The organism is Rhizobium sp. Leaf453, assembly GCF_001425605.1.
Taxonomy (GTDB): Bacteria; Pseudomonadota; Alphaproteobacteria; order Rhizobiales; family Rhizobiaceae; genus Pararhizobium.
Genome location: NZ_LMRG01000010.1, coordinates 57,101 through 114,771 on the forward strand (window position 1 = coordinate 57,101; position 57,671 = coordinate 114,771).

Genomic DNA, 57,671 nt, shown 5'->3' on the forward strand with positions numbered 1-57,671 from the left:
ACCTTCTACCTATATTGACTATGTGCTCTCCCCGAATTGCAGGCATTACATTGCCAATGTGCACGCGGATGATTGGTGTCTGATCATCTTGTCCCCGTTTGAGGGCATGCTCATCAGACACCAATCATCCGCGAAGGGGATCATCGATGTGGGGATACGCAAAGCTTACCTAATGGCTGCACTTGAGCAGTATTGCCAGATCGTCATCAGTGTACTGATGATTTTCGTCATCTCCAGGATCCTCGGTTCCTCGACGATCGGCGCGGCTGTGATCGGGCTCGGCATTGGCACGATCGCATTCACGATCCGCGAATTGGCAACGTCGGAGTTCCTGATCCAGCGAGCGAATGTGTCGACGGACGACATACGCACGGCGACCACTCTTATCTTAGGGCTTTCGATGATCATCGCCGCGGTTCTTTGCACAATTGCGCCGCAGATCGCCGGCTTCTACCGCGAGCCTCAACTGACGCGGTTCATTCACGTGATCTCCGTGGCGGGCGTCCTCGATGCCTTTTCCGGACCGGCATCGGCCCTGATCCGCCGTGACATGCAGTTTGGTATCGCCACCCGCATCAATACGGCATCGGGCATCGTGTATGCGCTCGGCGTGGTCGTTGCCGCATTGCTCGATGCCGGCATCATGAGCTTCGCCTGGGGAACGCTGGCGGGCGCGGTGGTGCGCATGATGTTGTCATTTCATGCCCGGCCGTTGCTGTGGATGTTCCGGCCCTGTTTGCGCGGAACGCGAGCAATCATCGCGTTCGGCGGGTACAAGGGGGCATCCTCCGTGCTAGACAGGGCGTATGAGGCCCTGCCCCAGTTGGTCCTAGGGCACATCATGCCTATGTCCAACGTCGGCTTGTTCAACAGGGCAAACCTCGTCTGCGGGCTCCCGGACAAATTTCTTTTGTCGGCGATCTTCGCAGTAGCATTTCCTGCATTTTCCGCAGAGGTCAGGAACAACCGCGAAATCAAGCCATCCTATTTGCGGCTGATGGCCTACATCAGCGTTCTGTACTGGCCGACCACGCTGATGCTGGGGGTCTTGGCGCATCCCGTGGTCCTTCTGGCGCTGGGCAGCGAATGGGTGTCGGTTGTTCCGATCCTGCAGCTTATGGCGGTTGCAGCCTTCTTTTCCGTCCCGTGCATTCTGACCTTCCCGATCCTCGTGGCGCTCGGGGCCAACCGGCATGCCTGCGAAGCAAACTTCGTCGGCCGGGGCCTTTCGACGGTGATCATCTGCGCGGCAAGCTTCCAGGGGCTGACAGCTCTGGCGCTCAGCCAGTTCATCTCCCTCCCCTTCCAGGCTTACATCTCGATTCTTTACGTTCGAAAGCACGTGCCATTCACGTGGGCGGAACTTGGCGCAGTTTTCGGCCGGAGCGCCATCGCAAGCGCCCTTTCATTGACCGTTCCCCTGGCTGTTCTCGCGCTGAACGGGTTCGACTCACGGCTGTCCATCATTCAGGTGATTGTCTGCTGCACGTCCTGCGCCGTGGGGTGGAGCCTAGGTCTTCTGGTAATCGCGCATCCGATCCTGGAGGAGTTTACGCTCCTCACCGGCCGCTCCATCCCCCACTTGAGCATCGTGCGGTTGAGGACGTCTGTAAAATAACCGTCTGCTAGAACGTGTGGGGCGCCACGCTTCGCCAACATCAGAAGGATGCAGGACATGACCAGTATCGATGTTGTAATTCCGAATTACAATTACGGGCGATATCTGGCAGGCTGTGTCGGTAGTGTTCTGGATCAGGACATCGACGAATTGCGCATCCTTATCATCGATAACGCGTCCTCTGATGACAGCGCTTCCATCGCTCGGGCACTGGCCCGCCGCGATTCACGTATTGAGCTTCGTCTAAGACCAAGCAACTTGGGCGCGCACGCCTCCTTCAACGAGGGAATCGATTGGGCGCAAGCCGACTACCTGCTCATTCTTTGCGCTGACGATCTTCTCGTCCCGGGCACGTTGAAGGAAGCACGTAGGATTCTTGACCGAGCGCCTTCGGCCAATCTTGCCTATGGCCGAAGCCTGCTCCTGCATGATGGCGAAACGCTTGCCTACACAGAAAATCGGCGCCGCACATGGGATGTCAATGCTGGAAGCGATTTCTTGAAAATGCTTTGCTTTCTCGGAAAAAATCCCGTCAGCGGACCGACGGTTCTGGTGCGCACCGTCACCCAGAAACAGGTTGGTCACTATACCACTCGGCTATCCCATACCGACGATCTGGAAATGTGGATGCGCTTTGCTTTGACCGGCGACATCGCCTCGACTGGCACTGTCCAAGCGATAGCTCGCGTGCATGGTTCAAGCCGGTCCGCACGCGTGCGTGGTACGCATCTTTGGAACCGCCAGTTCGAGGCGGCATTCCGGCTGTTCTTCTATCGGGCGGGAGCCTCCTGCCCCGATGCCGCTTCGCTGTTGCGGATCGCAGAACACGCCATCAGCGACCGAGCCTATTGGAGCGCGCTGCGCGCGCTGATCTTTCACGAGCCGGATGCTGGAAGGTTGTTTTTCGACGCGATCCGTCTTCGTCCGACTGCAGCAGTGTTCCCCCCTTTGGGGTACCTTGCGCAGGAAGGCCGTTTGAAGAAGGCCCTTTCGCTCGCTTGGTGCGCGTGTGTCGCATCGGCTGCATCAGCGGATGGGTGATAACACTTCAGGCTTGCTCGGCTTGCGGCGATGTATGGGCACCGCGTCGATCCATTCGAGAAAGGCCCTCTCCTGCTCCGCGAGCCGCAGATTCACGTCTTCACCTCGAGAAAGAATTGTCTCCGATATGGATACCAAGTTGACACAGATTTCTCGAAAATGCACCGCAAGCAGCTGCACATCGAAGGTTTCGATGTGCAGTGCATACTTATGCTGCTCGAAATCCGCCAGAAGATCGACGTTTTTCTGGGCGTAGCCGAGTGAAATGATCGGACGTCCGAGCTTGAGCGCGCACACTGCGTTGTGATAGCGCGAAACGATTACGATGTCCGTCAAAGCAATATCGCGCATGATGCCATGCAGCGTTCCGCCTTCTCCGGAGGTTATCCGGCCCGTCGCAAGCAGCGGTCGCGTTGCAGCGAGGTGAGCCGAAAGATCGGCAACGGCGCGCAGATCGGCGCGATCGCCTGTCAGCAGCCGCACGTCGTGTCCCTCGTCAGTCAGCCATTCCACGAAACCTGCCATTTTGGAAATATAGCGCTCGTAGAGGTCGTCCGCATCGGCCAAGTCCTTTGCCCAGCCCCGATAATGCATTAGGCCGACACCGACCACGAGACGAAGACCACGCGGCCGCGAGGCAGGTTGCGGCGCGGGCAGACTAAAGGCAATGTCGGGGACCTTCCCGTCACGGGAAACATTGACACCCATGTTTTTCACATACTCGCGCGAGAATTCGTCCCTGAACGAGCGATAGCCGGCGGTGTTTGCTGCTGCCCGCATGAACCAGCGGCTGACACGGCGGCTCACGGGGCCGGCGCCAATGCTGACGAAGGCGACGCGCGCCTTGCGCAGCCTCGTGGCGATGCACCAACGGAAGACCACGAAGGGCCAGCCGAAAGGATGCTCCTGGAAATCGTCCAGGATCCCTGTTCCCGGTATAATCAGCACATCCACGTCGTTGAGTTGGGATATCAGGGAGCAAAAGACGAGAACCCGGCGCGGCAGGTTGAGTAGAAACCGGTTAAAACCTTTGAACCACCCTCGTCGAAGAACGACTCCGCTGATGCTAACGGCGCGCACCCTGTACTGCTGCTCCACGACCTTCGGGTCCGAGCAGATGCAGAGCAGCTCGCAGTCAGGTTTTACCCGTTTCAGGAAATTCAGCATGGATTCGAGCGATCCGTCGTTGCCGCTGTTTCCACTGCCAAACTGGCCCAATAATGCGATCTTCACGTAAGCTCCCGGAGACAAAGACCGCGATAGCGCCGCGTACGGCATCATCATAGCTAAGAGCTCTGAAAACTTTAGGTGTCTGTTCGGCGACAAACGTTCGCTCTTCGGTCAGGCCGAGCCTAGAACTTGTCCAATCAGACGAGCACTGCATGTGGTTTGGACGACTGCTCCGGCCTGCTCGCTTCAGTTAGCATTTACAGTCCCGCACTGCATTTCGCCGGTCGCAGTCATCGGTCCCTCGGAGAGCGCGCTCGTGAAATTTGCCTACTTCGTTAAGCCGCATATCGGCGGCACCTACACCGTCTTCACACAGCTGAGATCCGGTCTGGCTGCGCATGGCATCACGGTCGAATGGCTGAGCCTTCAGCGGCATGCCCAGGATGGCTACATCGACTGGAGCGACGCGATGGCTCATGGTGCCTTCGTGCCTGTCGCTGCCTCAGCAAGGCAACAGGACGAGGCAAGGGCGCTGGAAGTCGCGATCCGCCTGCGCGGCTACGACGGCATCTTTGTCAACGTGCTTGCCGATCCGGTCGAAACCAACATCGTGCATTATCTCCCCAACAACCTGCTCCGCGTCATGATCGTGCACAACATCACGCCGGGTACCTATGCGGCCGCATCCGCGATCCGCAACCGTGTACACGCGACAGCATGCGTTTCGGATCGCTGCCGCAAGGATCTCATCAGCAAGTATGGCTTTTCCCCATCCCAGACCTTCGTTGTTCCCAACGCTGTCGATGCAACCGCCGTGACCGGTTTGCGACGCACTGCACAATCGGGCAAGGGTCTGCGCGTAATCGCTCTCGGCAGAATCGAAGATTCGTCGAAGGGTGTATTTTGGCTACCAAAAATCCTGGCTGGCCTGCCGGACGATGTCGATCTGACCATTGCCGGTGACGGACCCGACCTGCCGGAGTTGAAACAGCGTTTTTCCGGATTCGGGTCGCGCGTCCGGTTTCTGGGGTACGTCTCTCCCGAAAAGGTGCTTCCGCTCATGATGGAGCATGATGCCTTCATCATGCCGTCGCGTTTCGAAGGCTTCGGAATAACCATAGTCGAAGCCATGGCCACCGGCTGTGTTCCGGTGGTCTCGCGCATCTCCGGCGTAACGGACACGATCATCGACCACGGCAAGAACGGTCTGCTGTTCCAGGTCGGCGATGTGGTCGAAGCGATCGATTTCATCAAGCGACTGCGCGATGGCGATGTCCGCCGGCAACTTTCCGCCGCCGGCCAGGAGAGGGCACTCTCCCAGTTCAACATCGAGCTGATGGCGGCTCGCTACGCAGACATTTTGCACGGGCTCCAAGGTACGCAGGCGATGCAGCCACCCGCGCTCCCCATGGAGGCATGGGCTCTGCCGAGCGGTCTTCGGCCCGGTCTGCGCAGACTGGTTCCGCGCTACCTAAAAAACTGGCTGCGCCAGCAAAGCGAGCGGCTTTAAGAGGAAGTCATGGCGCTGGTCGCCTGGCTGCGAATTATAGCGCGGGGAGCGGGCCGCTGAAGTGCGGCAATCGAACGATTGCAAGGAATAACGGCGACCTTACCTCATCGGACGCGACAGAGTGCCAATTTGGCAAGTCGAAGGCACGCTGCCGGACGTTTACGATTTTTCCACAAGGTTAATGCGAATCGGAGTTCGACGATGACCAGCTACATCACCACATTTGACAATTCCAACCGACTGCGCAGGCGAGCGCACGACATCATACCTGGTGGTGCACACACCTATGCCAAGGGTGACGACCAGTTTCCCGAACTCTCGCCCGGCTTTATCGCCCATGGGTACGGGTCCCATGTCTGGGATGTGGACGGCAACGAGTACATCGAATACGGCATGGGCAATCGATCGATCGGCCTTGGGCATGCCTATGCGGATGTTCTTCACGCGGTAAGCCGTGAACTGGAACGCGGCAGCAATTTCACCCGTCCATCATCAATCGAAGTCGAATGCGCCTCGACGCTGCTCGACATGATACCGGCTGCCCAAATGGTCAAGTTCTGCAAGGACGGATCGCATGTGACGTCGGGCGCTATGCGGCTCGCGCGTGCAGTCACCGGCCGGGATCTGATCGCCCGCTGCAGCGACCATCCATTCTTCTCCACGGACGACTGGTTCATCGCCACCACACCGATGAATGCCGGCATTCCGGATGATACTGGCAAACTGACACTCGGCTTTCGCTATAACGATCTTTCCAGCGCACGCGCACTCTTTGCCCGCTATCCTGGCCGGATCGCTGCCCTCATTCTAGAACCCACCCGCGGCGAGGAGCCGGCGGACAAATACCTGCACCGCCTGCAGGAGCTTTGCCACGAGAACGGCGCCCTGTTCGTGCTGGACGAAATGATCACCGGTTTCCGCTGGCACAATGGCGGGGCGCAGCAAATCCACGGCATCGAGCCCGACCTTTCCTGCTTCGGAAAAGCGTTAGGAAACGGCTTTGCCATTTCGGCCCTTGCGGGAAAGCGAGAATTCATGGAACTCGGCGGCATCCGACAGACGGACAAGCCGCGGGTATTCCTCCTGTCGACGACGCATGGCGCGGAAACCCACGCGATGGCGGCCGCTATCGCTACGATGCGTGTCTACCAGCTCGAGCCGGTGGTCAGTCATCTCTACCGGCAGGGCACCGCGCTGCGATCGAAACTTAATCAGGTCGCGGCACGGCATGGCCTGCAGGAGTACTTTCAGATCCATGGGGAAGCATGTTGCTTGAGCTATTCTGTGCTAGACCGGGATCGCACGCCGTCACAGTGGATGCGCTCGCTACTTATGCAGGAGACGATTGCTCGCGGCGTCCTCGCGCCATCGCTGGTGGTTAGCTACACTCATAGTGACGAAGACATCGAACGGACCGTGGACGCATTCGACGGTGCATTCGCTGTTTATAAAAAAGCGCTGGAAGATGGCGACGCAACACTGCTGGTGGGTCGACCCTCCGCCATCGTCTTCAGGCGTTACAACCAGCCGGCAACCGCATCTGCACCAGTGGTTTGAAGAAAAAGAAATGCACATCCTAGCCGTCTGGACAATGCTGCCGTGGCTTGCTCTTTCATGCCACACCTTGCCCGCGATCGGCTCCGATCGCTTTCCACTGACCGTGGCTGCCGATCATCAGCATCTCGTGGATGCCTCGGGGCTCCCGTTTCTGATCCATGGGGACACCGCGTGGTCGCTGATTGCGGAGCTGTCACCCGAAGACGCAGAGCGCTATTTGAAAGACAGGCGTGATCGCGGCTTCAACACTCTGGTCATCTCGCTGATCGAGCACAAGTTCAGCAGCAAGGCGCCCCGCAATCATGCGGGCGACGCGCCATTCCAATTGGCTGGCGCTTTTGCCGAACCCCTTGATGCCTACTTCGATCGTGCACTCTGGCTTGTACGCCGTGCCCGAGACTACGGGTTCCTAGTCCTTCTTGCCCCTGCCTACCTCGGCGTCCGCGATAGCGGCGAAGGCTGGGCCTCGGAGGTGGCGAAAGCGGGGCCGGAGGTACTGGAAGCCTATGGAGCCTACCTCGGCACGCGGTTTGCAGGTCTGGAGAACATTGTCTGGCTTCAGGGTGGCGACGACGATCCTGCTGACAGGGCTTGGGTGGAAGCGATCGTCCGCGGCCTGAAACGGGCGAACCCCACCGCCCTTCAATGCGTCCACGGCAACCGCGAAAGCGTCATCCGCGAAATCTGGCCAGAGGCCGGATGGATCGACCTCGACACGGTCTACACCTACGGCGATGTCACGGCGGCATTTCGGAAGGCCCCACGCTCCATCGCACCCAGGCCTGTGATCTTTCTCGAAGGCGTGTACGAGAACGAACATGGAGCAAACGCGGCCACCGTTCGCGCGGCCGCCTATCGCGCGCTACTATCAGGGGCTGCCGGCCAGATTTTTGGCAACAATCCTGTCTGGCATTTTTCCGGCCCGGGTGTGGTTCCCGCGCCGCAGGATTGGATCGCGGCGCTCGATAGCGACGGTGCACGCAGCATGACGCACTTGAAGGCGCTGTTCGATTCGTTGGAATGGTGGAAGATTCCTCCCCGCACGCAGGCATCCTCGCCCTGCGAACCGAGCGGAACCGCCTATGCCGCAGCAAGGGACGGGTCCTATGCGCTGGCTTACCTCATCGGGAACTCGGGGGTGCGGATCGACCATCGCTGCAGGATAGCACCCGCGATCAACGCCCGCTGGTTCGACCCCTCGTCCGGGCGATTCTTTTCTGCCGCCGTGCCCCGATCCGCGAAGAGATCGGATCACTACTCACCGCCGAGCCGAACGAACGCCGGCGGCGATACCGACTGGTTGTTGGTGCTCACAGCCAAATAAGACCATCGGCCAGCACCGGCACAAAAAGGCTTAGGCACTGCGCAGAATCTCGCCAGATGGACATCCCCCGGCATTCTTTCTCCTCAATCGCCGCGATTGCCCGTCTCTCCTACGCTTTGGCGAGTTTCTCACGACACGCCGAAGGGGTTTTCCATGAAAGTGCTGGTAACGGGCCATAGGGGATATATCGGGGCGGTAATGGTACCCATCCTGCTGAAGGCAGGGCACGATGTGCACGGCTACGACAGCGAACTCTACCGCAGCTGCCGCTATGCGCCAGGCGGACCCATGGCGACAGTGGATACCACGCGCCGGGACATCCGCGACATCACAGTGGACGACTTGAGTGGATTCGATGCCGTCATTCATCTTGCAGCACTGTCCAACGATCCGCTGAGCAACCTTAATCCCGAGATCACCTTCGCAATCAACCACAAGGGCAGCGTCCGGGTTGCGCAAGCAGCAAAGGCTGCCGGCGTCGGCCGCTTCCTATTTGCTTCGTCCTGCAGTAACTACGGCGTCTCCGGCGCCGAGATGATCGACGAAGAGGGTAGGCTGAACCCGGTGACGCCGTATGGCTTCTCAAAGGTTCTTGCGGAACGGGATATTGCAAAGCTCGCTGACGAGCGCTTTACACCCGTGTTCCTGCGGCCGGCAACCGCGTATGGTCTCTCCCCGATGCTCCGGTTCGACATCGTTCTGAACAACCTCGTCGCCTGGGCAGTTACGGAAAAGCAGCTGATGCTCAAGTCCGACGGGTCGCCGTGGCGGCCTATCGTTCACGTCGAGGATATTTCCAAGGCGTTTCTTGCCGCGCTCGAAGCGCCGAAGGATGTGATCCACAACCAGGCCATCAATGTCGGACAGACGATCCACAATTACCAGGTTAGCGACATCGCCGATATCGTGAGGAAGGTCGTGCCAGGCTGCACGCTGCGCTACGCCGCTGACGCCGGTCCCGATCTGCGCTCCTACCGCGTTGACTTCGGAAAAATCGCTCGTCTGCTGCCGGCATTCCGCCCTCTGCGCGACGCAACATACGGCGCCCAGGAGCTTTTCAGGGCCTATCGCAGTACCGGTCTTAAGAAAAGTGAGTTTGAAGGCCCACGCTATCAGCGCATCAGCCACATCCAGCGCCTCGTGGGCAACCGCGCTATCGACCGCAACTTGCGTTGGGCGACGCGCCACACCAACGTCCTGCGGCCGGAGCCGCTGCCCATTCAATGAACGTCAATCAGCCAGCAGCCGACCGGACAGCGGCGTCCCTGTCTTCGCCGGACGCTATCGGCAAGGGCATTGCAGCGCTCGCTGCCCGACTTTTCCCACTGAACAGGAGCATCACCGGCGATGGGGTGCGCGAGACGCTGGACATCCTGGATGACCATGTCCATATCGACCGAAGCGAGGTAGCGACCGGCACGCGGGCTTTCGACTGGACCGTGCCGCGCGAGTGGAAGCTGCGGGCAGCCTATATCAAGGATCCTTCGGGTCGGAAAATCGTCGATCTCACTGAATCGAACCTCCATGTCATGGGGTACAGCACACCCGTCGATGCCCGGATGACCTTGGGCGAGTTGAAGAAGCATATCCATACCCTGCCAGAGCAGCCGGACCTTATTCCCTACAGGACCTCCTACTATACCGAAGACTGGGCGTTCTGCATGCGGCATAACGAGTGGCTCGCGCTGACAGAAGGTGAATATGAGGTCGTTATCGATTCCTCACTTTTCGACGGCAGCCTGACCTACGGCGAAATCCTGCAGCCCGGCGCCATTGATCGCACTGTCCTTTTTTCCACGCATATCTGTCATCCGTCGCTCGCGAACGACAACTGCGCGGGGCTCGCGCTCCAGGCTTTTATCGCCGCAGCACTGAAGGAACGGGCCACGCGCTACACCTACCGGTTTCTATTCATACCCGGAACGATCGGCGCGCTAACATGGCTATCGCGCAACCCGAACGTGCTGCAGCATATCGATCATGGCCTGGTCCTGTCCTGCATTGGCGACGGCGGTGGTCCGACCTACAAGAGGACCCGACGTGGCAACACGATGATTGATCGCGCTGTTTCAGTCGTGCGTTGCGGCGGCGATACGGCTGTCGAGATCGTCGATTTCAGCCCGTACGGCTATGACGAGCGCCAGTTCAACGCGCCCGGGTTCAATCTGCCTGTCGGCCAGCTTCAACGCAGCCGGTTCGGCACATTTCCGCAATACCATACTTCGGCTGACGACCTGGGCTTCATTCGCCCACAACACCTGGCGAGCTCGTATCAGATGGTCATGGACATCATCGACGTTCTGGAAACGAACTGGGTGCCGCTGAACCTTTTTCCGATGGGCGAGCCGCAACTCGGCAGGCGCGGGTTGTTCTCCGCGACAGGCGGACACAACAACGTCAGCGTCGGTTCGCTCGCTTTCCTTTGGGTTCTGAACCTCGCCGATGGTGAGTATTCGCTACTCGATATCGCTGAAAGATCGGGGATCGTTTACAAGGAGATATCCGCCGCTGCGGATTTGCTGCTGCACCACGGCCTGCTGTCATGCCTGCGGCCGGGATGAACCGGGCAATGTGTCGGCCACGGACGACCAGGCAGCATCCCTCTCAGACAGGAGACAAGGACGCGCCGGCCAAGTGATCCCGAAGACGGGATCGTCATAGCGCAGCCCGTCAGAGGCCTTGGCTTGGTACCCATCCGAGATGAGGTAGGAAACGATCGCATCCTTGGACAATGAGAGAAAGCCATGTGCAAATCCTCTCGGAATATAAAGGCGACGGCCATTCTCGGCGGACAGTTCAGCGGCCACCCACCTGCCGAAGGCGGGCGAATCCTTGCGAATATCCACGGCAACGTCCCAGATTGCACCCTGTATGCAGGTGACGACCTTCACCTCCTCGTATGGATGTCTCTGGAAATGCAGGCCGCGCAGTGTGTACATGTGCCGGGATTGTGAGACGCTGTGCTGGACGAAAGTATCAACAAGCCCGTGACCCCGGTATTCTTGATTGCAGAAGGTTCTTGAGAAAGATCCGCGGACATCGTGGAGAACAAGCGGCTCGATCAGCCAGACGCCTGGCAACTCGGTTTCCGTAAATTTCATCGTTCGGCATCCTTTCCCCCGGCACGCAACAGCTAACATGCCGTTCGGGTGATTTTCGCGCATTCCACATCGCGGGAAAAGCTGCTCGAAAGGCGTAGCTCGACAGCTCGATATGCGCAGGGGCCAACCGGAATCAGTATAGTTTAAGTCGGAATGATCCAATTGTATAAAAGCTGAGCGATTTATACAGATATTCGTCTCGTACACTACGTCTTTTGAATGATTGTTGAGTCTTATTTTCATTATAGATTCTGACATATCATAAAATACTGTGACATTACGATTTTAGAGAGCAGCGCCGCGAAATCATTCGAGATAACGGAGTGCGAGCAATGAATTTTCAGACAACTCCCATTCTGCCAGACACCGTCCGCAGCCCGCCACGGTGCCGGATCTGCAATACAGACCTGACGCACACCTTCGTCGACCTCGGCATGTCTCCACCCTGCGAAAGCTTCGTCCAGGAAAATCGCAAATCAGACATGGAATGTTACTATCCCCTTCATGCCTATGTCTGTGAAAACTGCCTCCTCGTACAGCTCGAAGAGCATATCAGCCCGAAAAGCATCTTCGAGGAGTACGCGTATTTCTCTTCCTATTCAGTCAGTTGGGTCGAGCACGCGCGAATCTACTGTCACCGGATGGTCGAACGTTTCGGCTTGAACGAGAAAAGCCTCGTGGTGGAGCTTGCAAGCAATGACGGCTATCTGCTGCAGCACTTCGCGCCGCTGGGCATACCGGTCCTCGGCGTTGAGCCGGCCATCAATGTCGCCAAGGTGGCACAGGAAAAGGGCATAACCACACGCGTTGAGTTCTTCGGCACCCGGCTCGCCGAAACCATGGTGTCGGAAAGGCTTGAAGCCGATCTCATCGTCGGCAACAACGTGCTTGCGCAAGTGCCCGACATCAACAATTTCGTGGCCGGCATCAAGCGGCTGTTGAAACCGGACGGCGTGGTCACGCTTGAATTTCCACATATCGACATGCTGATTAAACACAACCAGTTCGACACGATCTATCACGAGCATTTTTCGTATTTTTCCCTTCTGACCATCCGCACGCTTGCAACGATGCATGGCCTCAAAGTCTTCGACGTCGAGGAAATGCCCACCCATGGAGGATCGTTGCGCGTGTTTTTCGCCCATGAAGACAGCGACAGGCGGGTCAAGAACTCAGTCTCGAAGCTGGTTGCTCGCGAGATCGCGGCCGGCCTGGGCAAGATCGAGACCTACACTGCGTTCGCCGTGCGCGCGCAGCAGTCCAAGCGGAACATTCTCCGGTTCCTTGTGCAGGCAAAGGAAGCCGGGCGGTCCATTTGCGGATACGGCGCACCGGGCAAAGGCAACACGCTCCTCAACTACTGCGGCATTGGCCGGGACTTTCTCGACTTCACCGTCGACCTCAACCCCTACAAGCACGGGCGCTACACGCCGGGAATGCATATTCCGATCCGCAAGGTCGAGGCCATCGACGCGGCCAGGCCGGACTACGTGTTCATCCTGCCCTGGAACCTGAAAGACGAGATCATTCAGCAGATGCGGCACATCGGCGATTGGGGGGGCAAGTTCGTGATTCCGATCCCCTCGATTTCCGTGATTGATCCAAAGGAAATGGCCTTATGAAAGTTGTGCTTTTCTGCGGGGGCATGGGAACCCGCATCCGCGAATACTCCGAGAATGTCCCTAAGCCGATGATCCCGCTCGGCTCGCAACCGATACTGCGTCACGTGATGCAGTACTATGCCGACTACGGCCATGATGAGTTCATCCTCTGCCTCGGCTACAAGGCCAACGTCATCAAGGACTTCTTCCTCAACGCCAAGCCGCAGATGTTTCGCGACTGCGTGGTGTCGGAAGGCGGAAATGTCGAACTTCTGGGAGCATCGCGCCCCGACTGGCGCATTTCCCTCATCGACACCGGTATCTGGCGCAACATCGGCGAGCGGCTCTGGGCCGTCCGCCACCACGTCAGGAACGAAAATATATTCCTGGCCAATTACAGCGACGGCCTGAGCAATGTCGATCTCGACGATATGATCGCCAAGTTCGAGTCCAGCGGAAAGATGGCGTGCTTCCTCGCCGTTCGCCCGCCCCTGACCTACCATCTAGCAGATATCGAGGAGGACGGAAGGGTTCGCGAGTTCCGGTCTTCGCAGCGGTCCGACATCTGGATCAACGGCGGCTTTTTCCTGATGCGCGGCGAGATATTCGATTACATGCGCGAAGGCGAGGAACTCGTGCTCGAGCCGTTTGCGCGCCTGATCGCCGACAACATGCTGATGGCCTACAAGCACAAGGGTTTCTGGCGCTCTATGGATACCCTGCGCGACTGGCAGTCGCTTGAGGAGATGGTGGAGCGCGGCGAGATGCCCTGGGTCGCGGGTCGCGACGGGAGCGTCGAGGAGAGTTCGCGGGTGGTCACCATATTATGAGGGCGCTGCCGCTCGCATCCCGGGGTGAGCGCCTTTCGATCCTCTGCCTTGGCGCCCATTCCGACGACATCGAGATTGGCGTGGGCGGTACGATCCTCAGCCTTTTGGCCGAGGAGGTCGAACTCGATGTTCACTGGTGCGTGTTGAGCGCGACCGGCGAACGCGCGGCGGAGGCAACCACATCGGCGAATGCCTTTCTCACGAAGGCGACGTCCAGCAAAATCGAATGCGCTGAGTTCGAGGACAGCTTCTTCCCGAGCCAGCGCAGGCAGATCAAGACATGGCTGACCCTACTCCGCGGGCGCACGAATGCCGAGGTGGTGTTCACCCACAGCCTTCGCGACAGCCATCAGGATCACCGCGAGATTAGCCAACTGACGACCAACATCTTCCGGGACCACATTGTCCTCGAATACGAGATTCCGAAATGGGACGGCGATCTGACGGCACGTAATGCCTATGTGCCGTTTGACGCCCCCATCATGGAACAGAAAATCGACCTTCTGATGAAGCATTTTGCCACACAGCGCTCCAAGGACTGGTTCGACCCGGACACCTTTCGCGGACTGGCGCGCCTGCGCGGTGTTGAATGCCGCGCGCCGGGCCGCTTCGCCGAAGCTTTCACGATCCGCAAGCTGCGCTTGTGCTGAAACCGATTGCATTCTGAGCCGCCAGACACGGAAAAACTGACGACATGATGTTGGAATGGAGATGGACCAATGACCGATAAACGCCGGACAGACATGACAACGTCGAGCGGAACAGAGGATGCTCTAATTTTCAGCCAGCAAGAACTCTCCGACACGTCGCAACGCTTCAAGTTCGCCCCTGACGACTTTGTTGCCGTGATCGACCAGAGAACGTTGACGCGCGAATGTCTTGCCCAAGCGCTAAACGCTCATCCGAACGCACTGATCGCACGCACTTTCACCTCGCTTCAGCATTGGAAGACCATCGGCAAACCGCAGCAGGGTACCTTGCGCGCCGTGCTTCTCAATGTGACCAACGGCTCGTCTGAGGAGATCGATGCCGAGGTCCGCGCAGCCGTTGCCGAGTTCGAGCCGGTTGCGGTGGTTGTCCTGTCGCAGGATCAGGACCTGCGCGCCATTCTGCACATAATCGGCATGGGTGTTTGCGGATACATTCCGACCTCAGTCGACATAGGTGTGTGTATCCAGGCACTATACCTCGCCATCGCCGGCGGCCGATTTGTTCCCGCAAGCAGCCTGCTTTCGATGCGGGAGTTCCTGGAGTTGTCGAGCGTACGCAACATCGCCGGTGACGGTTCGTTTACAGCCCGCCAGACCGCCGTCGCGGAGGCGCTGCGCTGCGGCAAGGCCAATAAGCTGATCGCGCGAGAGCTGCAGCTCTGCGAAAGCACGGTGAAAGTCCATATTCGCAACATCATGAAGAAGCTTGGCGCTACCAACCGGACCGAGGTGGCTTTCAAGATCGGCGGTAACGTTTGCTTTTCGCAGGCCTACGCCTGATGGGCGAGCGCGGATGTTTCAAACGAGGCAGTAGAGGTGACAACAGATGATTCACTCCGAGCCACTTCTGGCAACAGGTGAGCATTCGCTTCCGTTGGTGCTGTCACTCATCATCGAGCGCAGGGCATTCGTTGGATCCTGCATTGCAGCCGGTATCCTTCTGGGCCTTGCCGGATACGTCGTGAGCCCGCCGAAATACACCGCAGAAGCGGTCCTTGCGTTGGATGTGCGCAAGCTGCAGGCGCTCCCTTCGGAATCAGTGGTCTCGGCACTGCCGCAGGAAAGCCCGGTGCTGCGCACCGAAATAGACATCATAGGCTCGCGCATGATGGCGGAACGCGTTCTTCTGTTGCTTCAGGACATGTCCTGGTCCGACAACGTGGGCGAGCGCTCGATGGCGGCAATCCTATCGCCGCTGCCAAAGGAGACTCGGCGTCCCGAAGGCGATCTCGACGCAAAAACCAAACTTTCCTATGCGGGGATTGTCAACGACATGATGTCGCATGTCAGGGCGGTCAATGACGGACGGTCATACACGATCTACATCTCGTTCGTGAGCGGCAGTCCTCAATACGCAGCGGCGGTCGCAAACGCCTACGGCCAGGCGTATATCGCCTATCAGATCGATCTCCAGACGACTGCGACCCGGCGCGTCAGCGAATGGCTGGGAAGCCGGCTCATCAACCTTCGGGCGGCACTGGAAGAGGCCGAGCGCGCAGCAACGAGCTTCCGCGAAGACGCCGGCCTGATGAAGGCCAACGGCATCACGCTGCAAACCCAGCAGATCGCAGCCCTGAACGGCGAACTCGCCTCCCTGAGGGCAAGGCTGGCAGGCTCGGTCGCTCGCCTCGCGACGGCAACAGAGGCGATTGCCGGCCATTCCAGCCTCTCCCTCACGGAAGTTCTGGCATCGCCGACCATCCAGCAACTCCGTGTCGAAGAGGCGCGCATCGATCGCGCGCTTTCCGAAATCCGGGAAAGCGGCGCTAGCAGGAACCCGGCGCTAACAGCGCTGGAATCACAGCTCTTATCGATCAAGAAGCAGATCTCGCTTGAAACAAACCAGATTATCGGCAGCCTGCGAAACGAAATCGATGTGTCACGCAAACAGCAATCTGCGCTGGAGGCAAGCCTGCGAACGATGCAGAAATCGATGTCGGAAACAAGCCGCGCCATTGTCCATGCCGACCAGCTCGACCGCGAGGCGAGTGCCAATCGCGCCATCTACGAAAGTTATCTCACGCGCTACAAGCAGACAATCGAGCAAGACGGCATTGCAACGGCGGAGGCACGCATCATTTCCCGCGCCATGCCGTCAGACAAACCGTCAAGCCCCAACCTGACGCTCTGGCTTCTCATCGGTTTTATTGCCGGTTTGGCAACCGGTTTGGGACTGGCGCTGTTGCAGAGCCTCCTCGATAAGTCTGTCGGTTCACTTGATGCACTGGAGAAGAAGGTCGGATTACCCGTCCTTGGTACCGTGCCCGATCTCGGCGCGCCAGGCGGAATGAGGTCGGGTGGGATCGATGTGGGGAAGCACGATTTTAACAACGCGCTTGCCGACCTTCAGGCCCGACTACGCCTCAACAAGAACAGAAGTACGGCCCATTCCATCGCGATCACCTCGCGGGCCCGGTACGATGGAAAGTCGTTTTTGATCGCGCATCTTGGGCGCTCCTTTGCTGCTTCCGGCAGGAAGACCATAATCGTTGATGCAAACCTCAGGACACCGACGATCGGTGACGAGTTCTGCACCGGCCTCGCCCCGTGCCTGTCTACGGTGGTGCGCGACGGGCTTCCGCTCGATGAGGCAATCCGCCATGAACGGACCTCCGGTGTCGACGTCATCTGCTCGCGCGCGTCGAATTTTCCTGCAGAGTTCGTGCTGGGCAATACCCAGTTTTCGGTGCTGCTCGACACTTTGAAATCTCGCTATGATGTCGTTCTGATCGATACCCCAGCGCTATCGGAAGGCGCTGACGCCGTAAGCATTGCAGTTCTGGCTGATGCGACGGTGATCGTCGTGCGAATGGACCGCGCAGACATTCCCGACTTGGCCACTGCGACGAAAATGCTGCTGCTTGCGGGGCGAAACATCATCGGCATCGTGGTCAATGACCGCTCCAGCCGCGGCGGGCTGTGCTACCGCATATCTCGCAATCTCGCCGCGGTCGGCAAGGCCGGCGCGACTCGTCTCTCGTTAAAGCCGATGATGTTCAAAAAGGAAGCATAAGATGCAGCCGAGATGGGTTTTTACGGAACAAAGGCAGGCTACCGGCAAATACTGGACTTTCCTGTTCCGCCGCGCGGCGCTCGCGACGCTGATCTGTGCCAGTACGTACCTTTCGCCTGTAGGCATGATGAGGTCCGCAGTCGCGCAGACCTACAAGGTTTCGCCGGGCGACGTTTTGATGATCACCGTTTATGGCGATGTCGGCCTGTCTGGGCTGTTCACCGTTAGCGTCGACGGCACGATCGGCTATCCGATCCTCGGCAATATGGATGTTTCGCAAAGAACCGTGCCGGACATTGCAAGCACTCTTCAGTCGTCGCTTTCCCAGTATATTGCCAATCTTTCAGTGGCGGTCTCCATCAAGGAATACGCGCCAGTCTACATTATCGGCGATGTGCGTAGCGCCGGCAAATATGAATTTCGGCCAGGCATGATCGTTCTGGAACTTTTCGCCCTCAGCGGCGGGCTGCGCGAGGCGGATGAAAAGGCGGATGCCTCCGGGTTGGAACTGGTCACAGCGCGGCAGGACTATGCCGATCTTACTCTGCAGATGCTGGCACTTGATGTCAAACGTGCGCGTCTAGAAGCAGAGCTGAAAGGGACGGATTTCGCCTACGTGATCCCGCCGACGCAAGAGGATAACGTGATCAACAACCAGATCGTGGCATCGGAGCGAACGCTGCACGAACTTGCGGTCGCAGCGATCGAGACCGAGAAGAGGAGCTTGCTGCGGCAGAAAGCCAACTACGCCGAAGAAATCGCCACGCTGGAGAAAACGACGTCACTTCGGCGCAAGGAACTTGCATCGCTGGAGGAAGAGGCTGAGGCCTCGACCATGCTGGCCAACAAGGGCCTCCTCGTTCGCTCTGAAATGCGCGAGCGGCAACGCGAGGTCTCTGGCGCGAATCGAGACATGCTCGAGGCCGGCGCCTTTTTGGCGCGCGCCCGCCAGAATGAGAACGAAACGGACCAGCGCATCCTTTCGCTTCTGCTGACTCAAAGAAATCTTGCTGCAAAGGAATTGCGGGAGGTCAGCGTCGATCTCGCGCGGCTGCGCAAGCGGCAGGCCTACAGCCTCCGGATCATATCGGCTGTCAGCAGTGCAGCGCAACGAGCGGCGAGCGGAGAGTTGGACATCGCCCCGCAATTTTCCGCGGTTCGAATGATCGACGGAAAGTATCACGAGAATCAGCTTGCCGAAACCGATCTTGTTCTGGCCAGTGACATCGTGCGCGTCACCGTTCCGAAGACCGCCGACGTCCTGATCGGTAGCATGCATTAACTCCCTTTGATTTGCGATAAGGGCTCCATCGAACGAGGCCTACTAGTGGCGGAGCCACTTCCCGTCAGCCGTTTGCCGCTCGTGTGGCGTAGCCTGATCTTTGCCAGGACATGTAGACATCGTGGACGCCGTCCATGAAACGGGTCGATGGCGTCCACCCAAGGGATCTCAGCTTGGAAGCATCGACGAGTTTGCGCGGGGTTCCGTCGGGCTTTGACGCATCGCAGACGACGTGTCCTTGGTAGCCGACAACTTTTGCGACCACTGTCGCAAGATCGCGGATAGAGATTTCGTCGCCCGACCCGATGTTCACGATGTCCTGCTCATCGTAGCATTTCATAAGGTGAACGCAGGCGTCCGCCATGTCGTCGACATGCAGGAATTCGCGCATTGGCGTACCGGTCCCCCAAAGGACAACGCTGTTTCGTCCGCTGATCTTAGCCTCGTGCATCTTCCGTATCAACGCCGGGAGCACATGTGCCGTCTCTAAGTCGAAATTGTCGCCCGGGCCGTAGAGATTGGTCGGCATGACCGACAGGAAATGCTTGCCGTGCTGCTGCTTGTAGGCCTCCGCTAGTTTAATGCCGGCGATCTTGGCGACGCTGTAGGCTTCGTTCGTCACCTCGAGGCGACCGCTGAGCAGTGCCGTCTCCCGTATCGGCTGGTCTGCGAACTTCGGATAGATGCAGCTGGAGCCGATCCATAGCAGCTTCTCGACGCCAATGTCGGCTGCGGTCTTCATGACGTTAAATGCGATCATCGCGTTGATATAGAGAAAGTCTGCCGGATAACGCGAGTTGGCGACGATACCGCCGACCCGCGCGGCCGCGATGAAGATGGCTTGCGGACGACGGCTCTTCATCCAATCCTCGGTGTCTGCCTGGCGCGTCAGGTCGAGGCTGTCGTGGCTTTCCGTCAGAATAGTGCACCGCTCCCGTTCCAGGCGGCGAACGAGTGCCGAACCGACCATGCCGGCATGTCCTGCGACCCAGACGTTCTTGTCAATGAGGCTGAACGGGTGCACGTCGGTATCATCCATGAAAGTCATTGCGGCGCTCCTGCAACTGGACCGACCTTAGGTCAGCTTCCACCATCTCGCTCACAAGATCCTGAAATGAAGTTGTGTGGACCCATCCGAGTTGCCTTCGCGCCTTCGAAGGGTCCCCTAGCAGAAGCTCCACGTCCGTACGCCGCAGATGGCGCGGATCGACCTCGATCAATCGGCGGCCGCTTTTGCGGTCGTAACCCTTCTCGTCGAGGCCCTCGCCGTCCCACTCGATCACCTTGCCGACCACATCGAACGCACGCTCAACGAATTCCCGGATAGTATGCGTTTCGCCGGTCGCCAGAACGTAATCGTCGGCTGAATCCTGCTGCACGATGCGCCACATTCCCTCGACATAATCACGGGCATGGCCCCAATCCCGCCGGGCATCGAGATTGCCGAGGCGCAACATGTCCTGCATGCCGTGCTCCATGCCAGCAACTGCACGGGTGATCTTGCGCGTCACAAATGTCTCCCCCCGCATCGGGCTTTCGTGGTTGAAGAGAATGCCGTTCGACGCGTGTATTCCGTAAGCGTGCCGGTAGTTGATCGTCATCCAGTAAGCGTAAAGCTTGGCGGCGGCATAGGGGCTGCGCGGCTGAAACGCCGTGCCCTCATGCTGCGGAACCTGCGCACTGTTGCCGAAGAGCTCGGATGTTGATGCCTGGTAGAAGCGGCATGTCTTTTCCATCTTTAGGATACGCAACGCCTCCAGTAACCTCAGCGTGCCGATTGCATCTGTGTTAGCCGTATATTCGGGAGTCTCAAAGCTGACCTGAACATGGCTCTGGGCTCCGAGGTTGTAGATTTCGTCCGGCTGCACTTCTTGAATGACGCGGCAAAGGTTGGTCGCATCGGTCAGATCGCCGAAATGCAGATGGAACCGGACGTTTTCACCACGCGGATCCTGGTGAAGGTGATCTATGCGCCCGGTATTGAAGGACGACGAGCGACGTTTCAGGCCATGGACGATGTACCCCTTCTTGAGGAGGAGTTCACTTAGATAGCATCCGTCCTGGCCTGTTACGCCGATAATGAGAGCAACCTTATCAATCATCGAAAAATCCTTTGAAAGATCTCCCCGTGCCGGGCGCCGGGGCAGTCTCTTTCCAAATCTATAATTCTCGAATGCGGGTTGTTCAGCCTGTCATTTCGTGTGCTGGCGAAAGTATTTGGTCATCGGAAGGTCTATAAATTGTTCGATCCATCATCCATATGGTCAATCACTTTATACCCGAAACCACCTGAAGGCATTTTCGACAGAAAGGAAATCACTATTGGCTAAGTTGTAGCTGCATCGTCGATCGGCATAACTCTGTTTCTGATAGCTGTGCTCAGGCGCGGCACGGTCAGGGTACGACAATGACAATCATCTTCGCCAACAGATACTTCTATCCCGACCAGTCGGCGACAAGCCGCGTCGTATCAAAGCTGGCTTTCGCGCTTGCGGAGCGCGGATTCGATGTCCAGATTATTACCAGCCGCGCACTCCATGACCGCACTGATCAGCGGTTGGAAGCTGACGAGACGATCGCCGGCGTGCGTATCGCAAGAATCCCGACCTCGCATTTCGGCCGCGAGACGCTGGCAGGACGCATGATCGACTACGTGGTGTTTCACGTTGCGGCATTCGCCTGGTGGCTCCGCCATGTTTCAAAGGGTGACATCTGCGTGATCTGTACCGATCCGCCGCTTCTTGCCGTCACCTCTGCCTTTGCAATCAAAATCAGGCGTGGAACATTGGTCAACTGGATACTGGATCTCTTTCCCGAAACGGCCATCGAGCTTAGCGTTCTGCCAAGGAAGGGCTGGACCTCACGTATTTTACTCCGATTTCGCGACGCTTCGCTGCGGTGGTCAGAAATTGTCGTTTGCCCGACGCTGACGATGGCCCAACACATCCGCCGCCAGTCTGTGACCACACAGCGTGTCGCTGTCGTCCACAACTTTTCCGACCAGAGGGAGATCTACGCTATCGCTCCGGCCGAAAACGGGTTGCGCGCGGAATGGGCGCTCCAAGGCAAGTTCGTGATCGGTTACTCTGGCAATTTCGGCCGGGCGCACGAATTCGATACTATGATCGGCGCGGCTGGAATTCTCAGGGATCGGAGCGACGTTCGCTTTCTGCTGATCGGCAGCGGCCAGAAGCTTGCGGTCGTGCGGAACAAGGTTGACCAACTCGGCCTGAAGAACGTGCTTTTCAAGCCGCTTCAGCCAAGCGATAAACTAGCGGAAAGCCTCTGTGCCGCTGACCTTCACGTAGTATCTCTAATGCCACAGCTGGAACACTGCATCGTGCCCAGCAAATTTTACGGTATCCTTGCAGCCGGTCGCCCCACAGCCTTCATCGGCGACAGATGCGGAGAAGTCGCCCGCGCAATTGCGACGTCCGGGTGCGGAGAAACCATTCAGATCGGCGATGCGGCAGGGCTCGCGGCAATGATCGGCAGGTTGAAAGAATCGCCGGAACTGCGCGCCGGCATGGCGAAAGCGGCACAGCACCTCCTCCAAACGGAGTTTTCCACCGAAAAAGCCGTCGATCTTTGGACGGGAATCCTGACGACGCTTCAGGTGGCGCGCGACGCGCGGGCCGCCAACTATCGCAGGCAGCCGTCATGAAGGCGACGGTCGTCGTCAGTCAACTGGGCGCGCGCATGCACTATGCTGTGCCCCGGATTTTCGCAGCCGATGGCACGCTAAGGCATTTCTACACCGACATTTGCGCCACAAAGGGATGGCCGCGTCTTCTGTCCCGGTTCCCGCGACAGTTTTTGCCGACAGCTTTGCGCCGGCTCGCCGGCCGTAATGTTCCCCCTCAAATCCCGACAGAGTTGATTACCGTCTTTCCTGCTTTCGGTATTACTTCCGCCCTCAAGCGGCTGAGGGTGAAGAATACGTCGGGCGAGACGTCACACGCAATCTGGGCGGGTGCACGGTTTTCGAAACTAGTGTCGCGCAACGGATTCCATGGCGCAACCGGCCTATACGCATTCAGCGGCGATGCCCTTGAGCAGATCCAAACAGCACGGCATCTGGGCATGTGGACAGCAGTCGAGCAGATGATTGCCCCGCGCGGCGTGCTCGAAGCGCTCATTCTCGAAGAGATGCAGCGATTTCCCGATTGGGAAGGTCTGGCACGCCGAGATCCGCTCGATACGATATTCGCTGCTCGCGAACGCGCCGAATGGCACTTGGCCGATCGCGTGATCTGCCCGTCGGAATTCGTCGCCCGTAACGTGGTGGCCGAGGGAGGTTGCCCAGAAAAATGCCTTGTCGTTCCCTATGGCGTTGATAACACTTTCCGATGCGAACGCACCCGACGCATGCCGGGCCCTCTGCGTATCCTGGTCGTTGGCGCAGTTGGGCTTCGCAAGGGATCACCCTATGTGGCCGAAGCGGCGCGGCAGCTTGGCCGTTCTGCGGTGTTCCGCATGGCCGGCTCCGCCAAACTGTCGGAAAGCGTCACGCGCAATCTTTCGGAAAGTGTCGATCTGCGCGGCATTGTCCCGCGCTCCGAGATCGCCGCCGAATTCCAGTGGGCCGACGTCTTTCTTCTTCCCTCGCTCTGCGAAGGCTCCGCAACAGCCATCTACGAGGCGCTGTCGACGGGCTTGCCTGTCATTACAACGGAGAATGCCGGCAGCGTCATACGCAACGGCCTCGAAGGCCTCGTCGTGCCAATTAGAGACGCCGGCGCTATTGCCGAGGCCGTCACTTACCTGGCCGACAACGAATCGGCGCGGCTTCAGATGGCAACGAACGCGATTGAACGAGCGGCCGATTTCACCGTCGCCCGCTACGGCGAAAGGCTGCTTTTAGCCCTGTCCACGCTGCCAGCCGAGCGTCGGAGGCCGTTGCCGTGAAAGTAGTCCATGTCATAGCGTCCATCGATCCGGATGGCGGTGGCCTGCAGGCGGTCGCCGTGCGGATTGCTGCCGCCCAGTGCCTACTTGGACATACCGTGCATCTCGTCAGCTACCTCGGCAAGGTTGCGGCTCGCGACGTGTTCGAGACCATCAAGGAAGTTCCGGGCTTTGGCAACATAATCTGGCACTTGTTGCCAGGGCCGGACCCGATGGAGACCTTTCTATCCCTGGAGGGGCGGCGGGTATTGCGCGACGTTTCGCAAGATGCCGATGTCTTTCATCTGCACGGTGTCTGGGAACCGGTGCTGAAATGTGCCGCCCACGTCGCCAAGACGGCGGGTATCCGCTACTGTGTCTGCCCGGCCGGAATGCTGGATAGATGGAGCATGCAACAGAAGCCCTGGAAAAAGCGCGCCGCGTTAAAACTTGGCTATCGCCACATGCTTGACAACGCCCACTTCATCCACGCTCTCAACCTTGACGAAGCCAATCTGATGGAACCGCTTCGTCTGAAGGCGCCGCGGAAGATAATCCCAAACGGAGTGTTCGTCGAAGAGTTCGTGCCTCTTCCTGAACGAGGTCTCTTCCGCAGCCGTTTCGAGTTTCCGGACGATCGGCGCTTTGTCCTGTTCCTGTCCCGGCTACATTACAAGAAGGGTCTCGACGTTCTGGCCAAGGCTTTCCGTGCAGTGGCAAACGTGTGCCTGGATGTCGATCTGATCATTGCGGGACCGGACGGTGGAGCGCGTACCGGATTAATGTCGCTGATACACGATCTCGCGCTCGAAGATCGCGTGCGTGTGATCGGCCCGATCTACGGGGCAGCAAAACTGCATGCACTGGTTGATGCCGCCTGCTTTTGCCTGCCCAGCCGACAGGAAGGATTCAGCGTCGCGATTACCGAGGCTCTCGCATGCGCGACGCCGGTGGTCATTACAGAGAATTGCCACTTCCCAGAAGTGGAAGAGGCAGACGCCGGGGTCATCGTGAAACTGGATCCGCAAGCAGTCGCTTCGGCGCTGATCAGCGTGCTTTATGATCCTTCTCGGGCAAACGAGATGGGGCGGAACGGTCGCGCCTTGGTGCTCGAGAATTACACCTGGCCCAGGATTGCGCAAATGACGCTCGACGCCTATGCCGCGAACGCTCACACCGAAACATGAAGCGCGGCACCGGCCTGGTTGCGGGCTCCGACCGGTCGTGCCGAGTTCCCGGCATAGATCGTCCATGGTTGCAGAGATTTAACGGTTACGCCGCGCGCCGCTAGCACGGCACCCTCGCCGACAATGACACCTGGTCCCACGAAGGCCTCTGCAGCCACCCAGCTGTTTTTACCAAGGTCGATCGGACGCGCGATGAGTTCGAACCCGCTCTGCTGAACGTTATGCGTGCCCGTACACAGGTGAGCACGTTGCGAGACGCTGGCGAAATCACCGAAAGTCACCGTCGCAATATTGTAACAAAGCGCTCCGGGTCCGATCGACGCGAACCGTCCCATCACCAGATTTCCTGGCCACCAGACGACTGCCTTGGAATGCACGGAGGCGCTTGAGTGCAACTTCGCGCCGAACAGCCTCAGGACCGCATTGCGCCAACTGCGCAGTGGCGGGGGCGTCCATCGAGCCAGCACAAGCCACGCCGTCATCCACAACAGCCGCATCAGGCGGAATTTCAGTGAGAATGTTGGCCCGCCGAACCGCGGAATCGGCTGGCTTCCTGCGAAATCAGGGTCTTCGTAACGCGACAGCATTCGTGCACTCCTAATCCGTTGTCGTACGGAGATTTGCCATTCTGCGGGCACCTCTATCTGCAGCGGACTGTCCGACCGAAGCGGGTCATCATAACCGATAAAGCGATGGCGCTTCGAGAAGCTGTGCGGACGAATTGCTTCCCGTTGGGACACCTAGCAATCGCACATCATACCAGAGGGTTTTGGGATACTCCTTGAACACCTGCACGCCTTCGATATCGAACAGGCGCCCCCAGAAGCCTAGGCTGTGCTCTGCTGGCGAGGATAGCCATGTGGTCTCCGGCATGAATGCCCGGAAACAGGCTATGGCGCGCTTGGAATGGAACCAACTAGTGACCAGCACCGCGCGACGTACCGCGAGCTGGCGCAACTTCGGTACCGAGAAGGTGGCGTTCTCCCATGTCGACGAGGAAAAGCATTCAAGAAAAATGGCGGTAGGCGTGACACCTTCTTCGATCATCCATGTGCGAATATCTTCGCAGTCGCCCTTGCCGGTCACGAAGATCTGGCGGGCGACGCCGGCTTTCCAGAGTTTGGCGGCCTGCTTCGCGCGCGGTGGCCCGTCACCTCCGAGAACCACGATCATATCCACCTCCTCGACCGGGTCGCGAACGCTCAGTACGGCATCGGCGCTCGCAAGCGCCACGCCATAGGTGGCTGCACTGACAGCAAGGCTCCCGGCGACAAAAAGGCATACCGAGCGCCAACGCATTCCTGAGAGGAGGCCCTTTGGATCTTCCGGGCGACTACCTGCCGGCACAGCAATTTCGGAAAGTGCCGGAGATCGATCGTGCTCATCGTCCAACATTGGCCACATGCGGGCGAGCTCCGTGCGGAAATCCTGCATTTCCGGCGGCGGCTCGGCTTGAGTGATCGATACGCCGGACGTCACTGCGAAGGGCGCCGTATCACCTTGTTCGGCCGTCTTGATCGGAACCAGTTCTGTCGTCAGCGAGGCACCGCTAGCAATCCACACGAAAATCGCATGTGCGAGAACGGGAAGAAGCAGACCGGCCGCCATGAGCGGATCAGGGATTTCCATCCGGTAGCCGATATACCCCACCGCCCCGCAGACGGCAGTGGCCGCCATGACGCAATTGGTCGTTTGCGCGGGTGTAAATCCCAGATTCATCAGCAGATGGTGCAGATGCCAGCGATCTGCCGACATGGGGCTGCGCCCTGCATAGAGACGCCGCGCCATCAGGCTCAGCGTGTCCATGATCGGAACGATGACAACCCACAACAGGACAAAGAAGGGCAGCGCCGCATCTCCCGTGGCAAGACGAATTACAAGATATCCTATCATGGCGCCGAAGGCTGTACTGCCGGCATCGCCGAGGAAAACGCTCGCCCTCTTGCGCCAGCGGCTCCGCAAGTTAAATGCTAGAAAGCCAAAGGTTGCAGCCAGCAGTGTCTGTATGGGCAGGATGATGGCCGTATCGCTTCTGGCCGCGGCGAACAGTGCAAGCCAGAGCAGCGCGATTGCCGCCGTTCCACCCGCCAGACCGTCGACCCCGTCCGACATGTTCCAGGCATTGGTCAGGCCCGTGATGAAGACAATACCGAAAATCAGCATGGCCAACCCACCGAGCGGCTGGCTTGCAAGGGCGTCTGACGGCAGCAGAGATCCGAAGGAGAGGGTTGCAATCGAGAGCGAGCTGACAAGCAAACCCGCCACGAATAGCTGCAGGAAAAACCGCGGTAGCTCCGGCAGGGCCACGATGTCATCGATCATTCCGACAGCGACAACGATGGCAAGGCTCAGCCATACTGCTACGCCGACTGCGCCTTGATCGCCGTTGTAAAACACGATGGCGGCGAAAGCGGTAAAGACGCACAGGCCACCGCAAAGCGGCACCACGCCCGTATGCTGTTTTCGGCCGCCGGGCTTATCGACCAGTGCCAGATGGTTGGATACCCGGCACATGAAGGCGACGAAGATCATGCTCAACGTGATGGTGCTAAGGATCCTGATGACGAGGTCGATCACTGTTGTCCCCCGGCGTTTAACGCGATGCAGCTTAAGCGCCACGCGCGTGGGCTGGCGATCGATGCAGCGGACCTCGACGATAGCGAAGGACAGCGGTAACCGACAGTCGGCCAATCGGCGGCGCAGCTCCTCCTTTTGGCGCGGAAGATGTCCTATCCTCCACGTAGCGGTCCGGCCATCCGACAATTAACCTCGCCCGTCGTCCGCGCGCGCAGATCGAGAGAGCAAACATGATTTATGACTTCTGTGTCATCGGCGCGGGGATTGTGGGACTGGCAACGGCGGTTGAAATTCTCAGGCGCTCACCAGATGCCAGTATTGCCGTACTGGAAAAGGAAGACGGTGTCGGCCAGCATCAGACAGGCCGCAACAGCGGGGTCATCCATGCAGGCATTTACTACAAACCTGGGAGCCTAAAGGCCGACCTTTGCCGCCGCGGCGCCGAAGCAACAAGGCAATTCTGCCTGCAGCATTCAATTCCCTTCGAAACGCGCGGCAAGCTGGTCGTGGCAACGTCCGAAAGCCAATTGCCGGCTCTCGCCAAGCTTGCAGTAAACGGGAGGGCCAACGGCGTCCCACTTGAGATCATCGGTTCGCAGGAAATGCGGGAGCGCGAACCCAATGTCGCTGGAGCCGGCGCTATACTGGTTGCTGACAGCGGCATCGTTGATTTCAGCGCGATCTGCACTGCCCTCGCCAACCTCGTTCGCGCGCAGGGAGGCGAGATTTTTCTCGGAGCCGCAATCCATCTCATACGGGAGGAAGGGGCACTCGTTACAGTGGGTTCCGTTGACCGGCGCTGGCAGGCGCGCCGTCTGGTGGTATGCGCTGGTTTGCAGTCGGATCGGATGGCGCATTTGGGCGGCTTGAAGGTCGAACACCGGATAATACCGTTTCGGGGAGAATACTACAGCGTCGTGCCAGCCAAGAGGACGCTTGTGCACCATATGATCTATCCAGTCCCCGATCCGGCCTTGCCTTTTCTCGGCATCCACCTTACGCCGATGATCGACGGTGGCCTCACGGTCGGACCCAATGCAGTGCTTGGCCTTGCACGCGAGGGCTATTCCCGTTTCTCCGCGAATGCCCGCGACATGATCGATACCGCTGCATTTCCGGGGTTTTGGCGCCTTGCCCGCAAATTCGGGCGCTCGGGGATAGCGGAGGTGCGATACTCGATTTCAAAAAGCCTTTATCTCGAGCAATGCCGGAAGCTATGCCCGCATCTTTTGGAAGAAGACCTGACACCCCGCCCCGCAGGAATCCGTGCGCAGGCGGTTACGCGGCAGGGGGAACTGATACACGATTTCCTTTTTCTTGAAACATCTCGAATGCTGCATGTGTGCAACGCGCCATCTCCGGCCGCAACCTCGGCTTTGCCGATCGCAGAATTGATCGTCGATCGAATGATGCGGAAGTAGATGTAAGGAGCTCGCTAGAGAAATTTGACACCCTAAGCGGGTAAGTGGGGCAAAATCGTTGGCAGCTCCATCGGCGACCCGGCAAAGAATCTGCATATATCGACTTTCGACAGAAGCTAATGGCGCAGGGATTCCTGCTTGGGGCAAACCACGATTCGATCCTGCCGTGACCAGACAGCTTCCCTCCCCCGAGCATGCGCACACTCGCTCGCTGATGGCGTTGCGGTGTTTGGTGACCGGATCCGGCGCTCAGATCGGGGCTGGTCGCCCTACGATAAGGAACTCAAAGTGACATTTTTTGCTTTGCACAAGAGCGGACATTCTAACCTGGCCGCCATAGGTTTCGATGCCTAAAGGCCATCCCCTCACATGGTCGTGTAAAAGACGGCTTTCCGAAATCGCTCTTGCGATGCGGTCTTTTTTTGGGTCGTATAGGTTCAGCCGCCTTTTTCGCTGGCCTGCGCGGTGGAGCGCAACTACCCTATGCGTCTATTGATAACGCGTGCTTGCCAATCCTCGTGGGATTTATAAGCGCAAGCCCGAGTAGCTGGATCTGTAATACTAGACAATTTAGGGGCCAAAGACCTGCGTAGACCCCGACTTTTTGGTCGGCTGGTGTAATTTGATGCACATCAAACATCAGAAGAACGGGAGTAAACAATGGCTTGGATAATACCTATGCAAAATACCCCTGGAATCGACCTTTTGAACGGGGATAGCTTGTTTGTCTCAAGATCAATATTAGTTGGACAAATCGTTAATAACGGCTCGAACAATAAAATCATAGTCCAGGGATCGGTGGCGTCCGAAGGCGCAGGGATTTATCTATTAAACGGCTCTGGCCATTATTTGAAAATAGAACAATCTGGAGATGTTCGCGGTTTTACGGGTTCCGGAATTTCGGCGTACAGTCAAAATGCTAAAATTGACAACGCTGGATACGTATTCGGTGCGTACCAAGGAATTTACATTGCTGGCTCGGTAGGTGTTGTCACCGTGAATAATAGCGGAACCATTGAATCAGACGATTTGGGCATAGCTCGATATGAGGAAACTCAATCGGTCAACGTTTTTAACACCGGTACCATCAAGGGTGCGGCATACGCCATTGCACTTTCTTTCGCGGGTGACACTGTAAACGACACTATTACAAACAATGGCATCTTGATAGGAACAGTCGACCTAGGAGGCGGAGACGACTATTTTGACGGTCGATCCGGTCGGGTGGACGGGACGATTTATGGCGGCGCTGGCGACGACAGGATTTACGTCAGACGAGAGAACAATAAGCTCTATGGTCAGGAAGGTAACGACACTCTGATGGGTGGCGCCGGTTCCGACTACCTAGGCGGCGGCGTAGGCACTGATCGTGCTTCATACGCATCAGCTAGCAAAGGGCTCATCGTCAGCCTGGCGAACCCAACCATAAACACCGGTGACGCGCTTGGTGATACATACAATTCGATTGAGAATTTGAGCGGATCGAACTTCAACGATTTAGTTTATGGCAACTCTGCAGCCAACGCGATCAATGGCGGCGCTGGAAATGATGTGATCAAGGGGTATGGTGGAAACGACACCCTTACTGGCAGCTCGGGAAACGACACGTTTAACTTCAATTCTTCGCTCAGTTCGTCGGGCAATGTGGACGCCATAACCGACTATAGTGTTGCGATTGATACGATCCAACTCGACAACCTTATTTTCAAATCTCTGGCTGCTGGAGGACTGTCATCCTCCGCGTTCCGTTCCAACACAACGGGTTTAGCCGGCGACTTGTCAGATCGGATCATCTACGAGAAAGATACCGGGGAGATCTATTACGATTCAAATGGGACGGGCTCAGGTGGAAGCGTCCTGTTCGTAAAGATAAGCATCGGACTGTCAATGACCAATGCAAACTTTTTTGTCGTGTGAGCCTCTTCGGTACCGAACAGCACCTCTTTCAAATGAGATTTTATTGAAGGCTGGGTTTTTCACCTGGCCTTTTTCTTGTCCTGCACCAAGCCATCGTAATCCGTTAGCGCTGTTTTGGGGCCACGGGAGCGGACGTCAGCGTGTCCAGCTATTTTGTGCGCTGCTGAGCAGCTAGCCTTTCCGCTTCTGCCAGTGCGGCAGTTTTGCTTTTGAAAGGACCGATATCGTTTTCTTCCGTGTCAGGCAGCCACTTTGCAAGGAACCACCAGCCTCCAGATCGATAACTGGTGCTGCTTCTCACTGATCCGATATTCTTCGCAAAGAACCAGCCCGTGTCGATGCCGTCCTGCTCCCATGAGATGTTCTGCTCTGTCACGGTGCACTCCACGTCTGTTCTTCTATTGGGACCATTTTATCGGTCCTATATGACCACGGCAACAACTCTTCGAGCTGGCTGTTGGGATGGCCATTGACTATTTTGGTGAGCACGTCGGCGAGATAACCAAGCGGTTCAACGTCATTGAGTTTTGCGGTTTCGATGAGCGAGGCGATGGTCGCCCAGTGCTCGGCCCCCGCATCGGAGCCTGCAAACAGCGCGTTCTTGCGATTGAGGGCAATCGGCCTGATGGATCGCTCGACAGTGTTGGAGTCGATCTCGATCCGGCCATCGTCGATAAATCTTGTCAGCCCATCCCAGCGTGACAGGGCATAACGGATCGCCTCGGCCAGTTTTGTCTTCTGGCTGATGAGGCCAAGCTGTTCGCGTAGCCAGGGAGCCAGGCTATCGGTGATCGGACGGCTTTTTTCTTGCCGAGCGGTGCTGCGCTCTTTGTGCGTGCGGCCACGTATCTCGTCTTCGATCTTGTAGAGTTCGGCAATGCGTCTGAGTACCTCGGTGGCAATAGGTGCGGGACCGGCGGCCGCCAGTTCGTAAAAGCGCCGACGAACGTGCGACCAGCAGAAAGCCAGCGATACGGTGTTCTTGGCAGCCAACGGGCGATAGCCGCTATAGCCGTCTACCTGAAGAATGCCGACGAAGCCGTCGAGATGGGCCATCGGACGCTCGGCTTTGCGATCCGGCGCGTAGACATAGACGACGCCGGGCGGATCGGTTCCCTGCCAAGGCCTGTCATCGCGGGCATACGCCCAGAGCTGGCCGGTCTTGGTCTTGCCCCGTCCCGGATCAAGAACCGGGGCTGTCGTTTCGTCGGCGAAGAGCTTGGATGATGTCTTCAAAAAGTCGAGCAGCCGTTGATGAACAGGCCGCAGGTGCCAGGCGGCCCGGCCGACCCAATCGGCAAGCGTCGAGCGGTCGAGATCGACCCCTTGCCGCTTGTAGATTTGCGCTTGGCGGTACAATGGCAGGTGATCGGCATACTTGGAGACCAGAACCTGGGCGACGGTTGCTTCGGTCGGAATACCGCCTTCGATCAGCCGGGAGGGAGCCGGAGCCTGAACCACGACATCCTCGCAGGCCCGGCAGGCATACTTCGGGCGGCGCACGACCAGCACACGGAACTGGGCGGGGACAATGTCGAGCTTTTCGCTGACGTCTTCGCCAATCCGATGCAGATCATGGCGGCAGCCTGGACAGGCGTGACCATCGATATCGACGACCATCTCGATGCGTGGCAGGTGAGCTGGCAATGAACCCCGGTTCGTCCGCCGTTTGGCAACACGGGCCTGGCGCTCTGGGGCAGAGGCTTCTTCTTTCGCTTCCAGACAATTCGCTTCGACCTGCTCGGCTTCTTCCAAGCCCAGAAGTAGCTGATCTTCGGGAAGCGTTTCGGCGCGGCGACCGAACCGGTGGCGCTGCAATTCCTTGATGATCTGACGCAGGCGGGCATTCTCCGCCTCGCGCGAAAGCACCATCGCTTTCAGCGCGTTCAGGTCATCCGGAAGCTCGTCCGCCCTTGTCGTCATGGGACAAGAACAGCATATTTTGCCTCGCAAAACGAGCTATTGGATGCGGCTGATTCAATTGGTCGCGGCCGCTATCCGGCCTTAACGGGGGTGCGCGTTTCGATTGGCGCATGCACGCGTTTCCAATCGAGTCCCTCGAACAAAGCCGAGAATTGCGCGGCCGTCAGATGCATCGCGCCGTCCTGCATTCGGGGCCAATGGAACTCGCCATCCTCGAGCCGCTTGGCGACCAGGCATACGCCACTGCCATCCCAGAATATCAGTTTGATGCGGTCGGTTCGCTTGGCCCGGAACACATAGATGGTGCCGGAGAACGGATCAGCACCCATCTCGGCCTTCACCAATGCGGCCAATCCCTCTGCGCCTTTGCGGAAGTCGACGGGCTTGGTGGCGATCATGACTTTCACCGCACCAGACGGGCCAATCACGACGATGCCTTCATAGCTTGGATGACCGCTGCGATGGTCGCGCTGTCCGTGCCAGATGCGATCCTGAGTAGCGCACCGTCAATCTCCAACTCGATGGCGACTACTAGCGGAGTGCTCTTAGCCATCGTCTTTCGCCGTCTCAAAGGCACCTCTGCAGGCTTATCCATTACCACTGGCACGAACATCGGCGTTGACGTCTGCCCCGATGGTTTCCGCGACTGCCGCCGCCAGGTGAACAACTGACCAGGCGACAAACCGTGCCGCCGCGCAACAGCACTGACCGACATCTCGCCGCTATGACTTTCGGCAACAATCTGAAGCTTCTCCTCGTCGCTCCATTCGCGGCGGCGACCTGATCCAGTGAAAACCTCAAACCGCTGCACCATCTCATCGGCCTTGGTGCTAGGCGTAAACCCTGTAATCGTCATATGTCGAAGCCCTGTTCGGGCACAACATCAACGATAAGCCGGCAATCCGGAAGGTGGGAGGAAAACAGCGCTTACCGTAATCCTTCTGTGGCGCAATGCCAGGATGGCAAAAAGTCCTCCCAATCCATAGGCCTTCGCACCGAAACAGATGCGCCTGTTGGTTTCCGCGCAGAACTGAGCCGGCTCCCGACCCCCCTCCCTTAAGAGACTGAATTCCTTTGCACTGAAACGTATCGACCAGGGTTTTGCAACTCGGTCAGCCTTTCAAGCTTTCAATAAGCAGGCGGAAAAAATGACGTGCGCGCATCACAGCGACATAAAAGGTATTAACATAACGCCTTTTATGTGTAAGGTATTGTCGCAATACCTTTAGGCGTCGGCAGAATCCGAAAACAATGGGGAACTATCTTGGACGTAATGACCAGCCGCTATAACGTTACGCAGTACTCGATTCCATTTCTTAGCTACACGACATGGGTACGCGTCACCACGCCCCGCTCAGGCAAGTGCGTACGCCCGCCTTTGATCGTTTTACACGGTGGCCCTGGAATACCGCACGACTATTGTCTGCCCATGGTTGCCTTGTGTGATGACCAGCGCGCCGTAATTCATTACGACCAAATAGGGTGCGGCCGCAGCAGCCGTTTACCAGATGCTCCAGCGGAATTCTGGACCGTCGAGCTTTTCGTCGATGAGCTAAGGAACCTCGTGGACCACCTCGGCTTGATGGGCGGATACCACTTGCTGGGTCAATCATGGGGAGGCATGCTCGGCCCGGAATATGTTTTGCGCCATCCGGAGCGCGTGCTCAGCATGATCCTCGCAGACTCACCGGCTTCGATGCCTTTGTGGGCGACAGGGACTGAGCAGCTACTGTCGCAACTTCCTGCAGACGTTCAGGCGACTATCCGCCAGCACGAGGCGGCTGGAACGACGGATTCCGAAGCATACCAACAGGCTGCCGCCAAATTCTATCAGCGGCACGTGTGCCGAGTGCACCCCTATCCGGATGTGTTGGAAAACAGCTTTGCGCGGTTGGCGGAAGATCCGACCGTTTATCACACTATGGTCGGCCCCAGCGAGTTCTCTTCAGTCGGAACGCTTAGAAACTGGTCTGTCGTCGAAAGGCTGCCGCAGATAGCAGTACCTTCTCTAGTGCTTGCAGGAGAATTCGACGAAGCGACCCCAATATCCTGGGAGCCGTTCGTCAGGCACATCCCGTCCGTCGAGCACCATGTCTTCCGTGGCGCGAGCCATACGCCGCATCTGGAAACACCGGTCGAGTTCTTCCAGGTCGTGAGCGACTTCCTGAAAAAACACGATGGCATCAAAGCTTAAGCTCATCCAAAAAAGGGGAATACAGCAATGCAGGTACTGGAAGGAAAGACCGAGCCATCGGCTTCGGCAAACACACTCGAATCCCTTGGCTATCATCAGGAGCTCAAGCGAACGATGTCGCTTGCCGACGTTGTTATCTACGGTTTGATCTATATGGTTCCGATGGCCCCCGTGGCCGTCTTCGGCTTCACCTCGAACTTTTCCTCCGGCATGACTGCCCTCGTCTATTTGGTCGCAGCGATTGCCATGCTGTTCAGTGCCCTCTGCTATAAGGAGATGGCCAAGCGCTATCCGGTCGCCGGTTCGGTCTATTCCTACGTGCGCTTCGGCATCAACAGCTACGTCGGATATCTGGCGGGCTGGGCGATCCTTCTGGATTATCTGCTGCTGCCCGCGCTGCTGTCGGTATTCGCCGCAAGCGCGATGACCGGACTTTGGCCGGATGTTCCCGCCTGGCTTTGGGTTGGAATCTTCGTCGCGCTTGCCGCCTTTATAAACCTCGGCGGCATAACCGTGACAGCTACGATGAACAAGCTCTTTCTCTGCATTCAACTGATCGTCGTAGCAATCTTTGTAAGCGCCGTGGGGATTGACCTGGTTAGAGGAACAGTTTCGCTATCACTGACCCCGCTCTTCAACAGCGACGTGTTCTCCTGGTCCATTGTTTTCGCCGCTATTCCGATCGCAGCACTCAGTTTCGTGGGGTTTGACGCAATATCGACGCTGAACGAAGAGGCTAAGGGCGGTGGCGAAACCGTTTCGAAAGCGACAATGATCGTGCTTGTGGCCGTGACGGTGATGTTCATGCTGCAGGTCTATCTTGCCTCGCTATATGTCGCACCGGGCACCGTTTTCGCCGAAGGCGATGCGACAAATAACGCGTTCTATACCATCGCTGGGCAGGTCGGCGGCGATTGGCTACGCATCATTGTTACGCTGACGTCCGCGCTGATTGCGATCTTCGCCAATTCAATTGCATCAATGGCAACATCGTCGCGTCTTATCTTCAGTATGGCGCGCGACCGCCAGCTGCCCGCCGTACTTGCGGTCGTCAGCGAAAAGAATAACGTACCCCGCAACGCAACGCTCCTCATCGCAGCGCTCTCGCTTTCAATCGGCATCTTCGGTGCAGAGCATCAAGGCCTGCTGACAACACTCGTGACGTTTGGCGCCCTCACAGCCTATATTCTGCTTAACATCGCTGTTCTCTACCGATTTGGTTTCATCGACCGCAGCCCCAGGCTGTTCCTTCACTGGCTCTCTCCGGTTATTGGAACAATCATTCTCGCCTACGCGCTTTGGCATGCCGACGCCAACGCGCAAATCCTCGGCGGTGTCTGGATGTGTATCGGCGTAGCGGTCGCACTCGCACTGCATATTGCTGGCCGGCTCGATAGCGTCGAGGAGGTTCGAGCTTAAATCATCAGACCGAACGTCGGGCGGGCGGTGCCGGGTCGCTCCTGGCACTGCAAATGGTCCGCGCTGCTTTTGGTTAGACGGGCGCTCCGTGTATAGGGGATTGGAAAGCAATATTCTGACGGTAATATGCTAGCCGCGCATGACCCATTTTTGAAAGGCAATCCACCTCAATGTCGGATGATGAAGTTGGCGCTAAAAGCCAGGATTTTTTCCAGGCTGCTGGCGGCCTGAAAGTAAGTACGGCCCGAGGTGAGCTTGCCGAGCGAATAATTACGGCAATTGCAATCGGTGCGTATTCGCCGGGCGAACAATTGCCCTCGGAACGAGACCTCTCCGAGTGGCAAGGCGTCAGTCGGGTCACCGTCCGGGGGGCACTCGAAATCGTTCGAAAACGGGGGTTATTAAATTCGAAGCGGGGACGCGGAGGCGGAAACTTCGTTGCGAATGTAGATCTGGAGCAAGTCGTTACGGGTATAACGCACCGAGTGCTTGAGGCGGAGATACCGCGTCTAAGGGAATTTGTCGATTTCCGTTGCCTTGTCGCCGCATTGGAGGCACGGACTGCAGCAGAAAGGCGCTCGTCCCAGCAGGCGCGCGAACTGGCGCTGATTCTGGAGGAGTTCCTTGCTACCGGCAATCCCGCCTCGGCACGCCGCGTCGATGTCGCTTTGCACCTTCAGATTACGAATATGGCCGGCAACGACCAGCTCGCCGCCCTGACGGCCCAGCTGAGTTCAAAAGCAACTATGGGATTCGGCGCGGAGCCCTACCCTTCTCACTATCTCCAACGGGCGCGCGAGGAACATACGGATCTCGTAGAGAGCATTATCGCGCAGGATCTGGATAAAGCCTACCGCACTGCATATAAGCATTTCGCCTTAACGCTCGAGATTGTCGAGGAGGCGTTCCGGAAATCCTGCGTAGGCAGAAATCCGTCGACGAGTGGATCGTAAAAAACACGGCGCCGGCGTAGGGGTAACTTCAACTGAGAGGAAATGTAAAAAGCTCTTGAACATGGGGTAATCGCGGGTCGGTTTCCCTAAAGGCATTGCCTAAGCAATATCTGACATGGGTGTTTGCCCCCGGTAAGGTGGAAATACGGGCTCACGATTGGAACAGGCCCAGCATCAAATGGGAGGGAACCATGGACCAATATATCGGGATTGATGTTTCGCGGAAAGATACTGCGGTTTCGATCCGAGAGAATAGGAAGCGTATCTGGCGGGGAATGCCCTTCCGATCCGAAAGAGTCAGCAGCGCATCACCGCAAGACGACCTTCACCGTGGGCTTACAAAGTCCCGGCAGCGAGCGCATGTACGATAGCAAACTTCTAGCCCTTCGTCGCGAAATCGAAACAGGGGGAGCGCGCGCCACCAAGGTCCCTGAAATCGCCGGGAGAGTTCGGCCGCTACCGCTTTTGCGATCACGAGCAGAACGCTTACCACCCTCCAACCGGAAATCTGCGTATCCACGATCGTTCGAAATCCGGAGAGTTGGTGGAGCAGGGCAGTCTGCTTTGACGCCTCAGATCAGCCAATAGATTGTATCGGAAACGAAAAAGCCTGCCGCGGGAGGAGGTGCGACAGGCTTTTCGAAAGAATTGAACAACGGCTGGGAGGAGGAGTGCCGCTATTCCGTCAGGCGCTCCTGGGAGGAGGAGTGGGTCGCCTGAACCACGAAGCTTTGCGGGAGGAGGTGCATCGCTTCGTTGACCTGAAGATATTAGAGCCTGCCCCGACCGCCAGCGTTCAGATCGCAGGGCAGCCATGCCCATGCTGCAATGCAATATGGAGCAATGCTTATTTTTCAGCCATTATGGTCGAGACTCGACTCTCTTTGTGCTGGTCTCGAAACCGAGGACGAAGTCGATCCCCTTGGCGGAGGACATTTCGCACGGCTTCAGTATCGACCCCGGCCAAGCCAACGATAGAGGTTGAAGCTGACGATATCTGATGGCCGCGGGTCGTAAATGAATCATTGCCTGCCGCGCTCCGTTTCAAGGTCTGCGGCGCCGCGATTGCCGCTCTGACATCATTGCCTTCAGTCGGCTTTGCGGGCGTGCGGTTCGACCTCCATGCGCACGCAGTTCAGTGCGTAGCGCATCGCATCGCTGAAAGACATCCAGGGGCGAAGATCGTCGAGAAGCTTGCCGGGCATCAGGTTTTCGAGGGGGCCCGCGCCCAGCTGCCGAGAGCTTTTCCATGATCCGGTAATCGCGCTCGAGCAATGATCGCGAGAGCCCGCTTCAAGATCTTTTTCCGTGAGTTGTTCAGCAGATCCATCGACGAGTGCCACGTCTCCGGATCAGCGAGATAGGCTTGCACAGAGACTTCAGCCGATATTGGCGGTTCCTCACAATCGGTGATATCGCGCAGCCACGAGGCATCCAATACAATCGCCTCCGGCGCGAAGCCATTGACGGAAACCGGAATCTCGGAATGGTTCTCACCTCGACCTCCTCTGCGTGGGTGCCACATGCGGCAACGCGGACTCAGTCCCAAGCCAACTCGCGACCGAGTATATCGGCGCCGAAGCACGTAAAAGAGGGCCGGAGACAGTGTCTCACGGCCCAGTTTTTTTCTTCGGCAGTGGAGGGAGGAGAACCACGCCGAGAAGATGAGAGTGACAGATTATGGTTAATGAATCGTAACCGTCCACCGTGACAGGTCGGTAAGGCGAAAAATCCACGGGAGACAATAGTGCAGCCACATTCGCGGTTGACCCGAGATGCTCTCCGGAGACGCCGGGGAGTGCAGTGTGGCTATCTCTTGAGAAGTGAAACCTGCCTCTCGAAGTCGGCTAGATCGAAATAGTCGCGCCAGACGGTGATGACCCCGTTCTCCACGGTGACCGTACCCATGACCGGCAACCTGATCGTCGCGCCACTGTCATGCGTGAACACATCGATCCGCTCGTTGAGCACAACGTTTCCCGATGCCGCGATGTTGCTAACGGTCCAGTCTACCTTGAACGCCGTCCCCACACCGAAGTCTTCATGGAATTTGCGGACGTTGTTTCTTCCTACGATGTTGGGCAGCGGAACGTTGTCGTAGAGAACATCATCCGACAGCATCGAAAGGGCGTCCTCTATGCGATTAGCCGTCCAGTGGCCGAAAAAAATGGTGGCAATGTCGATGGGATTTTTGGACATGATTGCGCTCCAGAGAGGGGTTTAGGCGAACTTGACGAAATTATTTGCCGGTAATGGTCCGCCAGGGAACTGCGCGAGCCGACCACCGATCGAGATGGGTCCAAGGTCGACGCCTGCAAAACCGAGCTTTGCGATCAGATCCGCGACCTCCGCCTTCGCGCGCTCATCGTCTCCCGAGTAGAAGAGGACACGGCTCCCGCCTTCCGCATGCGGGTCTTTGGTCAGAAGGGCGGCAAGAAGGTGATTGAACGCCTTCACCACCCGCGCCCCTGGCACCAGGCTGGCAACGATCTCCGTCGAAAGCCGTCCATTCAGGTCCGCGGGCTTGAAGAGCGGTGCCTCGATCGGGTTGTTCGCGTCGATGACGATACGACTATACCAGTTCGGCAAGCCGGCAAGGGCCGAAGGGAGCTTCGACCATGGAACGGCGATGAGAACGATGTCGGCTTTTGCCGCAGCCTCGATGGTACCCGCGGTGATGTGAGGGGCAAGCTCCTGTGCTAAGGTCTCGAGTGTCTCCGGCCCGCGGCTGTTGGCGATGGTTGCCGCAATCCCGTTTCGAGCGAGGATCCTTGCGAATGCGGAGCCGATGTTTCCCGCGCCGATGATGCCGATGGTCGTCATGTCTGTTCTCCTGTTGGATTGAGTAAGGGTTAAGCCGACTGGCCGCCATCGACGTTGAGGGTGGCGCCGGTGATATAGCCAGCGTCCGGTCCGACGAGGAATGCGACAGCCGCAGCAATGTCTTCCGGCTGGCCGTATCGGCCGAGCGCTGCCAGCTTGTTCAGGCTTTCCGCGAACGGGCCGTCCTGCGGGTTCATGTCAGTGTTGATTGCGCCCGGCTGGACGATGTTGACGGTAATGTTGCGCGAGCCAAGGTCGCGGGCCCATCCGCGCGTATAGGCAGCGACCGCTGCTTTGGTGGCAACGTAGTCGGCAGCACCTGCAAAGGGGATGTGGACAGCGCCCGTGGTGCCTATCGAGACGATCCGGCCGCCATCGGTCATCAGCGGTACCGCAGCCCGAACAGCGGCGACGACGCCTTTCACGTTGACGTCGATCTGGCGATCGAAAGCGGCCAAGTCCGCCTGCGCATTATCGACCATGCCGGTGACGAAAACTCCGGCGGAGTTGACCAAGATGTCGAGCTTGCCAAAAGCCTCATGAGCTGTGTGGACCAGTGCCACGACCTCGGCTGCGATGGCTTGATCTGCTTTCACGGCGAGCGCACGGCGTCCGATGCCTTCGATCTCCTTGACAAGCTCGCCGGCAATTTTGGCCGAAGCGGCATAGCTGAATACGACGTCTGCGCCGTCACGGGCAAGGCGCCGGACAATGGCAGCGCCAATGCCGCGTGATCCACCTGTCACGAGCGCGACCTTACCGGCGAGTGGTTGGTTTTCCTGGATCATCATCTTCATTCCTGTTTCTTGATGACGTGAAAATGGGCCAACAATTTCGTTTTGATTAGCCGCAAATAGGCGCTATCCGTTTCAAGTGATCGTTGAAGGTGAAAATGATGGAAAGCCTTGCGAACCTGGAGTCATTCGTGCGCAGCGCCGATCTCGGCAGCTTCTCGGCTGCGGCGCGGCGTCTTGGCCTGACCCCAGCAGGAGTGAGCCGCAATGTCGCGGCGCTCGAATCCAACCTGGCGCTCCGACTGTTTCACCGCAGCACCCGTAGCTTGACGCTCACGGAAGCTGGCGAACGGTTCCTCACTTCGATCCGCGATCATCTTGAGAACCTGCAGGGCGCAATCGCTGAAGCTGCGCAGCCGGACGGCCATCCTACCGGCACGTTGAAGATCAGCATGGGTCCGACCTTCGGCATCGGCTACATCCTGCCAATGCTACCCGAGTTCAGGCGGCGATATCCTCTCATTCGGCCGGAATGGATGTTCGAGAACCGACAGGTCGACCTGATCGCCGAAGGATACGATGCTGCGATCGGTGGAGGCTTCGAACTCGCGCAAGGCGTGGTCGCCAGAACGCTTGCGCCCGCCCATTTGATTGCGGTCGCCTCACCAGCTTATCTCGAAGGCCGCCCGCGGGTCACCATCCCAGTTGATCTCGCTGAGATGGACGGGATCGTCATGCGATCGCTGCGCACCGGTCGCGTCACGCAAAGGCAGATGCGCAACGCTGCAGGGGAAGAGCAGGCAGTCTCTCTCAAGGAAACGATTATCGTCAACGATCCAGCCGCCATGCGAGCCGCCGCGATCCTGGGGCTGGGAGTGACGCTGCTTGCGAAGCCTGACGCCATGCCTCACCTGGAAAATGGGGAGCTCGTGCGGCTGTTGCCTGGTTGGTGGGTGGATGCCGGGCCGATATCGATCTACTACGCCAACAAGACCCTGCTTCCTGCGAAAACGCGGGTGTTCATCGATTTCGTCGTGGAGTGGTTTCAGCGTGAGCACTACCCGGAGCGGTTTGCAGGCAGTTTGGGATGAACGGTTTGGGTTGACCTGTTCGAACGATCGCACCGGAAAAAACACACGGGCTGTGAAGCCCAAAGCCTGACTCACGTCGCTTGAAACCGAACATCTTTCGTGGCTAATCTCACTGATCCCCACCCAACTTGTTCATTCGAGTGATGTTCAGATCCGCAAACGCCGTGCAGATCAGAGTTTCTATTGACGAGATCCAGCCGGACATCTGGCGGCGCTTGATCCTGCCCGGCACGATCGCGGATGTTTGGGGTGATGAGCAGGCTGCTTTAATGGCATTACCCGCCATGTTTGACGGCTTCGTCGAGCAGAGCAAGCGCGTCTCGCCGACATGCCTGATCACTTTCGAGCGGAACCGTTACAGTGTGCCAGCATCATTTGCGAACCGGCGCGTCAGTCTGCGGATTTATCCAGAGCGGCTGGTCGTTGCAGCCGAGGGCAATATCCTCTGCGAACATCCGCGGATCATAGAACGCAGCCACGACAAACCGCCACGAACGATTTACGACTGGCGGCACTACCTCACCGTCATCCAACGCAAGCCCGGCGCTTTACGCAATGGTGCGCCTTTCCTGGAATTGCCACTAGCCCTTCGACAACTGCAGGACCAAATGCTTCGCCGCCTTGGCGGTGATCGGGAGATGGCCGACATCCTCGCTCTGGTGCTTCATCACGACGAACAGGTTGTCGTCAGGGCTGTGGAACTGGCTCTGGATCAAGGCGTCGCGACCAAGACGCATGTGCTGAATCTGCTGCACATGCTGATTGACGGCAAAACGACCGACGGCCCCGACATCGACACGCCGCAGGCGCTGACCTTGGTGCGTGAACCCAAGGCTAACGTCGAACGCTACGATGGCTTGCGAGTCCGGATCGTGGGAGGTCGCCATGCGTCATGATCCCGCCAGCGCCGCCGTCGTCATCATGCTGCGGAGCCTGAAGATGTATGGCATGTCTCAAGCGGTCACGGACCTGATCGAGCAAGGTGCTCCGGCCTTCGATGCAGCCGTGCCGATCCTGTCCCAGTTGCTGAAAGCCGAGATGGCTGAGCGTGAGGTCCGGTCCATCGCCTATCACATGAAGGCTGCACGCTTCCCTGCCTACAAGGACATCTCCGGCTACGACTTCGCTGCCAGCGAGATCAACGAGGCGACGGTGCGCCAACTGCATCGATGCGAGTTCATGGACGGAGCGCAGAACATTGTCCTCGTCGGCGGACCGGGCACAGGCAAAACACACGTCGCGACCGCTATCGGCGTCCAGGCTATAGAGCATCACCGCCGAAAGGTCCGCTTCTTCTCGACCATCGAATTGGTCAATGCGCTCGAGCAGGAGAAGGCAAAGGGCAAGGCAGGCCAGATCGCCGAGACGCTGGTCCGTCTCGATCTGCTGATCCTCGATGAGCTCGGATACCTTCCGTTCAGTGCCTCGGGCGGAGCGCTGCTCTTCCATCTGCTGAGCAAGCTTTACGAGCGCACCAGCGTCGTCATCACCACAAACCTCAGCTTCAGCGAATGGGCCACCGTCTTCGGCGACGCCAAAATGACGACCGCGCTGCTCGACCGTCTGACCCACCGTTGCCATATCCTGGAAACCGGGAACGACAGCTTCCGCTTCAAAGCCAGCTCGGCCGCCGCAGCACAGAAGAGAGGAGAAAAAGCAAATCCCTTGACCAAAACCTGATCAGAAAATCATACTTAGAGGTTCTCACTTCTCGGTGGAAAAATGGAGTGAACCCTTTGGGCTGGACCAGCGAGGCGCTTCAAACTAAGCCGCCTGCTGGGCGAGTTGGGTTTCAAATTCTTCTGGCGACTTGTAGCCAAGGGCCGAGTGCAGCCGCTTGGCATTGTAGATCTCCTCAATGAACCTGGGCAAGCGTTCGGCCACATCCGCGAAGGTTTCGTAGCCGGCAGGATAGATGTCTTCCACTTTCAGGGTCTTCATAAAGCTCTCTGCCTGCGCATTATGGTACGGGTTGCCGACGGCGCTCATGGAACCCTGCAGGCCGGCGGCATCGAGCGCTCGTCGATAGGTCTCACTTGCGTATTGGCATCCGCGGTCCGTGTGGTGGATGCAGCCGGGTGGAGGCTTTCTGTTCTCAAGCGCCGAACTCAATGCGGCCAACGCCAGCGGCGTATCCAGGCGTTTTGACAGGCCATAACCGACGACTTTCCGGCTGCAAGCATCGAGAATCACGGCGAGATAACAAAAGCCGACGGCTATGCGGATGTACGTGAAGTCGGCCACCCAGACCATATCGGGTCGCGCCGGGACGACATTGCAATAGAGGTTTGGGTAAATCGGCGAACCGTGGTTGCTATCCGTCGTACGAACATACCGCTTGCGAGGCTTGATACCGAGGCCATTGGCCCGCATGACGCGGGCGACACGCTTGTGGTTGACCAAGTGGCCTCTTCGCTGAAGCTCGTGCGTCACGCGCCGGTATCCGTAGCAAGGCAGCTCGTCCTGGATATCCTCGATGATTGCAACGAGCTCGCTGTCGCCGAGATTTAAAGCCTTTGCCGTCGATCGGTAATAATAACTGCTTCTCGGGAGATCGATCATTTTGCACCCCCGTCTGACAGAACAGGCCGGGGACCGGTGACGATGGAGGAGTTCCCGCTGTCGCCGGCGATCGGATGGCGAGGTGTTTTTTTAACCAGGTCCAGCTCCATGGTGAGCTGGCCGACCTTACGTTCGAGCGCCGCAATGTGGGCCTCGTACTCCGCGATGACGCTGGCCTCTGCCTCTTCATCATTCAGCTCGCCGCGGTCGAACTGCGTCAGCCATAACTGGATGAGGTTGGCCGAGACGCTATAAGTGCGCTGTGCATCGCGCCGTCCAATGACGCCATTTCGGATATCCTGGCAAAGCTGCAATTTGAACGGCGTCGAATGCCGGCGATATGGACCTCGGGACTTCATGAGCCTTCTCCGATTGAGGCCCGCAGAGGGTGTCAGTTTTTAGCTGTCCCGTGGTCCAGCCCAAAGGGTTCACTCCAAAACCGGCTCAGTTCTGCGCGGAAACCAACACTCTGGCGCCTTGAAGGGATATGAACCACCGGCATGCTAATGTTTGAAGGTATTTTCACGATGCCATTGTAGAAACTGTGGATGCGGGCGCTCGTGAATACCTGCCGGTACGATCGCCTTTCCTGTCCTGTTTATGAGACCCTGGATACTGTCGGAGTCGTTTGCGTAGCGTGAGATAAGGATCTCAAGATCGTCCGATAAACCGATGAGACCGCGGTCGAACATCCAATGCGCCGTTCCCGACAAAGCGATGCCGTTCGATAAGATGTCCGGACCATTCGCTTCGACCGGGCGAATGTGAGCAGCATCGACTTCGGCACGGCCGCCGCCATTGATCAGCTTCAAACCCGTTACTGCGCATCGTTTGTCGTAGGCTTGCAAAATCAGCCGACGGAACAGGCGATCACGAACGATACGTGACGAAAGCTGCGCGATGCGCACCTTCTCCTGTTCGAACATAAATGGAGCCTGCCCAATGTCCGAAAACCCACTCGGTTCCGACGTCACAGCTGCTTCCCCGGATCGCGGCAACTCCGTTTGATCTTCTGCCAGTCCGATCGACAGGATGCGATTGAAGTCTACCGCTGAGATCGGCCGCACGGCCGCTTGCGCCCTTCCCGAAATCCGTCCCGCGTCGTTGAGCACTCCGCGCTCGATTACACCCTCTGGCCCGCTGAAGGGAACGGCGTTGACGAAATCGAGATAGCTGCCGGGCTCGATCAGAGCCAGATACATTCCGGGTGCCGTGGGATCCGGAATCACCTGTGCGACTTTGGCCATCGCGAAATATCCCCGCGTCGCCGCCACTTTTCGGGGCTCGTAATAGATGATCCAGTCTCCGACACAGGCCTGGACACGGCCAAGATACTGGCTCGGAAACTGATATTGCTCAGCCGGGCTGTCGTCGTAGATCGAATCTGTGCGATGAATGAAAACCTCAAATCCCATACTCGTTCCCTACCATGGTGACTGCGATTTAAACCAGGGAGATCGGTCGTTATAAATGCCCCCAGGCTAGGACGGCTGTTTGTCGTCTAGCAGCTGGCTACTCAGTTCGCACACGTGGCGAGGATCGGTGTCATCAGCCTTATGTGTGCATCGATACGCTCGAGAACCTTTTCCGGAACGACCTCGCGTTCCGGCAATGACCACCAGAGTTTGTCCACGCGTTCGACCGTGTCGATCACCGCATTGAGGACTGCGGCTTCCGGCAATCGCGCGCGATTGGCGAAGGCTTTCCATCGCTGTGCATTCAATGCCTTGAAAGTACGCTCGCCGGCGAGCGACAGAGCCATAGCGTCCGCCGGGATATACGGGATCGTCGAGAGCACGTCATAAATAGGCGCGAGATCCGATTTGTCGCCAGCACCTCGATAGATCAATGACCAGTTTTTCAGGTGCATGTCGCCATTGCCCGTTAAGGCAGCCAGAGCCAATCGGCGGACGAACTCGAGAGCGGCGGCGGACGACACGGCAACGTTCAAGGCCGCAGCGATATCGTGATAGGCGGCACCTTCGTATTTCCGGGAAGGATAGACGCCAAAGACCTGCGCAAAATCCTCGATATGGATCCGCTCGCCGTTTGCGCCACGATCGAAGCGTTTGACGAGCAGGACTTTTCCATCGGACAGCGTCTCGAATTCCTTTGGAATGCCTTCGAATTCCGATTGCTCGACGAGTTCGCGTTCCGGTACCTCCATACCGATCGCTTCAGCCAAAGCGAGATTGGCATACTCGTTTTCCGAGACGCCGGGGAAAGAGGTTGACGGAAACTTGGCGATGTACGAACCCTGCTCGTCGCCTAGTGGCAGGGTCAGGCCGCCGCCTTTTCCCGTGTTCTTGATAACCGAGAGCTTCATTTGCACACCGGCGAGCGAGAACCGAGCTTTCGGCTTGGGAGCGGAGATGTCCTCCTGCCGAGCGAATGTTCCATCACCCGGCACGACGCGGACGGCACCCGGCAGGTCCGCCCCGAGTGCGACAAGCAGATCAAAATCATTCCCGACGCGAACACTTTCTGCGTGGTGCTTCTCCATCGCCTCGCGCAATTTGTCCTCTGGGAGAAGATTGGCAAAGAACGCTGGCAAGGCTCTCGCCACAGGCTTCGGGTCTTTACGCAAGCCGCCGCCGACTGCGCGAAAAGACAGGCTGACGACCGGAACTCCGCCTGTCGCGCGATAGCTATCCTCGAAGCTGAACGCGTTGAAATCGCCGGGCGTCCGTACAATTGTGCCGACCTTCACGTCGTTCAGCAGCACATCAAGCGACGAAATTGATCTCGGATTAGGAAAGGCCTCAGTCACCACGTTCACCGTCTGGATTTGCAACGAATGCCGGAAGATCATCGAGATCGTCGTGCGGCCGCAGTAAAGCGTTGACGGCCGGAACCATCGCCTGCGGGATGAGCACCAGTTCGAGTCCGAGAGCACGGGCGATGTTAATCAGGGTCGTCGTACGCGCGGCACTGCTTCCGGCCTCGATCTCGCGATAGCGGGGACGCGATATCCCCGCCATGTCGGCGACCTGCTCCTGGGTCAATCGCTTGACCTTGCGCGTAGCCTTCAGCAACTGTCCGATATCCAATAGCGCATCTGACTCGGAGCGTGCCATCATCCTTCCCCGTCCGCTCCTCTTGGAACTGGTGGGTAACTAGCAAAATCGTCCCTTCCAGTCAAAAGAAAAGATACATATACGGACCATTCTGAATAATATGATCTGTTTACATATCATTCATGACGTTCGCAGACGACGGCATGAGGCTTTCCCACCTTACATGCTTCGTTAAAGGCCACCGCTTATTTCCGCTCGCCCTCGGCACTGGTGCCGACAAGAAATGGAATGAGCATGCCCAAACACGATCTTTCATCACGTCATTTTCAGCGCAAAATCTCCGAATTCTGCGAGATGCGTATTGCACCGATATGCTCGAAGCGGGTGCTGGAGAACGTTCGCCCTTACCTGATCGGCCTGATCATATATCGCAAGCGGCCGCCTGTCCTGAACGGTCGTCTCGACTGGATCGCGCTCGGGGAGGCTTGCGGGATCGAAGACGAGATGACGGCAGAACTGAAGAAGCAGCTAGCGCCAGCACTGGATGCGATCATGCGATGGCTGAAGGTGCCGCCGGTTGCAGATGACGTTCCGTCAGCCAAGGTGTCTTCGCGCGCAGGCAGAATGGCATCGGTCAAAAAGCCGGCGGCCGTTTCCACAACCAGAAAACCGCAACGCGGCCCAATGGATGGCTTGTTCGAACGGAATACATCGGCGCAGCGCGGACCCGCTCCGAAGCCGATCAGCCCATTTCCCGATGCCTTGTTCGAAGCGACAGACGATCTGGCGAGTTTTCAGGATGCGCTGATCTACCATATGCGCCGGTTCGGCGACAGCTATTGGCAGCTCTACCGCGCTGTCGTTCGCCTCACCGAGACTTTCGACAGCAAGACACTTCTGTCCTGGATCCAGGGCGAGCGTGTGCCGCGATCGGTTGCGAGTTTTAACATCCTGCGCCGCATCGAAATACGATACCGACTGTCAGAAGGATACTTCAAGGCAAAGCTTCCGCATCAGGCGCGCTCGCTCTACGGTCACGATCTTGGCGATATCAGTCCAGCCAAGCGGCGGCGGATTTCCTTGCACCTGCCCGATGATTTCAGCAGCCTTCCCTTTACCAAGCGAGAAGAGATCCTTGACTGGGTCCGCCGGATCATCGTCTCTGGTTCAACCGAGTATCGCCGTTACCAAGCCGCAAAGAGCAAGGAGCGATATGCGATCCGTTTTCCCGGTATCACCTATGGTGGCGGTTCGCCTTCACTTCGACCTCTAACATCTGCCACCAACGCCAACCAGAACATGGCTGAGGAACTCGACGATCCAGAGCTGCTGTCAGGCGTCATCGACGCGCCGCCGCGGCTTGCGATGGAAATGGCGGACCTCATTCGTTTCAAGACCTCGACCCTGACGGCGATTGGTTTTCAGCGAAATGGGGTCTGGGGTGAAGAAACCGCATCCCAAAAAATCGAACATCTCGGCTTGATGTTTGGTGCCCTCGCCGCGTCTCCCTCCCGCATCGTCAAAGGTCGCGGTGTTCCGCTCAGCCAGTTGAGCTTTGGCGTGTTGGTATTCGCAGGCGTTTGGGACTGGTATCTGCAATGGCCTGAACAGCGGCGCGGCTTCTACACCAAATGGGAAGAGGACATGCTAATGGTGGCTCAGGCTCTCACGCGAGCTGACGTAGGCTGGATCCGGCAGCATCCAGAGCTTTTGAAGAACGTCAGGCCGATCGATGGTCTCATCGAACGAGAGGAGATCGAGTTCGCAACCCGAGACTGGAACGGCGCCTGCGACGCGTTCCACCGGCATGCGGCGAACCGGTCGAAGGAAATCCAGCGTGTCATGCGTGTCCATCGCGATCCGTTCGAGCCGATCATGTGCATCCTGGAGGCCGACAGCCCCCTCGCCGAATATCGCAAGATCACCGACGAAATCCTGAAACGCATGCCGGACGAAGATCGCTATCCGCGACCGGCGGCCGAAGCCGTCCGATCATTTTTGCTCCTGCGCCTCGGCCTACATCTCGGCCTTCGCCAGAAGAACCTGCGTCAGCTCCGCGTCTGCGCGCGCGGGCATTTCCCGACATCAGAGCGACGGCTTGAGGACCTGAAATGCGGTGAACTCCGGTGGAGCGACCGGGAGCGCGGCTGGGAAGTCCTGATCCCCTCGGTCGCATTCAAGAATTCCGGGTCATCGGTTTTCGGGCAGAAGCCATTCCGGTTGATCCTTCCAGACCTCCTCGATCTCTACAAATATATCGATGCTTATATCGACAAGCATCGCGGCGTATTGCTTGGCGGCGCAAAGGATCCCGGCACATTCTTCGTCAAGACGGTGAAACGACGAGCCTCGACGCGGCCTATGACTCGACGAAATTCTATGAGGCTTGGCGGACGGTGATTCAGCGATACGGGATCTACAACCCCTACACAGGGCGTGGCGCTATCAGAGGGCTGCTGCCGCATGGGCCACATAATCTGCGGGACATTCTCGCTACCCATATCCTCAAGCAGACCGGTTCTTACGAGCAGGCCAGCTACGCCATTCAGGATACGCCTGATGTAGTGCAGCAGCACTACGGTCGTTTCCTGCCTCAGGACAAGGCTGCACTGGCGGCAAAAATCCTGAACAAGGTTTGGGAAGCCGCGTAACGAAATCAAGGTTACACTGCTTTAGGCTCGGAACGTTACGCCTGAGAGCTGACCTACTCGTCGCCTTGAATGGATCTGAACCAATGTCCCACTCAAGCGCTTTGGCCAAGCATCTGAAACTTTGTGATATCTTATGCAGGTTCGCTAGACAGTAGACACAGCGATCAGGCGGCGTTCCGCTCTCGATTTAGCCTCACCTTAATCCGAATTATCCAACCATTTGATAAATTGCAGTGCTCATCAACATTTTTGCCAGATGGCTTCGGGTGGCCAGAAAATTGAGCTGGATAGGAGACTGACTTCCGCAGGCAACAGTTTCTTACATGAGCGGAATTCCGTACATTTCATAAATATGTTGCGGAATTCAGCTCGTGCATGTAGAAAGGATTCATGCGGAATTCCGCATCATCCCTACAGTAGAGCGGAATTCCGCATGAAAATTGCCGTTTTTCAGTTATTGGGCGAACAACTACTCGCAGCCCGTAAAAGGCGCGACCTAAGTCAGTCGGCGCTCGCGGAGCGACTTGGCCGAAATCGTGCCCGCATATCGGAACTGGAACGTGACCTTGCCAATAATCGCTTGGGCAGGGACCGTCTGACTCTGTTTGCCGAACTCTGCGATACGCTTGATCTCGTCCCCGTGCTTATCCCCAAATCGCGTATGGAACGCGTACGGCTGCTAGTCGATGACGTACCTGTTGCTCCAAGACATTCGACCGAGGTTCCCAGAGCTTTCGACGAGCTGTTCATCGACCTCGACGACGATGAAATAAAGGAAGGGTAATGGCAAAAGCAGCGGCGGTCCTTGGCGTCTTTATGCTCGACGAAAAAGGAGTGTCTGTCCGGGCCGGAACGTTAACGCGCGACGCGGATAGAGCGGTGTCTTTTGTCGTTGCGGAGAGCTTCCTGCGGGACGCGACGAGGCCGATCCTCAGTCTCGGCTGGTATGATCCGGATTCCGACCAGGGGACACGCGAAAGGCTCGCCTCGCGGGGAGATAAAATCGGGCTGCACGGAAGGTTGCCGCCTTGGTTTTCCGGGCTTCTGCCGGAAGGAGCCCTGCGCGAGCTGGTGATGACAGAAATGGGTCCGGGTGATCACGACGAATTCGACGTGCTGACCCGCCTCGGAGCGGACTTGCCCGGCGCGGTGTTGATTGTCCCGGAGACCGATATACCGGCGGCGGCGGGACCGCTGGACCTCGGAAATGTCCATGGCTTCAAGGCGCCGCTTCCCGAAGGGGCTGTAAAATTCTCACTGGCAGGCGTCCAGCTAAAATTTACCGGCAACCGGGATGGCGATCGTCTGACAGCTCCAGCACGGGGAGAGACGGGTCGTAGCATCATCAAGCTGGCCAGCGAACGATTTCCCAATCTTCCCGAAGCAGAGTTTGCCGCCATGCAGATGGCGAGCGGAATAGGCGTCAGAACCGCGCCATGCCGGCTTATCTCTCGCGACGCGATCCGGGACGTTCCAGCCGAATTGCTCCAGCATGGCGAAAATGTGCTTGTCGTGGAGAGGTTCGACAGGTCTGCTGGCGGCCGCATCCATATCGAGGACGCCGGCCAGATTCTCGGCGCGGTAGGTGAACGCAAATATACGATGGGTACGACCGAAACGGTTATTAACATGGTTCGCCGTTTCAGTACCGATCATCGAGATGACGTTCTAGAAGCCGTCAGACGTGTCGTCGCCGACGTGCTTCTAGGAAATGGCGACAATCATCTAAAGAACTGGTCCTTTTACTTCCCGCAAGCCGGCGAGATTAGACTATCTCCCGCCTACGATATCGTGCCGACGGTCCTGTATCTCCCCCGAGACGAGATGGCATTGCGCTTCGTCAGGACACATGATTTCGATGCAGTCAATCTGCATCGTTTCGAACGGGTTGCGAGCTTTATCAAGCTGGATCCAAAGCTCATCGCGCGTGAAGTCCAGCATGCCGTCCGTCGAGCCTTAGAAACTTGGCCAAAGATTGCCCCAGGTCTTTTGGGACCCGACTCTTCGGATCGGATTATGAGGCGGCTCAACACGTTGACGCTTGTCCGTGAGGTGCGTCTAAGGATGGGGCTATGATAAGTCTGAGCGATGACGGATGCGCGGCATTTCAGCTGCGTACCCGCCCTCGATGTTAACTGCGTGGAGGCGTCATTACGCTCTTGAAAAGAATCGAACGGCCGACTGGTTGGTCGGAGAGCTTAAGTGTCTGAAAAGACATGCTTCGTGGGATAACGCCTATTTATGGAACTTTTACTTTGCTCGATCTGACCGGCAACGTTTCTTTGTTGTAAGGCCCGGTGTGTACCAGGCAACCTTCAATGCTTAGTTCCCTATAGGGCAAAGGATGCCGACAGGAGCTTCGCCGGTATTGCAGGGTCGTCCGCATCGGTAACGAGAAGCAGGTCCAGTGTCTCATTCTCCATCTGAGCGCTGATACCTTCCACCTTGTATGGCTTTTCGAGCTGGTGCAGCGAGAGCAACTGCCCAGTTGTGTCAACGATTCCGATCGCGGCTCCTACGCAGTGACCATCAAGATATGCGTCGTCGGTATCTTCCGCCACGGCACAAAACACCACGTCGCCACTGGGCAGAGCCGCCGCATCGGTGAAGCAGAGTGGAACGCCCTCGATCATACCAAGATCCACTCTCCTGATGGCGGACGGCGCAAGTGCGGCGGCAACAGGATCTCGCAAAGCCTCGAGAACCGGCAGCAGCGGGTAATGGATGATCGCGTTGGCGATATCTCTCTTGTTGCCGCGCTGGAACAACAGGAGTTCTTCGTCGATTACGGCCGCTCCCTCGATGTTGAGATCGGCGAAGGCTTGATGAAGCGGGCCGAGCATCGGCCCCATATCGACTTGCTCGGGTGAAGTGCTGAGCGCACCTCGCGCGTCAAGCCCAAGGAGAACTCCGCGGCCGCGGTTTGGCCTCGATGCTGATCCCAGCGCCAATAGAGCGCCATCCGAAAAGCCCTCGAAAGCTGGAACGAACACGATCGCCTCCAGGTCCGGCTTTTGGCGCTTTCGATCGGCCTTCATGATGGGCAGGTCGCCCGAAAACAGGCGGACCAATCGACCCGGCCCGTTGTCATAGGCGGAAAACGCCCCGAGGTGATGTTCGTCATCCGCAACGACATAGAAGTGCGGGCCGACGCACACCAGACCGCTTGCGGAGCTGATGTAGGACAGCTGCGTGTCACATCTCTCCGGAGAGACGTCGAGTTGTCGAAGTTCGGTCGTAACAATCATCCAACCTTGCTATCACCGTGGACGTCGGCGCTCTACCGGCTGAGACGCGAAATTGTCTTGGTTTCAATTGAATACGAAGTTGCAACGCATGCCTCCCCCACAACAGGTAAAACGTTGAAATCTTTAAGCCGACGGCATACCACAATTATGGAACTTTGCTTATGGAATGGCCCGCCCTTTCTCCAGCGTCTGTTAGGATGCTGCAGGTGGAAGGAAGAAAGGAACGAGCCAATGTCTATAGCGATCCTTGGAGTTGATCTGGGCAAGACTTCTTGCAGCATAGTTGGTGTCGATGACATCGGCGCGATAGTTGTCCAGCGAACAATGCGTCGCGAGACGCTAATTGAGTACGTAGCGAAGCTCCCTGCCGCCCATCATCTGGGTCACCTGTTTGAGGCACAAGGCCACGAGGTCCGGCTGATGTCGCCGGAATACGTTCGCCCCAACATCAAGGCGCAGAAAAATGATGACCGGGATGCAGAGGGTATTGCCGAAGCTGCATCTCGGCCGACCATGCGTTTCGTCAACCTTAAGAGCCAGGAGCAACTGGACATCCAGACCCTGCATAGGGTGCGTTCTCGCCTTGTGGCCGAACGAACAAACCTCATCAATCAACTTTGTGCCATCCTGCTGGAGCGCGGGGTGATCTTCCCGGTCGAGCGGCGAAAACTTGAGCTCGGCGTGGATGGTATGCTATCCAAGAGTGCCCAGATACTATCGCCGCGTGTGCATCAGCTGGTTGCTGATCTACGCAGCGAATGGAAGGAACTCGACAGAAAGATCGACGCACTGAATGCCGAGTTTATCCGGTTGGCACGCGGTGACGCCGCCATGCGCAGACTGACTTCGATCCCTGGTGTTGGCGTTCTTAATGCAACGGCCCTGGTCGCGGCGGTGGGTGATGCAAGCAGCTTCGCCAAAGCTCGGGATCTGGGGGCCTGGCTCGGACTGGTTCCCAGGCAATACAGTACTGGCGACAGACCCCGATCGTGTCCCCGGACGTGGTGTAGCTTAGGCGGCCACGGCTCATCCCAGAGGGCCGGATGAGTGTCAGCTTGCGGCTGGCAGGCTGATGAGCGGATCATCGCTCATTGTGGCGATGGTTTCCAGTGTCATGTATCGGGACCTCTGGACGGCCCATTCGTCGTTTTGCTCCAGGAGCAAGGCACCGACCAGTCTGACGATGGCGTCGTCGTTGGGGAAGATGCCAACTACTTCAGTGCGTCGCTTGATCTCGCCGTTGAGACGCTCGATCGGATTTGTCGAATGAAGCTTGGTCCAGTGGGCCTTGGGAAAGGTCATGTAGGCGAGCACGTCCTGCTCGGCACTGTCCATGAGACTCGCGAGTTTCGGCACCTTCGGCCTGATCTGGTCGGCGACATTGCGCCACTGGGTGCTTGCCGCCTCCGGTGTATCCTGGGCAAAGGCCGTGGCGATGAAGGCTGAGACGACGCGGCGTCCGCTTTTTCCGGCATGGGCAAGCGCATTGCGCATGAAGTGGACACGGCACCTCTGCCAGTGTCGCGGCGAGCACCTTCGATACTGCGACTTTGATGCCCTCATGTGCATCGGATACGGCGAGCTTGACGCCGCGCAGGCCTCGTCTGGTTAGCTTGCGCAGGAACTCGGTCCAGATCGCTTCTGCCTCGGATGTGCCGATTTCCACGCCGAGCACCTCGCGTCGGCCATCGGTGTTGACGCCCACGGCGATGATGACGGCGACAGAGACAATACGACCGCCGCGCCGGACCTTCAGATAGGTGGCATCGATCCAAAGATAGGGCCATTCTCCCTCAATGGGCCTGTCAAGAAAGGCCTTCACCTTCTCGTCGATTTCCTCGCAGAGCCGGGACACCTGGCTCTTGGAGATGCCCGACATGCCCATCGCCTTGACGAGGTCATCGACGGATCGGGTCGAGACGCCTTGGATATAGGCCTCCTGGATCACCGCCGTCAGAGCCTTCTCGGCCATGCGGCGCGGTTCGAGAAAGCTCGGGAAATAGCTGCCTGTGCGAAGCTTGGGAATGCGCAGCTCGACGGTGCCCGCTCGTGTCTCCCAATCCCGGTCGCGATAGCCGTTGCGCTGAGCCAGTCGAAAACCATTCTTCTCGCCATAGCCCGCGCCGGTCTTCGTCCCGACCTCCAGCGCCATCAGCTTCTCGGCAGCAAAGCCGATCATCTCGCGCAGCAAATCGGCGTCGGCGCTCTTCTCAACGAGTGAGCGCAGGTTCATCATGTCGTCGGTCATCGGTGGTGTCCTTCAGGTTGGTCTAAGCAACCCGACCCTACCGGAAATCACCGATGGCTATGAAATCCAGCTACACCACGTCGTGGGACACGATCCAGACCCCGACTGCTTGCGATATCAAAACGTGGAAATACCTACTTGCGTACGTTGCTCATTCATGGTGCTCGTGCAGCGCTACCGTCGCTTTCAACAGCTGATGAGACCTGTGCGCGGGCCGGTTTTCCAATTGAATTTGCTGCATTTTTCTCCGGATTGAACGAAAATGTGCGGTTGTGGGCATCGCCACGTCCGCCTTGAGATGGCGGCCGATCGGAGGGCGTGTTGTTTCGTCGCCTATCCCGCCGTAGCAATGATCCTCAAACTCCGTTTCATATTGTAGGCGATAGCGGTCAGGCGAATTTGAACGCCTGCCTTTGCTAGCCCTCGCCATCGCATGCGGCGCAGGCCGTAGCTTCGTTTCCAGGTGCCGAAGATCTTCTCGATCCGACCGCGGATACGGTGGATCGGTTGGTTCCAGGCATCGAGACGTGCTCGGATTTCGGCTTCGTCGCGCCCCCACATGCCAGTAGCGATAACGCGCGGCGTGCCGCCCCTGGCAATGACCGCCTTGCCAAAATGGTCACCCCGGTAGGCACTGTCGGCATAAACATCGCAGGGATTATCCGGCAATGCATCAGGACCGGCCTTACCATCGTTGATATTGGCGGGTGTCACTGCAACCTCCTCGACGAGGGCCGTATCGGCATCGGCACCGACATGCGCTTTGAAGCCATGAACCGCAGGTCGGCCCTTATGCTTGACCCAGTGGCCCTCGCCATCATCCTCGCTGGCCGAGGCGATAATCGTTGCATCGACCAGTGTGCCGGTCTTGACCTGGATCGCCTGTGCCTTGAGCTGGCCGGTGATCGCGTCGAACAGAGGCTTGTCCAGACCGTGCGTAACAAGGTTCCGGCGAAACCGAACGAAGGCGGTACGCTCAGGCGTCGGTTGCGATCGGGAGAAGCCGCAAAACCGGCGGAACGAGGCACGATCATCCAGAGCTTCAGCGAGCTTCACATCCGACAGATCATACCAGATCGACAAGAGCACCGCCTTGAATAGAGCCAATGGCGGTCAAGCGGGCTCTCCCTTGGCCGCGCACGATATAAGGCGGAGCGCTTCGTCGACCGGCGCCCAATCAATCAGCCGGCTGAGGTCATCAAGAGAAGAGGACGAACCCCGATCAACAGCAAATCCGAGCGCTTCCTGCCCTATCCGGCGACGGCTCATCACAAACCTCCATCTCTCGACAAAGGAATTGAATCATCAATGATTCCAGACGTCTATAAATATCCGCGCACAGGTCTCATGAGACGCCTCTGGGGCGATGGCTGAAAGCCATGATCGAGCGAGGCGTGCACCGTAACGCCATTGTTGTGGCTCTGGCTAACAAACTGGCGCGGATAGCGTGGGCTGCGTTGCGCAAAGGAACAGGCTTTGACCGTGGTTACCCGGTGACTGCGTAACAGGATCAGCTACGCATTATCAAACGCGTAGCCCAAAGGGGTTTGCAGGAAGGATCGTAAAGATGGCCTGGCAGTCGAACGGCATATGGAAAGCCCGGTTAAAAAAATGGCACTGGGTGCCGGAGTGCTTTATTGGGGCTCCAAATGCGCGGATGTCCATCTTGGCCATGAGCATGCTATGAGGCCGTATACGTTGACGCAGACTGATCAGAAAATCGCAAAATCCTCTTGCAAGCAGGGCGGGCCATACGTTTTCTAAGCGACACGCTGCTTCAAGTAAAAACGCGCTTCAGCGTGGGAAATCAAGAACATGCCGCAGCGACTGTGGGGATGCAGGAAGCCGGCGGGGCCGCTATCTTTGTCACTCACACTTGCTAGGTCTGACGAAAGACATCGTTAATCCTTCTATGGCGCAATGGGCGGATGGCAAAACGTCCCCCAAAAACCATCGGCCTTCGTACCGAGGCTGACGCGCCACTGAAAAGCCACGCTCCGGCTGCTCGCGACCCTCGCCAACCCGCCCTGCCCTTCGACCCGATGCCGGACAGGATAGAGCC

General features: G+C 57.8%; 46 protein-coding genes and 5 pseudogenes. 29 read left to right on the plus strand and 22 right to left on the minus strand.

Going from position 1 to position 57,671, the window contains the following annotated elements; translation table 11 throughout:
- The first annotated feature begins 172 nt into the window (after nt 1-172).
- On the plus strand, nt 173-1,618 hold the full coding sequence (locus ASG68_RS12720; protein WP_062577262.1) for an oligosaccharide flippase family protein: 1,446 nt from the start codon (nt 173-175) through the stop codon (nt 1,616-1,618).
- A 57-nt stretch (nt 1,619-1,675) separates the two neighbouring features.
- Entirely contained in the window at nt 1,676-2,659 is a 984-nt protein-coding gene (locus ASG68_RS12725) for a glycosyltransferase family A protein (RefSeq protein WP_062601984.1), read from the plus strand.
- On the opposite strand, the gene ASG68_RS12730 is transcribed toward ASG68_RS12725, so the two are convergent.
- The gene (locus ASG68_RS12730; RefSeq protein ID WP_162243546.1) at nt 2,645-3,892 is read right to left on the minus strand and encodes a polysaccharide pyruvyl transferase family protein; all 1,248 of its coding nucleotides are present in this window, start codon (nt 3,890-3,892) and stop codon (nt 2,645-2,647) included. The genes ASG68_RS12725 and ASG68_RS12730 overlap by 15 nt on opposite strands.
- Before the next feature lie 253 nt (nt 3,893-4,145).
- On the opposite strand from ASG68_RS12730, the gene ASG68_RS12735 reads away from it, so the two are divergent.
- The 5 genes from ASG68_RS12735 to ASG68_RS12755 all read left to right on the plus strand — a co-directional run bounded on the left by ASG68_RS12735 (nt 4,146) and on the right by ASG68_RS12755 (nt 10,781).
- Complete coding sequence (locus tag ASG68_RS12735; RefSeq protein WP_062601985.1) at nt 4,146-5,339, plus strand: glycosyltransferase family 4 protein; 1,194 nt, start codon at nt 4,146-4,148, stop codon at nt 5,337-5,339.
- Nucleotides 5,340-5,540: 201 nt separating this feature from the next.
- The gene (locus ASG68_RS12740) at nt 5,541-6,896 is read left to right on the plus strand and encodes a glutamate-1-semialdehyde 2,1-aminomutase (protein WP_062577271.1); all 1,356 of its coding nucleotides are present in this window, start codon (nt 5,541-5,543) and stop codon (nt 6,894-6,896) included.
- Nucleotides 6,805-8,220 (plus strand): DUF4038 domain-containing protein, encoded by a 1,416-nt coding sequence (locus ASG68_RS12745; RefSeq protein WP_082499429.1) that lies wholly within the window; start codon nt 6,805-6,807, stop codon nt 8,218-8,220. Before ASG68_RS12740 ends, ASG68_RS12745 begins: the two co-directional genes overlap by 92 nt.
- A 153-nt stretch (nt 8,221-8,373) precedes the next feature.
- A complete protein-coding gene (locus ASG68_RS12750; protein ID WP_062577275.1) occupies nt 8,374-9,447 on the plus strand; it encodes an NAD-dependent epimerase/dehydratase family protein in 1,074 nt (357 codons plus the stop codon).
- Nucleotides 9,444-10,781: a DUF4910 domain-containing protein gene (locus ASG68_RS12755; RefSeq protein WP_062609777.1), complete on the plus strand. Its 1,338-nt coding sequence runs from the start codon at nt 9,444-9,446 to the stop codon at nt 10,779-10,781. Before ASG68_RS12750 ends, ASG68_RS12755 begins: the two co-directional genes overlap by 4 nt.
- Here the strand turns inward: ASG68_RS12755 and rfbC are convergent.
- Complete coding sequence (gene rfbC, locus ASG68_RS12760) at nt 10,761-11,384, minus strand: dTDP-4-dehydrorhamnose 3,5-epimerase (RefSeq protein WP_320416512.1); 624 nt, start codon at nt 11,382-11,384, stop codon at nt 10,761-10,763. The two genes, ASG68_RS12755 and rfbC, sit on opposite strands and share 21 nt — an antisense overlap.
- A gap of 269 nt (nt 11,385-11,653) precedes the next feature.
- Between rfbC and ASG68_RS12765 the strand changes: the two genes are divergently transcribed.
- From ASG68_RS12765 to ASG68_RS12790, 6 genes are all read left to right on the plus strand, one after another.
- Entirely contained in the window at nt 11,654-12,943 is a 1,290-nt protein-coding gene (locus ASG68_RS12765) for a class I SAM-dependent methyltransferase (RefSeq protein ID WP_062577280.1), read from the plus strand.
- Nucleotides 12,940-13,752, plus strand: coding sequence for a sugar phosphate nucleotidyltransferase (locus ASG68_RS12770; protein WP_062601991.1), 813 nt, complete (start codon nt 12,940-12,942; stop codon nt 13,750-13,752). Before ASG68_RS12765 ends, ASG68_RS12770 begins: the two co-directional genes overlap by 4 nt.
- Nucleotides 13,749-14,402 carry a PIG-L deacetylase family protein gene (locus ASG68_RS12775; RefSeq protein ID WP_062601993.1) on the plus strand — a complete coding sequence of 218 codons (654 nt, stop codon included), beginning with the start codon at nt 13,749-13,751 and terminating at the stop codon, nt 14,400-14,402. The genes ASG68_RS12770 and ASG68_RS12775 overlap by 4 nt, the downstream gene beginning before the upstream one ends.
- A gap of 69 nt (nt 14,403-14,471) precedes the next feature.
- Nucleotides 14,472-15,242 carry a helix-turn-helix transcriptional regulator gene (locus tag ASG68_RS12780; protein WP_244484211.1) on the plus strand — a complete coding sequence of 257 codons (771 nt, stop codon included), beginning with the start codon at nt 14,472-14,474 and terminating at the stop codon, nt 15,240-15,242.
- A gap of 46 nt (nt 15,243-15,288) precedes the next feature.
- The gene (locus ASG68_RS12785; protein ID WP_062577287.1) at nt 15,289-17,475 is read left to right on the plus strand and encodes a GumC family protein; all 2,187 of its coding nucleotides are present in this window, start codon (nt 15,289-15,291) and stop codon (nt 17,473-17,475) included.
- A gap of 1 nt (nt 17,476) precedes the next feature.
- Nucleotides 17,477-18,757, plus strand: a complete 1,281-nt coding sequence (locus ASG68_RS12790) for a polysaccharide biosynthesis/export family protein (protein WP_062577289.1) — start codon at nt 17,477-17,479, stop codon at nt 18,755-18,757.
- 64 nt (nt 18,758-18,821) lie between these two features.
- Here ASG68_RS12790 and ASG68_RS12795 read toward each other — a convergent pair whose 3' ends face one another.
- On the minus strand, nt 18,822-19,805 hold the full coding sequence (locus tag ASG68_RS12795; RefSeq protein WP_062577291.1) for a GDP-L-fucose synthase family protein: 984 nt from the start codon (nt 19,803-19,805) through the stop codon (nt 18,822-18,824).
- Nucleotides 19,789-20,859 carry a GDP-mannose 4,6-dehydratase gene (gene gmd / locus ASG68_RS12800; RefSeq protein WP_062577293.1) on the minus strand — a complete coding sequence of 357 codons (1,071 nt, stop codon included), beginning with the start codon at nt 20,857-20,859 and terminating at the stop codon, nt 19,789-19,791. The genes ASG68_RS12795 and gmd overlap by 17 nt, the downstream gene beginning before the upstream one ends.
- 305 nt (nt 20,860-21,164) lie before the next feature.
- Between gmd and ASG68_RS12805 the strand changes: the two genes are divergently transcribed.
- From ASG68_RS12805 to ASG68_RS12815, 3 genes are read left to right on the plus strand one after another with little or no spacing between them, the layout of a single operon-like run.
- On the plus strand, nt 21,165-22,421 hold the full coding sequence (locus tag ASG68_RS12805; RefSeq protein WP_244484212.1) for a glycosyltransferase family 4 protein: 1,257 nt from the start codon (nt 21,165-21,167) through the stop codon (nt 22,419-22,421).
- Nucleotides 22,418-23,665 (plus strand): glycosyltransferase family 4 protein, encoded by a 1,248-nt coding sequence (locus tag ASG68_RS12810; protein WP_062601996.1) that lies wholly within the window; start codon nt 22,418-22,420, stop codon nt 23,663-23,665. The genes ASG68_RS12805 and ASG68_RS12810 overlap by 4 nt, the downstream gene beginning before the upstream one ends.
- Nucleotides 23,662-24,831: a glycosyltransferase gene (locus ASG68_RS12815; protein WP_062577297.1), complete on the plus strand. Its 1,170-nt coding sequence runs from the start codon at nt 23,662-23,664 to the stop codon at nt 24,829-24,831. Before ASG68_RS12810 ends, ASG68_RS12815 begins: the two co-directional genes overlap by 4 nt.
- On the opposite strand, the gene ASG68_RS12820 is transcribed toward ASG68_RS12815, so the two are convergent.
- Together ASG68_RS12820 and ASG68_RS12825 are read right to left on the minus strand one after the other, a co-directional pair.
- Entirely contained in the window at nt 24,816-25,418 is a 603-nt protein-coding gene (locus ASG68_RS12820; protein WP_062577456.1) for an acetyltransferase, read from the minus strand. The two genes, ASG68_RS12815 and ASG68_RS12820, sit on opposite strands and share 16 nt — an antisense overlap.
- Before the next feature lie 88 nt (nt 25,419-25,506).
- Nucleotides 25,507-27,408, minus strand: coding sequence for an ElyC/SanA/YdcF family protein (locus ASG68_RS12825; RefSeq protein ID WP_062601998.1), 1,902 nt, complete (start codon nt 27,406-27,408; stop codon nt 25,507-25,509).
- Nucleotides 27,409-27,638: 230 nt separating this feature from the next.
- Here ASG68_RS12825 and lhgO point away from each other — a divergent pair, with 230 nt between their 5' ends.
- Nucleotides 27,639-28,829: an L-2-hydroxyglutarate oxidase gene (gene lhgO / locus ASG68_RS12830; protein ID WP_062609780.1), complete on the plus strand. Its 1,191-nt coding sequence runs from the start codon at nt 27,639-27,641 to the stop codon at nt 28,827-28,829.
- Between the two features lie 660 nt (nt 28,830-29,489).
- Nucleotides 29,490-30,746: a calcium-binding protein gene (locus ASG68_RS12835; RefSeq protein WP_082554011.1), complete on the plus strand. Its 1,257-nt coding sequence runs from the start codon at nt 29,490-29,492 to the stop codon at nt 30,744-30,746.
- Nucleotides 30,747-30,894: 148 nt separating this feature from the next.
- Here the strand turns inward: ASG68_RS12835 and ASG68_RS12840 are convergent, their stop codons facing one another.
- From ASG68_RS12840 to tnpA, 4 genes are all read right to left on the minus strand, one after another.
- The gene (locus tag ASG68_RS12840) at nt 30,895-31,122 is read right to left on the minus strand and encodes a hypothetical protein (protein WP_037103395.1); all 228 of its coding nucleotides are present in this window, start codon (nt 31,120-31,122) and stop codon (nt 30,895-30,897) included.
- A complete protein-coding gene (gene tnpC / locus ASG68_RS12845) occupies nt 31,119-32,669 on the minus strand; it encodes an IS66 family transposase (protein WP_062609783.1) in 1,551 nt (516 codons plus the stop codon). Before tnpC ends, ASG68_RS12840 begins: the two co-directional genes overlap by 4 nt.
- 71 nt (nt 32,670-32,740) lie before the next feature.
- A complete protein-coding gene (tnpB, locus tag ASG68_RS12850) occupies nt 32,741-33,097 on the minus strand; it encodes an IS66 family insertion sequence element accessory protein TnpB (protein WP_037103391.1) in 357 nt (118 codons plus the stop codon).
- A complete protein-coding gene (gene tnpA / locus ASG68_RS12855; protein ID WP_062609785.1) occupies nt 33,094-33,525 on the minus strand; it encodes an IS66-like element accessory protein TnpA in 432 nt (143 codons plus the stop codon). Before tnpA ends, tnpB begins: the two co-directional genes overlap by 4 nt.
- Before the next feature lie 417 nt (nt 33,526-33,942).
- On the opposite strand from tnpA, the gene ASG68_RS12860 reads away from it, so the two are divergent.
- From ASG68_RS12860 to ASG68_RS12870, 3 genes are all read left to right on the plus strand, one after another.
- Complete coding sequence (locus ASG68_RS12860; RefSeq protein WP_062577303.1) at nt 33,943-34,863, plus strand: proline iminopeptidase-family hydrolase; 921 nt, start codon at nt 33,943-33,945, stop codon at nt 34,861-34,863.
- 27 nt (nt 34,864-34,890) lie between these two features.
- A complete protein-coding gene (locus ASG68_RS12865; RefSeq protein WP_062602004.1) occupies nt 34,891-36,282 on the plus strand; it encodes an APC family permease in 1,392 nt (463 codons plus the stop codon).
- Nucleotides 36,283-36,452: 170 nt separating this feature from the next.
- Nucleotides 36,453-37,235 carry a FadR/GntR family transcriptional regulator gene (locus ASG68_RS12870; RefSeq protein WP_062577309.1) on the plus strand — a complete coding sequence of 261 codons (783 nt, stop codon included), beginning with the start codon at nt 36,453-36,455 and terminating at the stop codon, nt 37,233-37,235.
- Between the two features lie 1,088 nt (nt 37,236-38,323).
- Here ASG68_RS12870 and ASG68_RS30630 read toward each other — a convergent pair.
- The 4 genes from ASG68_RS30630 to ASG68_RS12885 all read right to left on the minus strand — a co-directional run bounded on the left by ASG68_RS30630 (nt 38,324) and on the right by ASG68_RS12885 (nt 40,846).
- On the minus strand, nt 38,324-38,578 hold the full coding sequence (locus ASG68_RS30630) for a hypothetical protein (RefSeq protein WP_244484213.1): 255 nt from the start codon (nt 38,576-38,578) through the stop codon (nt 38,324-38,326).
- Nucleotides 38,579-39,044: 466 nt separating this feature from the next.
- The gene (locus ASG68_RS12875; protein WP_062609787.1) at nt 39,045-39,434 is read right to left on the minus strand and encodes a limonene-1,2-epoxide hydrolase family protein; all 390 of its coding nucleotides are present in this window, start codon (nt 39,432-39,434) and stop codon (nt 39,045-39,047) included.
- A 21-nt stretch (nt 39,435-39,455) separates the two neighbouring features.
- Complete coding sequence (locus ASG68_RS12880; protein ID WP_320416514.1) at nt 39,456-40,196, minus strand: NADPH-dependent F420 reductase; 741 nt, start codon at nt 40,194-40,196, stop codon at nt 39,456-39,458.
- Nucleotides 40,088-40,846 (minus strand): SDR family oxidoreductase, encoded by a 759-nt coding sequence (locus tag ASG68_RS12885; protein WP_062577461.1) that lies wholly within the window; start codon nt 40,844-40,846, stop codon nt 40,088-40,090. Before ASG68_RS12885 ends, ASG68_RS12880 begins: the two co-directional genes overlap by 109 nt.
- A 107-nt stretch (nt 40,847-40,953) precedes the next feature.
- Between ASG68_RS12885 and ASG68_RS12890 the strand changes: the two genes are divergently transcribed.
- The 3 genes and pseudogenes from ASG68_RS12890 to istB all read left to right on the plus strand — a co-directional run bounded on the left by ASG68_RS12890 (nt 40,954) and on the right by istB (nt 43,563).
- Nucleotides 40,954-41,883 carry a LysR family transcriptional regulator gene (locus ASG68_RS12890; RefSeq protein ID WP_062577319.1) on the plus strand — a complete coding sequence of 310 codons (930 nt, stop codon included), beginning with the start codon at nt 40,954-40,956 and terminating at the stop codon, nt 41,881-41,883.
- Between the two features lie 218 nt (nt 41,884-42,101).
- Nucleotides 42,102-42,779, plus strand: a pseudogene (locus tag ASG68_RS12895) (Mu transposase domain-containing protein); the annotation flags it as partial.
- On the plus strand, nt 42,769-43,563 hold the full coding sequence (gene istB, locus ASG68_RS12900) for an IS21-like element helper ATPase IstB (protein WP_062609789.1): 795 nt from the start codon (nt 42,769-42,771) through the stop codon (nt 43,561-43,563). The pseudogene ASG68_RS12895 and the gene istB, both read left to right, overlap by 11 nt.
- 84 nt (nt 43,564-43,647) lie before the next feature.
- Here the strand turns inward: istB and ASG68_RS12905 are convergent, their stop codons facing one another.
- From ASG68_RS12905 to ASG68_RS12925, 5 genes are all read right to left on the minus strand, one after another.
- Entirely contained in the window at nt 43,648-44,445 is a 798-nt protein-coding gene (locus ASG68_RS12905) for an IS3 family transposase (protein WP_062609790.1), read from the minus strand.
- Nucleotides 44,442-44,804, minus strand: a complete 363-nt coding sequence (locus tag ASG68_RS12910) for a transposase (RefSeq protein ID WP_062577324.1) — start codon at nt 44,802-44,804, stop codon at nt 44,442-44,444. Before ASG68_RS12910 ends, ASG68_RS12905 begins: the two co-directional genes overlap by 4 nt.
- 144 nt (nt 44,805-44,948) lie before the next feature.
- Nucleotides 44,949-45,860 carry an HNH endonuclease gene (locus ASG68_RS12915; protein WP_062609792.1) on the minus strand — a complete coding sequence of 304 codons (912 nt, stop codon included), beginning with the start codon at nt 45,858-45,860 and terminating at the stop codon, nt 44,949-44,951.
- Between the two features lie 101 nt (nt 45,861-45,961).
- Nucleotides 45,962-47,215, minus strand: a complete 1,254-nt coding sequence (locus ASG68_RS12920) for a type II toxin-antitoxin system HipA family toxin (protein ID WP_062609860.1) — start codon at nt 47,213-47,215, stop codon at nt 45,962-45,964.
- Nucleotides 47,208-47,522, minus strand: a complete 315-nt coding sequence (locus ASG68_RS12925; RefSeq protein WP_062577328.1) for a helix-turn-helix domain-containing protein — start codon at nt 47,520-47,522, stop codon at nt 47,208-47,210. Before ASG68_RS12925 ends, ASG68_RS12920 begins: the two co-directional genes overlap by 8 nt.
- A gap of 228 nt (nt 47,523-47,750) precedes the next feature.
- Here ASG68_RS12925 and ASG68_RS12930 point away from each other — a divergent pair.
- The 3 genes and pseudogenes from ASG68_RS12930 to ASG68_RS12940 all read left to right on the plus strand — a co-directional run bounded on the left by ASG68_RS12930 (nt 47,751) and on the right by ASG68_RS12940 (nt 52,189).
- Nucleotides 47,751-50,113, plus strand: a pseudogene (locus ASG68_RS12930) (hypothetical protein).
- 433 nt (nt 50,114-50,546) lie between these two features.
- Nucleotides 50,547-50,897, plus strand: a complete 351-nt coding sequence (locus tag ASG68_RS12935) for a helix-turn-helix domain-containing protein (protein WP_062609793.1) — start codon at nt 50,547-50,549, stop codon at nt 50,895-50,897.
- Complete coding sequence (locus ASG68_RS12940) at nt 50,897-52,189, plus strand: type II toxin-antitoxin system HipA family toxin (RefSeq protein ID WP_062577332.1); 1,293 nt, start codon at nt 50,897-50,899, stop codon at nt 52,187-52,189. Before ASG68_RS12935 ends, ASG68_RS12940 begins: the two co-directional genes overlap by 1 nt.
- A gap of 254 nt (nt 52,190-52,443) precedes the next feature.
- On the opposite strand, the gene ASG68_RS12945 is transcribed toward ASG68_RS12940, so the two are convergent.
- Nucleotides 52,444-53,361: a DUF6929 family protein gene (locus ASG68_RS12945; protein WP_062609796.1), complete on the minus strand. Its 918-nt coding sequence runs from the start codon at nt 53,359-53,361 to the stop codon at nt 52,444-52,446.
- Between the two features lie 231 nt (nt 53,362-53,592).
- Between ASG68_RS12945 and ASG68_RS12950 the strand changes: the two are divergent.
- Nucleotides 53,593-54,348: pseudogene (locus ASG68_RS12950) on the plus strand (IS110 family transposase); the annotation flags it as partial.
- Nucleotides 54,349-54,411: 63 nt separating this feature from the next.
- Here the strand turns inward: ASG68_RS12950 and ASG68_RS12955 are convergent.
- Nucleotides 54,412-55,609 (minus strand): annotated as a pseudogene (locus tag ASG68_RS12955) (IS256 family transposase).
- Between the two features lie 87 nt (nt 55,610-55,696).
- Between ASG68_RS12955 and ASG68_RS33040 the strand changes: the two are divergent.
- Nucleotides 55,697-55,906, plus strand: a pseudogene (locus ASG68_RS33040) (hypothetical protein); the annotation flags it as partial.
- Nucleotides 55,907-55,942: 36 nt separating this feature from the next.
- Here the strand turns inward: ASG68_RS33040 and ASG68_RS12960 are convergent.
- The gene (locus ASG68_RS12960) at nt 55,943-56,716 is read right to left on the minus strand and encodes an IS5 family transposase (RefSeq protein WP_200943214.1); all 774 of its coding nucleotides are present in this window, start codon (nt 56,714-56,716) and stop codon (nt 55,943-55,945) included.
- Between the last annotated feature and the right edge of the window lie 955 nt (nt 56,717-57,671).

Coding starts and splice junctions, on each gene's coding strand:
- ASG68_RS12755 (WP_062609777.1), top strand. CDS start 9,444: ATGAACGTCAATCAGCCAGCAGCCGACCGGACAGCGGCGTCCCTGTCT.
- ASG68_RS12865 (WP_062602004.1), top strand. CDS start 34,891: ATGCAGGTACTGGAAGGAAAGACCGAGCCATCGGCTTCGGCAAACACA.
- ASG68_RS12860 (WP_062577303.1), top strand. CDS start 33,943: ATGACCAGCCGCTATAACGTTACGCAGTACTCGATTCCATTTCTTAGC.
- istB (WP_062609789.1), top strand. CDS start 42,769: ATGCGTCATGATCCCGCCAGCGCCGCCGTCGTCATCATGCTGCGGAGC.
- ASG68_RS12890 (WP_062577319.1), top strand. CDS start 40,954: ATGGAAAGCCTTGCGAACCTGGAGTCATTCGTGCGCAGCGCCGATCTC.
- ASG68_RS12805 (WP_244484212.1), top strand. CDS start 21,165: ATGACAATCATCTTCGCCAACAGATACTTCTATCCCGACCAGTCGGCG.
- ASG68_RS12810 (WP_062601996.1), top strand. CDS start 22,418: ATGAAGGCGACGGTCGTCGTCAGTCAACTGGGCGCGCGCATGCACTAT.
- ASG68_RS12870 (WP_062577309.1), top strand. CDS start 36,453: ATGTCGGATGATGAAGTTGGCGCTAAAAGCCAGGATTTTTTCCAGGCT.
- rfbC (WP_320416512.1), bottom strand. CDS start 11,384: ATGCGCGAAAATCACCCGAACGGCATGTTAGCTGTTGCGTGCCGGGGG.
- ASG68_RS12940 (WP_062577332.1), top strand. CDS start 50,897: ATGGCAAAAGCAGCGGCGGTCCTTGGCGTCTTTATGCTCGACGAAAAA.
- gmd (WP_062577293.1), bottom strand. CDS start 20,859: ATGATTGATAAGGTTGCTCTCATTATCGGCGTAACAGGCCAGGACGGA.
- ASG68_RS12875 (WP_062609787.1), bottom strand. CDS start 39,434: ATGTCCAAAAATCCCATCGACATTGCCACCATTTTTTTCGGCCACTGG.
- ASG68_RS12785 (WP_062577287.1), top strand. CDS start 15,289: ATGATTCACTCCGAGCCACTTCTGGCAACAGGTGAGCATTCGCTTCCG.
- ASG68_RS12725 (WP_062601984.1), top strand. CDS start 1,676: ATGACCAGTATCGATGTTGTAATTCCGAATTACAATTACGGGCGATAT.
- ASG68_RS12820 (WP_062577456.1), bottom strand. CDS start 25,418: ATGCTGTCGCGTTACGAAGACCCTGATTTCGCAGGAAGCCAGCCGATT.
- ASG68_RS12770 (WP_062601991.1), top strand. CDS start 12,940: ATGAAAGTTGTGCTTTTCTGCGGGGGCATGGGAACCCGCATCCGCGAA.
- ASG68_RS12775 (WP_062601993.1), top strand. CDS start 13,749: ATGAGGGCGCTGCCGCTCGCATCCCGGGGTGAGCGCCTTTCGATCCTC.
- ASG68_RS12740 (WP_062577271.1), top strand. CDS start 5,541: ATGACCAGCTACATCACCACATTTGACAATTCCAACCGACTGCGCAGG.
- ASG68_RS12720 (WP_062577262.1), top strand. CDS start 173: ATGGCTGCACTTGAGCAGTATTGCCAGATCGTCATCAGTGTACTGATG.
- ASG68_RS12795 (WP_062577291.1), bottom strand. CDS start 19,805: ATGACTTTCATGGATGATACCGACGTGCACCCGTTCAGCCTCATTGAC.
- ASG68_RS12935 (WP_062609793.1), top strand. CDS start 50,547: ATGAAAATTGCCGTTTTTCAGTTATTGGGCGAACAACTACTCGCAGCC.
- ASG68_RS12835 (WP_082554011.1), top strand. CDS start 29,490: ATGGCTTGGATAATACCTATGCAAAATACCCCTGGAATCGACCTTTTG.
- ASG68_RS12925 (WP_062577328.1), bottom strand. CDS start 47,522: ATGGCACGCTCCGAGTCAGATGCGCTATTGGATATCGGACAGTTGCTG.
- tnpA (WP_062609785.1), bottom strand. CDS start 33,525: ATGACGATTACAGGGTTTACGCCTAGCACCAAGGCCGATGAGATGGTG.
- ASG68_RS12905 (WP_062609790.1), bottom strand. CDS start 44,445: ATGATCGATCTCCCGAGAAGCAGTTATTATTACCGATCGACGGCAAAG.
- ASG68_RS12745 (WP_082499429.1), top strand. CDS start 6,805: ATGGCGACGCAACACTGCTGGTGGGTCGACCCTCCGCCATCGTCTTCA.
- ASG68_RS12750 (WP_062577275.1), top strand. CDS start 8,374: ATGAAAGTGCTGGTAACGGGCCATAGGGGATATATCGGGGCGGTAATG.
- tnpC (WP_062609783.1), bottom strand. CDS start 32,669: ATGACGACAAGGGCGGACGAGCTTCCGGATGACCTGAACGCGCTGAAA.
- ASG68_RS12945 (WP_062609796.1), bottom strand. CDS start 53,361: ATGATTGTTACGACCGAACTTCGACAACTCGACGTCTCTCCGGAGAGA.
- ASG68_RS12910 (WP_062577324.1), bottom strand. CDS start 44,804: ATGAAGTCCCGAGGTCCATATCGCCGGCATTCGACGCCGTTCAAATTG.
- ASG68_RS12885 (WP_062577461.1), bottom strand. CDS start 40,846: ATGATCCAGGAAAACCAACCACTCGCCGGTAAGGTCGCGCTCGTGACA.
- ASG68_RS12765 (WP_062577280.1), top strand. CDS start 11,654: ATGAATTTTCAGACAACTCCCATTCTGCCAGACACCGTCCGCAGCCCG.
- lhgO (WP_062609780.1), top strand. CDS start 27,639: ATGATTTATGACTTCTGTGTCATCGGCGCGGGGATTGTGGGACTGGCA.
- ASG68_RS12780 (WP_244484211.1), top strand. CDS start 14,472: ATGACCGATAAACGCCGGACAGACATGACAACGTCGAGCGGAACAGAG.
- ASG68_RS12790 (WP_062577289.1), top strand. CDS start 17,477: ATGCAGCCGAGATGGGTTTTTACGGAACAAAGGCAGGCTACCGGCAAA.
- ASG68_RS12915 (WP_062609792.1), bottom strand. CDS start 45,860: ATGGGATTTGAGGTTTTCATTCATCGCACAGATTCGATCTACGACGAC.